Below are 57,375 nucleotides of genomic sequence, written 5' to 3'. Positions count from 1 at the left end.
CCTGCGATAGTCATGGCGACTACAGCTTTTGCTGTGGCGGGCATTCTTCTGCGCGGCTCGTCAATCGTGGTGTGGGCAGGACCGATCCTGGGTTTAGTCACCTTCATCGGCATGTATTTCTGCCTACGCCGATACGGACGCTTTTATCCGCCTGTTCAGGAGAATTCCTCGAGTGACGAGAGGATTCACACCCGCTGATCCAAGTGGGCGCCGGCGACGTCAGCGGTCGCCGAGTTTCCTTTCGATTTCCGCGCCCTGGGGTGTCTCGAATCTTGCCGAGAGACCCTTGGGGTTGAATCTGAACGTGACGCGGGCGCCGCCGTCGACGTTCCACCGTGCTGATGGGGTGTCCTTGAAATTCTGAAGTGTCGGTTTTCCCCACCTCGCTTGGCCTTCGCGAACCATGAGGGTGAAAGCATCATTGAGGAAATCAGTGAATTCCGGCGTGATGTCCCGGATGCTGTCCGAGGTATCGAGGCTCATTGCCCTCATGACGTTCTTGACTTCGATGGTCATGACGTCAGGGAACGTGAAGTTGGAAACTGTGTTCATCAGGTAAGACCTGCCGTTCTCGACTTCGGTGGTCCACCCGAACCGCTCCACAGCACGTTGTTGGGTCTCGGCCTCTGACAGCGGCCATGGGGCCGCGATCCAGAAGTCCATAACGTCGCAGACCTCGGCAGCAGGCATTGATTTCCAGGTCACGTGTTTCCCCCTTTTTCTTGGTTTTCGCTTTTTGCCCTCTCCAGCCAGTCCCTCCAAGCGGAGTAGCTGAAAAAGTTGAAGTTGTACCCGGCAGCGGCATCCTTCAACGACTCACCCACCCTGAAAACGGGTCGACCGTCAGCGGCCTCCATTGACTGAACAATCTCGGCGTCGGTGGCATTGAGCATGTGAATCAGGGGGTAGGCCGCCCTGAAGGTCTCGAAACCGCCGATGAAATCCACCCAGTGGCCGCGTCCCCATCGAATCTCTGTGCCATTGGGGCCGGCTTTTACATCAACCCCGGGCGCATCCTCAAAGGTGGCTATCTGCTTCTCCGGCCAGAGCATCCCCTGCACCAGGTCCAGGACGAAGGGCCGAGCAGAGTCAGCCCGGGCCACTACTGTCGTTGGGTTGGAGCCGGCATGACGCAATTCCAGGGTGCCATCATCGGTCACCGCGATGACCTTCGTCCCCGCCAGGAACCTCCATTCCAGAACACCGTCAGGGTGAGTGAGCAGGCTCAGCTTCACCCGAGGGTTGATCGCCTTCATCGGCGGGGTGCTGAGAATCTCCTCGACCAGAGGGTGGTCCAAGGAGCTGACCCATAGGGTGGGTTGGCGCTCCCGTTCCACTGTCCCCGTTGAGTCGAGTCGGTACGAGGCCAGCCCCAGTCCGGGGAGTTCCAGGGAAGCGGAACCTGGATCCATCCCGGCAACCCGTTCCGCCGACCAAGTCTGTCCTGTTGGCATCAGTTCTGCCTCACGCCAGGCCCGATAGCTGAGGTCGTCCGGACTCTTGACGCCGTAGGAGTTTCGCAACGCGGCCACGCACCGCTCCGCGAGCTCACGGAACTCGGAGGTCAACGCCGGAAGCGGGAGGCCAGAGGACCAGTTCGGCTGCCCAACCCCGGGTGCCTGCCAACCGCTGCCCTTGAGCACGGACTCGACGGCGTTGCCCACGACATCTTTCCCCGGGGCCTCTGCGTCAAGACGGTCGCCCTGCCTCGCGAATTGCACATACCTGTTCGGGTACAAGCTGGAGGTGATAACCAGAATGGCACGGTCCGTTAAGCCTCGGAGCGTTACTGCGAGCCTGTCCCGGAAATCGTTCCAGTCGAACGTCGCCCGTTCGCTCGGTGTCCGCTCAGCCCAAGGCATCGGCACCCGCGTCCGGACAGTGCTGAACAGGAGGTCCGGGTCTTCATGAGGGATATTCTTTTCCTGATCCCGGTCACGGGGATCACGTCTTTCAAACCCCTCGTCACCGGCCGAGGGGTCCAGGCTGCTCACCAAGAATCCGTGTGGGCCACTCCGATGGACTTCGATGATCAAGCCCCGGTACATGCCACGATGCTTGACGTCATGGCACTCCAACTGCTCCCCCGGACCGATCTCCCGGATGTATCCGTGCTTGCCCCAAGCACTGAAACCCGGCGTTGGCTGATCCGTCAACAACACCCAAGCATCTCCCCGGCGCAGGATCTGATACTCAACACCGTCAAGAACGGCATACTGTCCAGGCTTGATGAGCGATGTCGGCTGGTCCTTTTCCAGGGAATGATTCGACGCCGGACGGTTGGGGACGCGGGATTGGCGCCTTTTTGCGCTGGCCACGTTAGTCCCCCAGCTTCCGGTCGATCTCAACGCCCTGGGGAGTTTGGAACATCGCACTGAGACTCTTCGGGTTGCAGTCAGCGGCAGCCCGGAAGTCCCTAAGATCACAGACCTCGGCTGGGGCCATGGCTTTCCACGTCACCGGTTCTGTCATCTGTTCTCCCCCAAAGCACGAGCCTCAGATGGTTTCTCTGGGCATTTGTCCTCAGTGTAAAAGACGAGCCCGACAGTTTATGACACGTAACTATCAATTTTTAGGCCCTCAGCGAGAACGAAACAGCGGCCAAGTAGCATCCCCCCTATGGAGTCTTTCACCTGGGCAAAAGCCACCACTGATAACTCGGAGCAACCCAAAGTAGCTGTTCTGCTGCCCGGTTCCGGATATCCGGTGGAAGGACCCGTCCTCTTCTGGATTGGTGAAATGCTGGGCGCCCTGGGCTGGCATGTACAGGCTGTCCGGTGGACCACCGACGATTCGCCCGGTGCCGACCCACACGAATTTGCGGCCAACGCCGCCAGACAGGCTTTTGCTGCCGCACCCGATTCCCATCAACGGTTGATTGTGGCAAAGTCATTCAGCACTCTGTCCATTCCTTGGGCCGAGGAAGTCCGCATCCCAGGGATCTGGCTGACACCTTTGCTCACAGACGAGCAGGTCCGAAGCACCATCCGTGCATCGTCAAAGGATGACCTGTTTATCGGTGGTTCCCAGGACAAGCTGTGGGACGGCGGACGTAAGTCAGAAACTGCCGGCACGTTCTTTGAGGTGCCCGGGGCCGATCACTCCTTGCAGATTCCCAATGATTGGCGTGCCTCTCAACAAGTTCAGGCTGAAGTGTTCACGCGGGTGGAGGCATTCATCGGGGAAGTTTCATGACAATTCCGTACCATTAATGGTACGTTTGGGACAAAGGAGAGGTGGCGGGATGACTTATCGTCGAACACTGCGCGAGCTGGCCTTCGAGACCCACGGAGTAGTGACAAGCCGATCTGCAGAGGCCGCGGGAGTTCCAACAGTGGAGCTGCGAAAGCTCGCTGCGCGGGGGGCTCTCACCCGGCTCGGCCAAGGCGTCTACAGGATGGATGAAGCACCTGCCGGTGAGCTTGATGAGTACGCACAGGCCGTTGCCCTGGTGGGGGAAGGCGCTGTCCTAGCCGACGAAGCAGTCCTTGCGGCTCACCACTTGGCGCAGGTCAACCTGCGACGAATTCGAGTGGCATCCGGCCGTCGCGTGCGCGCCCAACTCCCCGGGACCGTAGAAGTTATCCGCCGTGCCGTGCCTGAGGATCAGCGAGACAGCATAGAAGGTGTCCCGGCTATGACTGTCGAAAGCGCCATCCTTGGTGCCCGCGGCAGGATTATGACCGACCGACTTATCGAGGCCACTCATCAAGCCCGTGAGAGGGGCCTGCTGAATCCCGACGCGGAAGCTCGCATCATTGCAGCCTTGGGGACCTCATGACCGCAGAGCCAGATTCCTTGAGAGACTCGAAACCCGCCAAGCTGCCCAAAGATCCAGGCGGAGTAAACATGCTGAAGCGCCGAAGTTCGTCCCGGGGCTATGCAAAAGGTCGGGTTGGACGCTGACGAGCACCCAACCCAACCTCTTTCCAGCTGCCTAACTTACAGAACCGTGGTCCGCGACAGTGACAGGTCCTTGGTTTCCCGGAAGAACAGGACCACCACCACCGCCGACACCAATGCCATTCCCATCAGGTAGAAGGCCGGGGCCAGCGGTGAGCCAAAGCCCGCAACCAAGCCGGTGGCTACAAAGGGAGCCGTTCCACCGAATAGCACGTAGGCCAGGGTGTAGCCAATCGCTGAGCCGGATGCCCGGACCGACGACGGGAACATCTCCACCAGCGCCGGCACGTTGGACGTTCCGATCACGGCGACCAACGCGCCCAGGACGCTCGTTCCCAGGATCGCGAATCCGAGACCCAGCGGCATGATGGAGAACGCGGGAATGGTCATCACCACGAAGCCCACGCAGGCCACCAGCAGCATCCGTTTCCGGCCGTAGCGGTCACTGGCACGTGCAGCCAGAGGACATACCGCCGTGTACACCAGCATGGTGATCACGCTGGTGATCATGGACTCGGCCGAGGAATACCCAAGGCTCGAGGTCATGTACGCAATCATGTAGCTGCTCATCAGGTAGTACGCGATTGCGTTGGTGATGCTGTAACCGAAGAGAGTGAAGATCTGGCGCGAACACATGCGGATGGCATCTCCCAAAGGCCGCTTTGCCACTTCGCCCGTCTTCTCAAGACCACGGAACACGGGGGTGTCGTCAACCTTTGACCGTATATACAGTCCGATTAGGCCCAGCGGCGCAGCCAGCAGGAACGGAATACGCCAGCCCCAGGCCTGGAGGTCTTCAGTGCTCAACGTCGCGGTGATCGCGGCGCCCAGCAACGCACCTGCCACAGAAGCCAGGCCGACGGTGGCCGGGATAATGCTTGCGTACGTCGCCCGCTTGCCTTCCGGAGCGTATTCGACAATAAACGCCGATGATCCCGTGTATTCGCCGCCGGTCGTGAAGCCCTGAACGGCGCGGAATACGAACAAGAGAATCGGGGCCCAAATGCCGATCACCGCGAACGTCGGCAGGATGCCAATGCAGAACGTCGCCGCACTCATGATCAGCACGCAGAGGCCGAGCATCTTGTTGCGGCCAATCCGGTCACCGTAGCGTCCAAAGAAAGCCGCCCCGAGCGGCCTGGCAATGAAGCCGCCGGCGAAGATCGCCCACACGGCCAGAAGTGACGCCGTCGTGGAGTAATCCGGGAAGAAGAGCTTCGCAATGGTGACGGACATGACTGCATAAGCCGCGGAGTCGAACCATTCGACGAAATTTCCGACGGCGGCCGCCGCGGCTACGCGCTTGAGGCTGCGCCGCGGGGAAGACTCGGTGTCAGCTACTTTCTGGGTCATCGTATTCATGATTGTTGTCCTTCGAGGCGGGGAGAGGCTACAACGTGTGGGAGTTCGCGGAGCTGGGCCCGCTGGACTTTTCCGGTGGCTGACTTCGGCAGCGCGGAGACGTATTCAATGAATCGCGGGTACGCGAAGCGGGAGAAGTTCTCCTTCACGTGCGCCACGATTGTTTCGCTCAGTTCCGCTCCCCCATCGTGACCGGGCATCAGTTCGATCCAAGCCTTGATGGACTGGCCGCGGAGCTCGTCGGGCACACCGGTGACGGACACGTCCCGCACGGGATCGAGCTCACGAATGACTGCCTCCAGCTCATAGGGTCCAACGCGGTAGCCGGACGTTTTGATGACGTCGTCGGTCCTCCCCAGGAACCAGAAGTAGCCGTCGTCGTCCACGTAGGCCTGGTCTTTGGTGTGATACCAGCCGCCCCCGAATGCGGCGGCGGACGCCTCCGGCATGTTCCAGTATCCCAAGGGAAATTGCGGGTTGGAGCGCGCCCGGAGGCAGACCTCACCGGTCTCGCCTGCGGGGACTTCATGTTCGTTTTCGTCCAGCAGGCGGACCTCCCATCCAGGAAGTGGACGGCCCATGGAACCGGGCTTGACCGGCACGTCCGGATAGTTGCCCAAGAGCGGGTACGACTCCGTGGAACCGTAGTAATCCAGCAACGTCACTCCGTACTGCGCTTCGAACCACGTGATCAGGTCCGGCGTCAGCGGCTCATTGGACGAGCAAACCGTCCGCAGGGACAGCGGGAAGCGAGTGCCGGCGTCGGGCACGTCTTCGCGCATCTTGCGCAGGAACGTGGGGTTGACCAGCGCGCTGTTGACGCGGTGGCGGCTCATGCTCTCCAGCAGGGCCGCGGGATCGAAGCCGCCGTGGGGCCGGAAAACCAGGTGCGTGGCGCCAAGCCGGAGCGGTCCCATCAGCTTTGCGAGCGACCACGCCCAGTCCCCCGCGCCAAAGAAGACGTCGCCATCGCCGAGCTGGTGGCAGTACTCGAACTCGTTGTGGCCCAACAGGGTCCGGTGAGCATGCACGATTCCCTTCGCCCGGCCGGTGGTGCCCGAGGTATAGAAGATGAGGGCGGGATCGTCGGCTTTGGTCTCGACATCCTGGAATTCGGTGGTTGCCTCTTTGATTTCCGGGCTGTCGATGTCGATGAACGTGCCCTCATAGTCCTCAAAGAGGTGTCTAGCCGATTCCTCGGCGATGATCACCGACGCCCCGCTGTCCTCAAGCCGGAAGCGGATCGGCTCTGCGGCCCAGAGCAGGGACATCGTGACCAGGATGGCGCCGGTCCGGAGCACACCGAGGTATGCGGCCGGGGTGTCGGAGCGCTGGGGCAGCAAGACGGCGACCCGGTCACCTTTCTTGATGCCGGCGTTTTGCAGGGTGGCAGCGATCTGACGGGAACGGTCCTGGATTTCGCCCCAGCTCACCTCTCGTTGACCTTCGACGGCGGACTCCAGGATGAGCGCGCGCTTGTCCCTTGGGTGCCGGTCGGCGACGTCGACGGCCATGTTGTAGAGCTCAGGCACCTCCCAGCGGTGGCTGTTCCGTAGTTCGGTGTAACGGTCTTGGGTTGCGGTTTTCACTTTGGTGTCCCGTCCCTTCAGCGGCGGCCGGCGAGGAAGCGGGCCATCTCGCGCTGCGGTTCGCCGGTGCCGTAGGCCTCGCGGTGCACGCGCTTGGCTTCTGCCATCGCGTCGGTGAGGTCGTCGTCTTCCAGGCTGCGCAGGCGGTTCTTGGTCAGGCGGACTGCGCCCGGGGGAAGGAGGCTCAAGCGGGCGGCGAGGTCCTTGGCGTAAGCCAGCACGCCGCCGTCGTCCGCCAAGTAGTTAAGGAGGCCGAGACGCTGAGCCTCGGCTGCGTCCACCAGCTCGCCGGTGAGGACGAACTGGGAGGTCTTGGACTTGCCGAGGATGCTCCACATGGCCCAAATTCCCGTGATGCTGGGGATGCCGGAGAGGACTTCGGGTTGGCCCATGCGGACTTTGGAGTCGCCGACGCGGAGGTCTGCCAGGAGTGAGTACTGGAAGCCGGAGCCGGCGGCGACTCCGTTGACCGCGGCGATGGTGATCTGGTCGAGGTTGCGGACGGCCCGGTAGAGGCGGTCGAAACCGTCGATCCATGCTTCCGCGGACTCGTGATCCTCGGGGTTCATGGATGCGGTCTCGGCCAGGTCCTGGCCGGCACAGAATGCGCGGCCGCTGCCGGTGAGGATGACCGCGCGGATCTCATCGTTGCCTTTGAGGCCTTCGAGGTAGTCGATGAGTTCGCTGCGCATGGCTTCGGTCCAGGCGTTGAGCTTGTCAGGGCGGTTGAGCGTGATGATGGCGGTGGGGCCGGTCTGTTCGAAAAGGACGTCCTGGGACATTGGGGAGATTCCTTTGGTTGGTTGGGGTTTCTTGACTCCCATCTGACCATCGGCAAATGTGACCCGTCTAACATCAATATCTACTCGGCTTGATACCAAACTGGTATGATGCGCCGATGGACCTTCACCATCTCAAGTACTTTGTGGTGCTCTCCGAGGAGTTGCATTTCGGGCGTGCGGCCCAGCGCTTGCACATGGCCCAGCCGCCGCTTTCGCAGCGCATCAAGGACTTGGAGAAAGAGCTCGGGGTGCAGTTGTTTCATCGGCGGCGTACCGGTGTGGAGCTGTCCGAGGCCGGGGCTCTGCTGTTGGAGCATGCACGAGGGGTGCTGGACCATGTGGCCATGGCGCAGGAGTCGATGCGGCGGATCCGACCTGGCGCTTCGGGCATTCTGCAGGTGGCGGTGCCGCCGGACACGAACCCTGTTGCGCTGTCCACCATGGTTTCTTCATTTGCTGCGTCTGCGCCTGACGTTCTGCTGAATTTGCACGAGCTCACCACTGTGGAGCAGGTTGAGCGACTGCGCGACGGCGAACTGGACGTTGCGGTGGTCCGTCACCCTTTGAGCAGCGTGGGTTTTGAGTCGGGGCCGCTGTATTCGCGGGCTCTTGGCGTGGTTCTGAATGCTTCGCATCCGTTGGCTTTATTGGATGCCGTGCCGCTGGGTGACCTGGCAGGGAATCCGTTGATCATCTTCCCGCGGCATATGGCCCCGACGTTGTACGACTCATTCCTGCACACGTGCCGCGACGCCGGGTATTTGCCGGCGGCTATCGTTCACGCGCGGAATCAGCACTTCACGCACGGATTGATCATGGCCGGCCGTGGAGTGCACTTCAACGAGGAGCCGTGGACGCCGCTGCCTCCGGGGATGGTATGGCGTCCGCTGGTTGGTGATCCATTGGCGTGGCGGACGTCGGCGCTGTGGCTGAAGAGCAGGCGGTCAGCGGAGACGGACGCGTTTGTTGCGGCTGTCGGGGCGGGGCTGGAGGCGGGTGGGCATGGGTAGCGGACTACCCTTGCGGCCCCGCATTTAGCGAACGAGTGATAGCTGAGCGCTGGAACGTTGTGGTTTTTGCACTGCAGCGGGGTCCCCTACCGCGCTCAAAGCCTGACCAAAAGTCAGTCCGTGCAGTTCAGAGTTCGAAACACCCATGGAACGCGCAATGTCTTCGACACCCCAACCTTTCGATCTCCTCAATGCAGGGAGTACAAATCCGAAAACTTTGGAAGTCTCGCGGACCATTCCTTCAGGTTCTCCGTAACGATATCCGCGACGAGTCAGATCAACGCAAGTTTGGCGATAGGACCAATCGGTATAGATGCCGGCCTTATGGAACCCATAAGCAAGCGCCATAGCGGAGACGCCTAGATGAGCCTTCAGTCGAAGAAGACTATCGACAGACGGTTCGCGACCGACACTGGAGCGCAGGAGTACGCGAGGCATGAGGAACTCCGAGGCGAACTGGTCTGCCTCTTTCTCAGCATTTCGCTCACTTACTGTGGAAGCATCCAGGCCCGCATGGAGCACAAGGTGTCCCAACTCGTGCGCTAAATCGAAACGGGAACGCTCTGCAGTCTTCATCGTGGAGAGGAAGACATATGGCAGCCCGCCTTCCCAGAGACTGAAAGCATCCACCTCTTCAGCCCCAGCGGGCAGACTCAGTACGCGCACACCATGCGCCTCCGCCAGCCGCACAGAGTTCGGAAGCGGATCAATCCCTAGCCCCCACTCGGCACGAAGCTGTTGAGCTGCTTGGAGAGGACCCAGCAGCGACAAATCAGGAACGCTTAGCCTCGGGAGTTCGAAATGGGAGGTCAGGAATTCGTAAAGTTCCACGCCGACACGACCGGCAGACGTTGCCGCGTGTTTCTGCGCTGCACTGGAGCGACGACGGGCCCGAAAAAAGACCCGGTCCTCTTCAAGTGGCTCGGTTGGGGGCAGCGACAAGAACGCAGGTTTGCACCCAATCGCAAGGGCTAGCGCACCAGCCATCCTGTCCGGTGCGCCGTGCGTCTCGTAGTTCGTCACCGTGCGCGGCGTAGCGTCAAGACGCTCAGCCAATTGAGCTTTACTGATTCCCGCCCGCAACCTCGCCAGAGTGATCCGAGAGGGTTCTAGCGTCATGACAGTTCAACGATCCTAAAGTCGACGTCGTCCTGAGGTCCGGCCGGACGATGTGAGATTTCCAGATCCGATACGTCGGTGGGAGGCAGGAAAATCCTGCTGGTCCACTGCGTGATGTTGCCATCAACGATCTGGGCCGGCAGCGACAACTCAGCCCTGACCACAGGCTCATCCTTGGACCAGTGATACAGGAGCACCCACGTTAGCGGTGGCTGGGTTTGCCTAATTGAGGGCAACCCGAAAATAAGGTCGAGCATCTGCTGGCCGTTGCACTGGACGGCTGCACCCGTAGCCGGACCGCGGCGTCGGGCTGTTCCAGGGGTCAAGTCCTCCGAAAGGGCGGTATTCGCGTTGCCACCAATGACCATGATCGACGTCAGTCCGTCAGGCGACAAAACCCGTGGAGAGTTCTGAGGGTCTGCCTGTCTCCAGTCACGCTCGTTGAGTTGCTCGCGGAGAGCTGCAACCGTCTCGGACCACTGGACAAAACCGCGGGCAGTGACAGGGTGAAAGTTGGTAATGTTCTGCGCCTGACGGACGCCCCTCAGCACGGAGTTCGTCAGCGTATCGCTGTCCAGGCCTAGTAATTCCAGAGCGGACGCAGCGTTGGTGGACGATACGAAGGGCTCCAGAGGAAGCGGTTCAGAGGTCACATGAACTCCTTTCAATTCCCTCATAGTAGTGCAGAAAACCGGAAAATACTTCCCGCCTCGGTTGTTGTCCGCACGGAGTACGCCGACCGGCGCTCACTCAGCGAGCAGCCAGGTCCTACGCCTCCTCGAACCACCCCCGGGCAGGGTTGGAAACCTCAGGCGCCTCCCGGAACACACCCGGCTGAGCCACCCAGCCAACACCGTTGGCGATGACCTTCTGGATCTGCGGCTGGTGGTACACGGGGTATTCCTGGTCACCGGGGCTGAAGTAGAAGATCCGGCCCTTGCCGCGGGAGAACGTCACGCCTGAGCGGAACACCTCTCCCCCGGTGAACGAGCTGATGAAGATCAGGTCATCGGGCTCCGGAATGTCGAACAGCTCGCCGTACATTTCCTGCTGGGGAATCACAATCGGGCTTTCAATTCCGGCCGCGATCGGGTGCGAGGGCTTGACCGTCCACACCAGCTCGCGTTCGCCTTCGTTGCGCCACTTCAGCGAGCACGTGGTCCCCAGCAAGCGGGTGAAGATCTTTGCAAAGTGTCCGGAGTGGAGCACCACCAGGCCCATGCCACCGAGGACATGCCGCTGCACGCGCTCCACCACTTCGTCAGCGACTTCCTGATGGGCGATGTGCCCCCACCACAGCAACACATCAGTCTGCTCAAGAACTTCTTCGGAGAGCCCGTGCTCGGGATCGGCCAAGGCAGCGGTGGAGATTTCGGAGTCCGGGTAGAAACCGCGGAGCCCTGCAGCGATGGCGCCGTGGATTCCTTCGGGGTACATCTCACCGATGGTTGCGGGCTCGTTGCGGGCCTCGTGGACGGCCTCGTTCCAGACAACAATCTTCAATTTCGCATCAGTCATTTAGAGCACCACTTCACGTTGTTCGAGGGCGGATTTGTAGCAAGCATCGAGTATTAGCGCGCGGCTCAGGGCAAGCGAACCGTCATGGCTTCCCCAAACAGTTTCGCCACCGCGCACGGCGGCAATGAAATCGTCGACGACGGCCTGGTGGGCTCGCCCGGGTTCGGCCACCACCTCGAAGTCCGCGTTCTCGCCGTCTTTCTCGGTGAAGACGTGGACGTCCGCTACCGGGTTCTCGGAGGCGCCCACCGAGCGCAAGTCCGCTCCGCCGTCGGTCCCGTAAACGGTGAAGTCCATCAGGTCCCGTTCGTCGCGGTAGGTGGCCCAGCCGGCTTCGAGGATCAAGGTACCGCCACCTTCCAGGCGAATAAATGCGGAGGCGAAGTCTTCCACTTCAAACTTATGGCTGGAGTTCGAGGCTGTGTAGCGGGCGTTGCCACCAAGCCCGCGGGGACCGAGTTCGGAGTGGGTCGACGCCGAGACCGCCAGGACCTTCGGCTCCCCCAGCAGGTGCAGCGAGTAGTCCAGCACGTGGACGCCGATATCAGCCAGCGGACCGCCACCGGCGAGCTCAGGATTGGTGAACCAGCTGCCCAGCATCGGGATCCCTTGGCGTCGGAGCCACGATGCCTTGGCGTAGTACGGGCGTCCCAGCGTGCCGGCGTCGATCACTTCCTTCAGCGCCTGGATGTCGCCGCGGCGGCGGTGGTTGAACGCGACGTCCAGCACGCGGCCGGCCTTGCGGGCGGCGTCCACCATCTGTTGACCTTCGACGGCGTTGCGCGCGATCGGCTTCTCGCTCAGCACATGCAGGCCCCGCTCAAGCGACGCAATCGCGATGGGTGCGTGCAGGAACGTGGGGACGGCGACGCTAACGGCGTCGAGGTCCTCGAGCTCAATCATGTCCTCCCAGCGGGCGAAGGCATGCGGGATGCCGTACTCCTCGGTCAGCTGGGCAAGAAGCTCCTGCTCCATGCCGGCAACGGCAATAATTTCGACGCCGGGAATGTTGCTGTACGCCTTGAGGTGCTGCTGGCCGGCCCAACCGATGCCCACAACTCCTACCTTGAGGGTTGCGGACGGGGCCTGCTGCTGAATGCTCACGTTGTTCCTGTTCTTTGTGTGGTTTCTTAGAGTCTGTGAGGGGTTTGGGGACTTCGTGACGGGCTTAGCCCTTGACCGCGCCGGCCGTCATGCCGGACACGATGCGCTTCTGGCACAAGAGCACCAGAATCACGAGCGGCACGGTGATGATCACCGACGCGGCGCTGATGGTGCCAAGGGGTTGGTCGAACTCGCTGGTGCCGCTGAAGAACGCGATGGCCACCGGGACGGGACGTGATTCCGGCGAGGTGGTCAGCGTGACGGCCAGGAGGAATTCGTTCCAGACCGAGATGAACACCAGGATCGCTGTCGTCGCCAGGCCGGGAACCGCCAGCGGCAGAATCACCTTCCGGAACGCGACAAACGGCGTGGCGCCGTCCATGTACGCGGATTCCTCCAGCTCACGCGGGATCTCCTTGAAGAACGACGTCAGCGTGTAGATCGCCAGCGGCAACGCAAACGTCAGCTTCGGAATGATGAGGCCAAGCAAGGTGTCGTATAGGCCGATCTCGCGCCAGATGGAGAACATCGGGGCCGCAATCGCGATGGCCGGGAACGTGGTCACCGAGAGGATCAGCGTCAGGATCATCGCCTTGCGGCGCATCTTCAGCCTGGCCAGCGCGTAGGCGGCGAAGGACGCGAACACCAGCGCCACTGTTGTAGTTACGACGGCGATAATCACCGAATTGCGCAAGGCCAGGAGGAATTCGGGGTTCTGGAAGACCACCAGATAGTTCTCCAGGGTCGGCTGGCTCGGGAAGAGCTCGCCTTGGGACAGGCTCGCTCCCTTCTTAAGGGAGGTGTTGACCAGCCAGTAGAAGGGGATGAGCGAGAAAGCCATGACGGCCACCACGAACACCCATACCAAGGGGTGCAGTTTCGATTCCCCGCGCAAGCGACGCTTCGGCGCCCTGCGCCCGGCGGCGAGTTCCGGCGTCGTGCGTTCTGCAGTCAGCGTGCTCATTGTTCCTCCTTCGCGACGTCGCGGATGTTGCCGCCGCCGAAGCGGATGTAGATGACGGAGACCACCATGACGGTGAGGAAGGTCAGGATGGACAGCGCCGAGCCTTCGCCCACCAGCCGGTTTTCGCGCAGTTGGCCGTAGGCGAGCATGGACATGGATTCGGTGCCGTTGGCGCCGCGGGTGAGGACGAACGGCAGGTCGAAGACGCGGAGGGCGTCCATGGTGCGGAAAATCGCGGCGAGGACGATTGCCGGGCGCAGCAGCGGCAGAGTGATGTTCACGAAGGTCTGCCATTTGCTGGCGCCGTCGAGTTCCGCGGCCTCGTACGTTTCGGCGGAGATGACCTGCAGGCCGGCCAGGATGATGAGCGCGGCGAACGGGGTGGTCTTCCAGACATCGGCCATGACGATCACGGCCATCGCGTAGCCGTGCTCACCGAGCCACACGACGTCGCCGCCCGGCAGTCCCAGCGTGGAGAGGACGTTGGTGACCAGGCCCATGTTGGGCTGGAACATCGTCTGCCACGTGATGGCGCTGACCACTGTGATGATCGCGTAGGGCAGCAGAACCACGGTGCGCAGGACGGCGCGGCCCTTGAACGCGAGGTTGAGCAGGAGCGCCATGGCCGTGCCGAGGATGAGTTCCAAGCTGACGGAGAGGCCGGCGAAGAGGAACGTCTGGCCGAACGCAGCCCACCATTCTTGGCTGGTCAGGGCGGCGATGTAGTTTTCCAGTCCGACAAAGCGGGACAGGCCTGCGGTGCGGACGCTGTACTGGTTCAGCGAGAGCCAGATCGCGTAGCCGATGGGGACCGCCGCAACCAGGGCCATGATGACCAGCGACGGAGCGGTCATGCGGAACGCCAGCTTGCGTTCGGCGCGGTCGCGGCCGCTTGTTTGGCGGGCCGGTGCGGGGCTTGGGGGGCGGCCCGGTAGGAGTGTCTTGGTGGCCATGATCAGAAGCTCGCCTTGGCGCTGGTGATTTCCTCGGCCATGCTCTTCACGGCGTCCTCGGTGGAGGCGGTGCCGGAGAGGACGGCGTAGACGTTCTTGTAGATTGCCTGGCTGATCTGCGGGTAGACCGGGGAGATCGGGCGCGGCTTGGCACCCTTCACGGAGGCGAGGAGCTCGGTGGCGAACGGCATCTTCTGCAGCACGGCCGGGTCCGAGTAGGCGGCCTCGTTCACCGGGGCCTGCGAGTAGTCCATGGCCACGTGCTTCTGCCAGTCCGGGGTGGTGGCGAAGTCGATGAACGCGACAGCTCCGGCTTGGTTGGTGGAGTGGGCCGAGATCGCCAGGTTCCAGCCGCCCAGCACGCCGGAAGCTTTGCCGCCTTCCCATGCCGGCAGCGGCGCGACCGCGAAGCTGGACGCCAGCGGTGTCGCGTTGAGCAGGCGGTACACGTGCGGCCAGTTGCGCTGGTATCCGAAGTCGCCGGACTCGTAGGCGAGGCGGGCGGGGTCTTCGTTGTAGGTGAGGACGGCGCGGTCGGCTGAGCCCTTCTTGAGTCCGTCGCTCATGAAGTTGAGGACGTCGCGGGTTTCCTTGGAGTCGATTTTGACGTTGCCTTGGTCATCCAGGACTTCGCCGCCTGCGCTGTAGAGCATTTCGAGGAAGTTCACCGTGAGGCCCTCGTACTGCTTGCCCTGGTAGACGAAGCCGTTGCCGGGAGCTTTGGCTGCTTCTGCGTAGAGCTGCTGCCAGGTCTCGGGCTTGGCTACCTTGTCCTTCTGGTAGTAGATCAAGCCGGCGTTGGTGAAGAACGGCGAGCCCCAGTACTTGTCCTCGTACTTGGTGGTTTCCACAGTGGAGGGAATGAGCCGGTCCTTGTTGGACTCCACCAGCTTGGTCTGGTCCAGCAGCCAGCCCTGGGAAGCGAACTCGGAGGTCCAGATGACGTCCGTGATGAAGATATCGCACTCGGTGGACTTGCCCTCGAGCCGCTGCACAATCTGCGTGCGGGCTTCATCCGTGGTGGCGCCGATCTCCGTGTACTTGGCCGTGACCTTGCCGTTCGCCTTGGTGAACGCCTCCGCCGTGCCCTTGTAGATACCGCTCGCGTCCTTGACGCCACAGATGTTCACGGCACCGCTGGCATTAGCGCCCGACGCCGGATCGGCAGCGGCCGCTTGCTCGGCACCTTGCGGCGCGGCTCCCCCGCCGCACGCGCTGAGGAGGAGGGCGGCGGCTGCGATTGCAGCTGATGCGAGGGCTTTGCGGCTTCGTGGGGCTTTGTTCTGGAGCGGGGAAGCAGGTCGGTTCATGTCCACAAGTGGCTCCTTTGGTGGCTGTGGGCGGGTGGAGTTCAGTTCGCGTTTTAGCTGTTCCGCGTCCTGAGGGTGGCTTCTTTGCCGGTGGTTCGTTCTGATCCGTGGAATCGATTCCAAATGCTGCTTGGAAAAACGGCCTTGCGGCCGTGGAATCGATTCCAAAGTAGTGTGACAGGGACCACTGAAGGCTGTCAACCCTCTTTATTTGGTGGAGTCCCGGATGACGAGTTGGTGCGGGAGGAAGGTTCTTCCCTTGCGATGTTGCCCTGGGACTGTCATGCGATCGAGGAGCTCAGCGAAGGCTACTCGGCCCATTTCGTAGGCGGGCTGCCTTACTGTGGTTAGCTCTGGGACGCACATTTCTGCCTGGGCCGAGTCATCGAACCCTGCCACAGCGATGTCATCAGGGACTCGTAGTCCGGCGTCGGTCAGTTCACGGACGCAGCCGGCAGCGACCACGTCTGTGCCACAGAAAACGGCGTCCGGAAGGTCCTTCGTCTCCAGGAGCTTTTTCGTAAGATCGCGGCCGGCGTGGAATCCGAAGTTGCCTTCGCCGAGCAGGATCTGGTCTTGCTCCAAGCCTTCTTCCTCGAGTGCTTGGCGGAATCCCTCTTCCCGCAGCCGGCCTGAGCGGGCACCTCTATGAGCGAGCATGGCTAGTTTCTTGGCACCGGTGTCGATGAGGTGCTTGGTGATGTCGTAAGCGGCCTGGCGGTCATCGATCGACACACCGAATGCCGCCTCGGCGTCGACAATTTCACAGACCTGAATCACGCTGAGTTGCTCGGCGACGGTGTTGACGTCGTCGTCCGGCATCGTTGGTGAGAAGATCACTAATCCGTCCACGGAGCCGTTGCGGAGCATGTCCACGAGTTGCTGCTCTCGATCAAGGTCCCCGTCGGTCGCTGCGATAAGGCTGACATAGCCCGAGTCAGCCGCAGCATCGCCGACACCACGGAAGACTTCGCTGATCACGAGAGAGTCCAGGTTCTTGGCGAGGGCCAGGACGCGCATGGTGCGGTCTCTTCGGAGATCCCTTGCTGAGGCGAGTGGGCGGTAGCTGAGCTCCCGGATTGCGGCGTTGACTTTCTCCTTGGCCGCCGCGCTAACAGCCGGACTCCCGTTCAACACGCGCGACACAGTCCCCACGGACACACCCGCAGTCCTGGCGACGTCCTGAACTGTCGCTCGAGCCATTCGATTTTCCTTCCGGGAGCTTTCTTGAGGCGCTTACACTAACGCCCATTCGGCGCTCCTCAGCTTAGCGGGACCGCAGATGGAACCGGCGGGAAACCCCAGTCCGGGGAAGGCTGAGCAAGGTGCAAAGTGATTGCCAAACGATGCTCAGGCCTAATACCGGCCAGTTTGGCAAGATCCGCTGTTCTTCGCCTATCCACCTACCGAAACCGAGGACCCAGAAGCAACCGACGCCTTTCAAACGATAGGACCAGATGCACCGAGTTCAAATACTCAATAGATCTGACTTCGACTGACGAATTCCCGCGCGCCCGTACCAGCTGAGCCACCACACGGTATGCCGAACTCGCGCACCTAGGAATGGGTACTACCAAGCGACGCGCCAAGTCCTAGCAAGGGCCGGAGAATGGGCACTAGTAGCGCTTGAACTGGGACTAGGCCGCGGAGGTCGGTCGCCGCTCAATGTTGACCGAACGTCCAACTCAGATTCACGATCGGAGCGAACCTGAGGCTGGATTATTATAGTCGCTTGATTCTACTCAAATCCGGGGCTACGTAGGTGGCCCTCGCGACCGTAGGCCGGCCAAACCAACCCTCGACCTGCGTAATCGTCATCTTCGGAACATCGCGATCAAGATATTTCAAGATTTTATGCACCTGTTTCTCGGTCACTGGCCATCGCCCGACCCGGAGCTCGACTAACCCGACGCGCGATCCGCGAGCCTGAACTTTTATGAAAAATCGGAGGCCTGGAAACGCATGGTACAAATGTGCGCGCAGTTCAGGCAAGATAACCGCTAGGGTCGTTGCGGAATCGACGACTTGGGCTGACCCCATAGAAACAGGGTCTATGTGATCTGCGAGGATCGTTATACCAACTCCTGGAAACATCTCCCGTCGATGCTGCATCAGTACATCCTGCCGCCACCGAAGTAAGAACTTTCCGAGGGCAATACTAGGTCCTATAAATTTTGGCAACAGGGTGACAAGCATCATCCCGGTCGTGCTTCCAACTTGCTTGCCAACGGCCCGCTCCGAGGGAAGGCCAGCGTTCCGGAAGAAGTCCCTCAAAGCCTCATTGACGGCTTCCTCATCTGCCAACATGAACGCCGAGGACTGCTCGGCCTTGACGAAATACCCAATTCGATTTGAGGGAATATCTTCAAAGTTGTACCAGAAGTTCTTTTTAGTCGAGTTATCTCCACCGACTCGAGTAGCACACATGGATTTCCGTTCCGAAGGATGACGGTTTGGACCTAGGGGGCAGTGTCGCGGGAGCTATCCTTATTGCGTCAGTTCGATCCTCATTGTTTGTCCCTAGCTTACTGGCTTCACCCGGGCGGTCGACAAACCTTTTTGTAAGCACCTCGAAGAATAGGCCACTTCAACTGCATGCGAAAGACTCAAGGGCAGCAATGAACACTGCAAACTCTTGCTGGTGCGCGCCTCCTTGACAGGCAGGCTTCATCCAGTCTTAGAGTTCGTAGGCACGAGACATGAGAGCGGCTATTGCTGTCAGAAATCCAGCGTGAGCTGTCCAGTTGGCTCGACATCCAGAGCAACTGGCGTGGCGATCCCTAGGCTGTTGGCGACATTCGTGTAGATGTCCACGTCTGAGCCAAGGGACTTCAGCGTTATCGCCAAACTGAAAGGAGCCGGGCTGGCGCATCTATCGGTTCGTCCATGAGTCTTCCACCAGCCAGTAAGCGGAACAACAGCAAGTTCGTCCACCCCAACCAGCCTATGTGCCGCTCCTCTCCACATATCCGTGCGCAATGAGCCCCTGTCGCGATTCTTGGGCCCAGCAACCCACCCAGGCCCGGTCGAAAAGAATGCGGCTCCGGATTTCTCTGTCTCAACCAGAGATCTCGCAATATCTGAATGGAACTCAGAACTACTTTGCGCCCCGGACTTGATGTGGAACTGCATACCATGAGACGGATAGGTAGAGTGGTGCTCTTTGCCCCTTCTACCGGGGTTGGGCTCTACGAAATATGAAAGAGTCACACGAAATTCAACTTGGCTGCGCCCCAACTGCTCGAGTAAACCCGTCGACCATGGCAACTTGTAGAATTTGACTTCGTTCAGATCAAAATTCTTATCAAACGGGCTAAGGCGATCCTGGACGACAATTGTGACGTCTGATGTGAGACTGTTTAGGAGAGATTCCTCTCGAGGCACGCCCCATCCGAAGATGCGGAGCTTTTCAAGGTCAAACTTGCCCTTACTCAGGAGGGTTCCATTCCTCTTGCCGTGCACACCCTCAGCCATGTGCTCGGTCCATTCGGCGCGATGAACAAGTAAACCTCGTACAGTCTCTGGCCAGTAATCGGGATACCTTGCGTGAAGAACCGCCGCGAGTCGGGCTGCCTGCGCCGTTGCGGCACTAGTTGCGAATGCGTGCGTCAACGGTGCCGCGCTATCCGGTGAAGTTGTGATCACGGAGGTCGTCGCTGGGTGGTCAATATCACCATTAGGGGATCGGAGTAGGTTTCCACCTTCGAGAACAATATCCGGGACAGCCCCGTGGTTCTTGTTCGCCGTGACACCGGTCCTGGAATAAGGCGACAGTCCGCCTTTCTTAGCTATCGGCTCCCATCCTTCGTAATGCCCAGAGGCCGGAACCTCATCAAGCTCGGTGAAAGCACCTATGCGAAGGACATTCCAGGCCTGTGAGGGTTCCTCGGCTACCCTCGTCAAATTCGATGAGTAATAGGAACCAGGAGTACCGAGTGCCGCTAAGTCATCGCCGCGAAGGTTGCCGACTGACACGCAGAAAAGCCTCTGAGCGCCGGCCTCCGGGCGGCCGACCACTACCTTCTCAGGTGTGATTTCTACAGAACACCCCATCGCTAGTGCGTCCAATGTCGTCGACCAAGTGGTGGGCAGTGATTGACTGGCCAGCAGATCGTTCCCGCCCGTTGAAGTTTGAGCCAACAGGAACACTCGTCTATTGGCAGGATTGGCAATTTCCACATGTGATACGGCATTCACCATCAGGAGTCCAGGTCTCTGATGGTCCACGTGCACTTGGCTAGTTCCTCGAAGGACCCTTACTGCTTCAAGTCCGTGATTGATCGCATGACGTTCCCCAGTTCCGCGATCCAAGAGGCCCCGGAGATCTCCAAAAAGCGCTACTCCGGCCATCTGCGTACCATGTCGACTCGAATAGTCATCGCCACTACTACCTTCGACGACGCTCCACACTCTGCCATTTAGGGAAGATGTCAAAAGCGGATGGGCTGCCCTGACTCCATTATCAAGAACGGTGACCACGGGCGCCTGGTCCTCAGGTGGATCGAGAAGGCCTGCAAAGTCGTGGACCCAGTCTGCTACAAAATCGTCTCCAATTTCATGGAGTTCCTCTATGAAACTAGGCCGCCGAATCTCGACTGGCATTGCTGCCGTATTGACAAGTTGCTCCAGATTCTCTCGGGAACCTTCGACGGTGCAGGAGACGTAGTCACCAACCTGTAGTACTGGATGCTCAACTCTCAGTCCAAGTTGCTCACTGAACTGCTCTAAAAGCGGGAACGATGACGTACCTAGGTCTTCGGAAATGTAGTACCACAACTCCCAGAGGTCTGTGCCTTCTTCTGGTGGACTACCTACCCCATCGACCCATAAGTCTTCAAAACGGACAGCTTCGAACCCTGTCATGTTGGCAACTAGGCTTTGATACCGAGGATTGCCCTTCTCGGTCAGGTTCTCAAATTCGCTGATACTCTCTCTAAGTCCTGCCAACCGCTCATTGCTGATCCACAGCACCGCGCGATCACCTGAGGAGGAATCCGCGGGTTCGTCGTCTGCACTTCGGTCAGCGCTCGATACACCGGCGCGAATTTGAAGTACCTCTGCCTTCCGTTCCAAGGCATCGATGTCGAGCAGATGGTCCGAGTCTACCGACACGGCGACCGCCGCGAATCCGTGGGGACGCAATTCATGCGGAACACCACGAGTTGCATGAATCGCGGCTTGCTGGGCGGCGCTCAGCGATGACTGCAAGCGCCGAACCTGAGCACCCCTATCAGCTCCATGATCGATGTACTCGCGTGAAATGTTTCGGGGTTCCGCGCGTCGCTTTCGCTCAGCAATGGGTTGGGCAGGAACAACAATATGGTCGAGGGGAACGTGCGGATGGCGGTCTGTCAATGGTGAGATTTTCTTCTGGAATTTAGTGCATCGATAAGCAGCTGGGTACTGACCCTACTATTGTTTGCCAAGATCGTATCCTTAGCCGCAGCCTCAGCTGCCTTCACTAAGTCGGAGGGTGACAACTCCAAAGCAGCGGACGAAACAGCATCCCAATCAACATCTTTAGTATCCATGGAAGCAAGTCGACGCTTAACAACCGAAACAGCTTGTTTGGGCGCCGGTAGAGCGTAATTAACTACTGCATCAAATCGCCGGAACAGAGCAGGATCCAAGAGTCTTACATGATTCGTTGCAGCGATCAGCACGCTTTCAGCGGGCGCTTCATCCAAGAAGAGAAGGAATGAGTTCAAGATCCTTCTCGTTTCACCGATGTCATTATTCGCTGCCCGGTCGCTTCCAAGAGCATCAAACTCATCGAACAAATAGACTGCCCGTCGGCGAGCCACTTCATCGAAGATCAGTCTCAACTTAGATGCGCTTTCCCCTAAGAACCTGCTCATGACACCATCTAGCCGGATTGTCATCAAGGGAAGAGCAAGTTCACTAGCAAGCGCGGCCGCTGTCATGCTCTTGCCAGTTCCTGGTGGTCCAGACAGCAGTATGCGGTGCGCTGGGACGAAACCGTGCCGTAGAAGGCGGTCTCGTTGGCGTTGCTCGTGGACAACTCGCTGCAGGGTTTTCGCTGTATTTTGATCCAGCACCATCCGAGACAGACCCTGCTCTGGATACGATATGGCGAGTAGCTCGCTGAGCTCTCCTCGGGGACTACCTATGGGAGTGGGCTGACTTCTATGAACTTGCTCCGTGCGTGACTTTTCGATTATGTCCCGCAACTCCAAGGCAACCTTCGAATGCCCTTGCCGAGCTGACTGTGCCGCAACCTGCAGAGCGACGCTATAAAAGAGCTCTTCGTCGCCAGCGGCATGGGCACGGAGCAGCGCCTTCATCTGCTCACTTGGCCCTGCCATGCCGTTCCCCCTCAGCCCGAAAAGTGGGTATTCACCTACTCGATATCCTCTCACAGCGCGAGCTACGCACACCTCACCGAGTCAGACCACAGCTCACCGAGGCTTGGCAAGCTTGGAGTCTTGATGTCAAACCACCACCTCCCCACCCACCCCCTTGACTCCCAACCCCACCTTCCCTAAACTTTTCATAAAGCAGAATCTAAATTCCACAAAGCGGAAACCGAAGCCAAGCACCAAGGCAGCAGCCAAGCACCCGGAAGATAGATCAAAGCCCCTCCTCGGAAGGACCTACGATGACGTACACAGTGAACTGCTCCATCCTCCTGACGGAGCTGCCCTTACTCGAGCGCCCCGCCGCCGCGAAGGCAGCCGGTTTTGACGCCGTCGAGTTCTGGTGGCCCTTCGCCACTTCGGTTCCCACCGACAAAGAGACAACCGAGTTTGAAACAGCCATCAAGGACGCCGGCGTTCAGCTCACGGGCCTGAACTTCAACGCCGGCAACATGCCTGGCGGCGACCGCGGCCTGGTGTCCTGGAAGGGACGTTGCTCCGAGTTCAAGGACAACATCGACGTCGTAGCTGGCATCGGTGAGCGCCTCGGCTGCAAGGCGTTCAACGCCCTCTACGGCAACCGCCAGGACGAGTTCACCCCTGAAGAGCAGGACGAACTCGCCGCCAAGAACCTCGCGGCAGCAGCAGAAGGCGTCGCCCGCATCGGCGGCACCGTCCTCCTCGAACCGGTCAGCGGCGCACCCAAATACCCGCTCCTCACCGCCGAAGACGCACTCAAGGTCATCGCCCGGGTCAAGGCAGAATCCGGTGCACAGAACATCAAGCTCCTCGCCGACTTCTACCACCTGGCAGTCAACGGCGACGACGTCGAATCCGTCATCGAGAACCACGCCAAGGACTTCGGCCACATCCAGATCGCCGACAACCCCGGCCGCGGCGCTCCCGGAACCGGCACCCTCCCCCTCGGCGAATGGATCGCCCGCAGCCGCGAACTCGGCTACGACGGCTACATCGGCCTCGAGTACAAGGAACCGCAGGAAACGGCTTTCAGCTGGGCCATCCGCCAGCGCGCCAACGCCAACTGACTCACGACGGCGGCACCCACCACAGCGGCGGCGCTCACCAAATAGCCCGCTCGAGTTAAAACAAAGACTTTCAGAAAGAGAACCACAATGAGCAACGTTGCAGTCATCGGACTCGGAATCATGGGCCTCCCCATGGCCATCAACCTCGTCAAGGCCGGCCACACGGTCACCGGTTTCAACCGCAGCCAGGACAAGATCGACAAGCTCGTCTCCGAGGGCGGCCAGGGCGCCACGAGCATCGCGGACGCAGTCAAGGACGCCGACGTCGTCATCACCATGGTCCCGGACTCCCCCGATGTTGAGGGTGTAGTCAGCGGCAAGGACGGCGTCTTCGCCAACGCGAAGAAGGGCACCCTCTGGATCGACGCATCCAGCATCCGCCCGGACGTCGCCAAGCGCCTCTCTGAGGACGCAGTCGCAGCAGGCATCCGCCCGCTCGACGCTCCCGTATCCGGTGGCGAACAGGGCGCCATCGACGCCGTCCTGTCCATCATGGTCGGCGGCTCAGCTGAGGACTTCGAGGCAGCACAGGATGTCCTCAACGCAGTGGGCAAGACCATCGTCCACGTCGGCCCGTCCGGCTCCGGCCAGACCGTCAAGGCAGCAAACCAGCTGATCGTGGCCGTCAACATCCAGGTACTCGGCGAGGCCATCGCCTTCCTTGAGGCCTACGGCGTAGACACCGACGCAGCACTGAAGGTCCTCGGCGGCGGCTTGGCCGGCTCCAAGGTCCTGGACCAGAAGGGTCAGAAGATGCTGGACCGCAACTTCGACCCCGGCTTCCGCCTGGCCCTCCACCACAAGGACCTGGGCATCGTCACCTCCGCAGCCCGCGAAGCCAACGTCGCTGTCCCGCTCGGCGCAGTTGTCGCCCAGCTCGTCGCCGCAACCGTCAACCAGGGCGACGGCGGCCTCGACCACTCAGGCCTCTTCAAGCAGGTCCTTCAGCTCAGCGGCCGCAAGTAAGCACCCCGGCACAAGCCGGAACAAGCACCAAAGCAGGGAACCCGCCGTCGTACTTAAACGACGGCGGCTCCCTCACCACACCCAAAAACACCACAGACTTCGCCCGCAAGGGCAAAAACAAGGAGTACACCATGGCAAAGATGCGCACCGTTGATGCGGCCGTAGCCATCCTGGAAAAGGAAGGCGCAACCGAAGCTTTCGGTCTGCCCGGCGCAGCGATCAACCCCTTCTACTCAGCAATGCGTGCCCACGGCGGCATCCGCCACACGCTGGCCCGCCACGTTGAAGGCGCCAGCCACATGGCTGACGGTTACAGCCGCGCAGCTGATGGCAACATTGGCATCTGCATCGGCACCTCGGGCCCCGCAGGCACGGACATGATCACTGGCCTGTACGCAGCCCAGGCCGATTCCATCCCCATGCTCTGCATCACCGGCCAGGCACCCGTTGCCAAGCTGCACAAGGAAGACTTCCAGGCTGTGGACATCGAGTCCATCGCCAAGCCGTTGACCAAGTTCGCCATGACCATCCTGGAGCCGGGCCAGGTTCCCGGCGCGTTCCAGAAGGCGTTCCAGCTGATGCGCTCGGGTCGTCCGGGCCCGGTTCTGTTGGACCTGCCCATCGATGTTCAGATGGCCGAGATCGAGTTCGACATCGACGCCTACGAGCCCCTGCCGGTGGAGAAGCCCAAGGCTTCCCGCAAGCAGCTGGAAAAGGCACTGGACCTGCTGACCGCTGCCAAGCACCCGCTGATCGTTGCCGGTGGCGGCATCATCAACGCCGGCGCTTCGGCCCAGCTGGTTGAGCTGGCCGAGATCCTGAACGTTCCGGTCATCCCCACCCTGATGGGCTGGGGCACCATCCCGGACGACCACCAGCTGATGGCCGGCATGGTTGGCCTGCAGACCTCGCACCGCTACGGCAACGAGACGTTCCTGCAGAGCGACTTCGTGATCGGCATCGGCAACCGTTGGGCCAACCGCCACACCGGCGGCCTGGACACCTACACGGCCGGCCGTAAGTTCGTGCACATCGACATCGAGCCGACGCAGATCGGTCGCGTTTTCTCCCCGGACTTGGGCATTGCGTCCGACGCCGGTGCGGCGCTGGACGGGCTGTTGGAGCTGGCTCGCGAACGCCAGGCTGCAAAGACCCTGCCGGACTACTCCGACTGGGTTGCCGAGTGCCAGGAGCGCAAGGGCTCCCTGCACCGCAAGACCAACTTCAACAACGTGCCCATCAAGCCGCAGCGCGTGTACCAGGAGATGAACAAGGCCTTCGGCCGCGACACCACCTACGTGTCCACCATTGGTCTCTCGCAGATCGCCGGCGCACAGATGCTGCACGTCTTCGGTGCCCGCAAGTGGATCAACGCAGGCCAGGCAGGCCCGCTGGGTTGGACCGCTCCCGCCGCTCTGGGCGTTGTTCGTGGAACCCCGGATGCCACCGTTGTTGCCCTGTCCGGTGACTACGACTTCCAGTTCATGATTGAGGAACTGGCCGTTGGCGCACAGTTCAACCTGCCGTACATCCACGTTGTGGTGAACAACAGCTACCTGGGCCTGATCCGTCAGAGCCAGCGCGGCTTCAACATGGAACAGAACGTTTCCTTGGCGTTTGAGAACATCAACTCCCCGGAGACCAACGGCTACGGCGTGGACCACATCAAGGTTGCCGAGGGCTTGGGCTGCAAGGCCATCCGCGTTGAGGACCCCAACGATCTGCCGGCCGCTTTCGACAAGGCCAAGGCATTGATGGGCGAGTTCAAGGTTCCCGTGGTTGTTGAAGTGATCCTGGAAAAGATCACCAACATCTCCATGGGCGTTGAGATCAACGGCGTGAACGAGTTCGAAGAGCTGGCAGAGTCCGCGGCGGACGCTCCCACCGCCATCCTCGCCAAGGCTTAAGGAAAAGGAGGCACCGGAATGCGTGTTGTCATCGCCCCGGACAAATTCAAGGGCTCGCTGTCCGCGCCCGACGTCGCCAAGCACCTGGCCACAGGCCTGCAGGCGGGGTTCGGTAAAGGCATAGAAGCAACACGCATTCCGGTGGCCGACGGCGGCGAAGGAACCATCGACGCCGCCATCGGCTCCGGCTTCACCCGCCGGACCACCACCGTCACCGGCCCGCTCGGCGAGCCAATGAAGGCCGACTTCGCAGTGCGGGACCAGGAAGCTGTCATCGAAATGGCGGCGGCTTCCGGCCTCGCCCTCCTGCCGGACGGCCCCACTTCTGAGACTGCGAAAACCGCAACCAGCATCGGCACGGGCGAACTCATCCGAGCCGCGTTGGACCTCGGCTGCCGCAAGATCATCCTGGGTGTGGGCGGAAGCGCCAACACCGACGCCGGCGCGGGAGTCCTGCAGGGCCTCGGCGCCGTGTTCCTGGATAAGGACGGCAACGAGCTCCCCGGCGGCGGTGCCGCTCTCGCTGACATCGAGACCATCGACTTCTCCAACTTCGACGTCCGCGTCGAGGCAACAGAATTCGTGTTGGCGTCCGACGTCGACAATCCCCTTCTGGGGGCCAGCGGAGCCCCAGCCATCTTCGGTCCGCAGAAGGGCGCGACGCCGGAAGACGTCACTCAACTGGACGCGGCAGCAAGCCACTTCGTGGACGTCCTCGCAGCCACAACCGGCCAGCACGCCAAGTACGCCGCCAAGGCAGAAGGCGCCGGAGCAGCGGGCGGCGTTGGCTACATTGCCATCGCGGCGCTGAAGGCAGAGCGGCGGCCGGGCATCGACGTCGTGCTTGAATTCACTGAACTGGAGCACAGGCTCAAGGGCGCCGATCTGGTGATCACCGGAGAAGGCAGCCTGGACGAGCAAAGCCTGCTCGGCAAGACTCCCATGGGTGTCTCGCGGGCGGCGCAACGGAACGGGGTTCCCGTGATCGCAGTGTGCGGCCGGAGTACCCTGAGCCGGGAACAACTCACGGATGCCGGCTTCCATACGGTCCATGCACTGACCGATCTGGAAAAAGATGTCCAAAAATGTATCGCTGAAGCAGGTCCGTTGCTTGAACAATTAGGTAGGCACATAGGCGTGTACCTGGCGGAACGGACCGAAAACAAGGAGTACCTCAATGTCTGAAGCAATCGGCGCCTATGACCTCGTTATCCGGGGCCAGCGCATCCTGACCACCGCCGGCCTCGCAGCACGCGAAGTTGGCATCCGCGACGGCATCATCGTCGCCATCGAACCCCTGGGCAACGGCCTGACGGGCAACGAGGTCATCGAACTCGCAGACGACGAAACCCTCATCCCCGGCCTGGTGGACACCCACGTCCACGTCAACGAGCCCGGCCGCACCGAGTGGGAAGGCTTCGCCTCCGCCACCCGCGCAGCAGCCGCCGGCGGCGTAACCACCATCATCGACATGCCCCTGAACAGCATCCCGCCTACCACCAGCGTGGACGGCCTGGAGCAGAAGCGCGTAGTCGCCAAGGACCAGGCTTTTGTGGACGTCGGATTCTGGGGCGGTGCCATCCCCGGCAACAAGAGCGACCTCCGCCCGCTGCACGACGAAGGCGTTTTCGGCTTCAAGTGCTTCCTCCTGCACTCCGGCGTGGACGAGTTCCCGCACCTGGACGCGGACGAGATGGAAGAGGACATGGCTGAGCTCAAGTCCTTCGACTCCCTCATGATCGTCCACGCAGAGGACTCCCACGCCATTGACCGCGCCCCGCACCCGGGCGGCGACCACTACGAGACCTTCCTGGCCTCCCGCCCCCGCGGCGCCGAGAACAAGGCCATCGCCGAGGTCATCGAGCGCGCCCGCTGGACCGGCGCCCGCGCCCACATCCTGCACCTCTCATCCTCGGACGCGCTGCCGATGATCGCCTCAGCAAAGCGCGACGGCGTCAACCTCACCGTTGAGACCTGCCCGCACTACCTGACCCTCATGGCCGAAGAAATCCCCGACGGTGCCACGGCTTACAAGTGCTGCCCACCCATCCGCGAGGCCTCCAATCGGGAGCTCCTCTGGAAGGGCCTGCAGGAGGGCACCATCGACTGCATCGTCTCGGACCACTCCCCCTCCACACTGGATCTGAAGGACCTGGAGAACGGCGACTTCGCCGTGGCATGGGGCGGCGTTTCATCCCTGCAGCTGGGGCTTTCCCTGATCTGGACCGAAGCCCGCCACCGTGGCATCCCGCTGGAACAGGTGGTCTCGTGGATGGCCGAGAAGCCCGCCGCCCTGGCCCGCCTGCACAACAAAGGCCAGCTCGCACTTGGCTACGACGCCGACTTCTCCATCTTCGCCCCGGACGAAGCGTTCGTTGTGGACGTCACCAAGCTCAAGCACAAGAACCCGATCACGCCGTACGACGGCCGTCCGCTGGCCGGCGTCGTCCGCAAGACCTACCTGCGCGGCACCCCGATCGACGGCCAGAACCCCGGCGGCAAGCTGCTCCGCCGCGGCAACGTTTAGGTCAACCGTCATGGCAGTCAATGCCTATGGGCCGCCGCCTTCCCGTGGTTCCGCCTCGCGCTCCACGGGATGGCGGCCTGGCCAGAACCCTCGCAGCATGAATGAACGGAACGGCCTCACAGCCCACGGGCTGGCCCTCTGGGTCAACCCGGCCGAGGGCGACGAGATCGATCCCGCAGTTTGGGAGCGGGCGGCACGCCTTGTGCTGGCCCGCGCCATGAAACTTGCCCCGGAGGCGGAAGTCCGCATCTGGCCCGCCACCGGGGCAGAGCACTCCGGCGTCGGCGACACTTCCTGGGGCGGCACTCCGCAGGAAGCCGCCGACGCCGGTACCAACCGTTCGGATTCAGCCACGGTAACGCTCGCCGATGCCCTCGCGGAGGCGCGTGCGGTGACCCGTGCGGAAGCCATGTCCGACGGCGGCGACAGCACCGAAGCGGGCGACAGCACCGCCGTCGAGCCCGTAACGTTGGCCAGCCGCCGCAGTCAACTTGCGGTGGACCTCGCCGCTGAAGTAGTGCTGCTGGACGGCGAGCCGGTTCCCTTTACTGGCATGGAATACAAGCTGCTGCGCTACCTCGTGGTCAACTGCTCACGGGCCATCAGTCGTGAAGAATTGCAACGTTTTTTGGAGTCATTTGACCTCCCCGGCGCGGCATTTCGCTCGATCGACGTTTATGTTGGAAGGGTGCGGCGGAAGCTAGGCTCCGCCCGACACACCGTCGCCACCGTCCGTGGTGGCGGCTACCAGTTCGTGCCAGGCCCCTACGCCACGGTGCGCGGACCTGCGGAATACAGCATCTAGATTCGCTGTTGTAAAAGATCAACGCCCCGCAATTTGCATGATCGCTGTTGTTTGAAATGAAGGCCGGCTGTTTGCCGGTGAAACGTAAAGGATCGCCATGACCCAGAAACTCCTCGTCGGAACGCAAGCACCTGATTTCGCGCTTCTCGACGCCGACGGCACCAAGGTCTCGCTGTCCGACTACCGCGGACGCAACGTCATTGTGTACTTCTACCCGAAGGCAGCCACCCCCGGCTGCACCACCGAGGCCTGCGATTTCCGCGACAACCTCGCCAGCCTGCAGGGCAAGGGCTACGACGTCATCGGGATTTCCCCCGACGGCCCTGAGGACCTCGCAAAGTTCACTGGTGAATTCGCGCTGACCTTCCCGCTGCTCTCCGACGAAGACCACTCCGTTGCCCTCGCCTACGGCGCCTGGGGCGAGAAGTTGGTTGACGGCGAGATCGTAGAAGGCCTGGTCCGCTCCACCGTTGTCCTGGATGGCGAAGGCACCGTGAAGCTCACCCAGTACCAGGTCAGCGCCCAGGGCCACGTCCAGGCGCTGAAGGAAGAGCTGGGCGTCTAACCCTCGTTACCTTTTTCGTAGCCCGTTTCCTGGTGCAGGATATGGGTGTGCTGGCCTGCTGGTCCCGGCATGATTGCGACCCTCTGTTGATTCGATGATCTTGAGAGTGTTGTCACCGGGGTTGGTAGGTGCCGGGAGATCGCTGATAGGGGCAGGACAGTTCGGGAACGTCGTGCGTAACGTGGGTGCCGGGTCCTGACACCGCTGGCGGGCCAGTGCGGTAGTTGACTACGACTGAAGGTGCCAGATGATCAGGAACCACGACGCTGTCGAAGTGTTTATTGGTTTGGATGTTGGTAAGGGCGTCCATCATGCCGTTGCCGTGGACCGGGCCGGCAGGAAATTGCTGGACCGGGCGCTGCCCAACGACGAAGCCAAAATCCGGGAGATCATGGCCGAGCTGGAGGACAACGGCCGGATCCTGTTTGTTGTTGACCAGCCCGCGACCATCGGTGCGCTTCCCGTCGCGGTGGCCCAGGCCGCCGGGGTGCTGGTCGGCTACCTGCCGGGCCTGGCGATGCGCCGGATCGCGGATCTTCACCCCGGAGAGGCGAAAACCGATGCCCGGGATGCGTTCATCATCGCCGAGGCCGCCAGGACCATGCCGCATGCCCTGCGCTCGGTTCAGTTGGTCGATGAGCAGCTCGCTGAGCTGAGCATGCTGTGTGGGTTCGACGATGATCTGGCCAAGCAGGCCACGGCGACTTCGAACCGGATCCGCGGGCTGCTCACGCAGATCCACCCAGCTTTGGAAAGGGTGCTCGGACCCTACATGGACCACCCGGCGGTGCTGGATCTGCTGCGGACCTGGCCTACCCCTGAAGCTCTCCGTCATGCGGGCCGGCGTCGGATCGGGAACCGGCTGACCAAACTCGCTCCGCGCATGGGTGAACGTCTTGCCGATGAAATCATCGAGGCCTTGGGCCGGCAAACCGTCACTGTCGTGGGAACGAACGCCGCAACCATCGTGCTGCCCCAGCTCGCGGCCATGCTCGCCGGGCTCAACGAAAGCCGCGCAACGGTCCTGACCCAGGTCGAGACTCTTGTGGAGGCCCACCCTCTTCACCCGGTCCTGATGTCTCTGCCGGCCGTGGGCATCAGGACCGCTGCACGAATCCTCACCGAAGTCGCCGGGAAAGACTTCCCCACCGCAGGGCACCTGGCCTCTTACGCGGGGCTGGCCCCTGTTACCTGGCGATCCGGGTCTTCCATCCGTGGCGATCATTCCTCCAGGAAAGGCAACAAAGTCCTCAAACGAACCCTGTTCCTCTCCGCTTTCGCAGCCCTCAAAGACCCGCCCTCCCGGGCCTACTATGACCGCAAACGAGCCGAAGGAAAACGCCACAACCAGGCACTCATCGCCCTGGCGCGACGACGCTGCGACACCCTCTACGCCATGCTCCGCGACGGCACCCTCTACCAACCCCCGCAACCGCTTGACGAAAAACATAGGGGCACTCCCACATCCGAAGGCCCTGAGCCGAACGCTCTCGCACATCCTGAACTGGTCCCCGATTGTTGGACTGGCTATTGGGATTTTAGGCTGCGAGGGTCTGGGCCCGGTATTGGACCGGGCTCTGGCCTTCGAGTTTGGTGGAGATCCTTTCGTTGTTGTACCAGCGGATGTACTCGTGCAGTGCTGTTGCCAGGGCGTCGGTGCTGAGAAACCGGACGTGGTGGAAGAGTTCTTCCTTGAGATGTCCGAAGAAGTTCTCCATGACCGCGTTGTCGTAGCAGTTGCCCTTGCGGGACATTGACTGGGTGGCGCCGGCTTCGCTGAGCAGTTGCCGCCAGAACACGTGCTGGTATTGGAAACCTTGGTCCGAGTGCACCAACGGTTTTTGACCCGGTTCCAGGCAGGTGATGGCCTGACGCAGCGAGGTGTTGGCCAGTTCCAGGTTCGGGGAGTTACCGATGGAATAGGAGATGATTTGCCGGTCGAAAAGGTCCATGACGGGTGAAAGGTAGAGCTTCCGGTCCCCGACGCGGAACTCGGTGACGTCGGTGACCCACTTCTGGTTCGGAGCATCGGCGTCGAATTCCCGGTTCAGCAGGTTCGGTGCAATCACGCCCTGTTCGCCTTGGTAGGAGTTATAGCGTTTCCGCTGCCGAACCTTGCAGCGCAGGGCCAGGGCGCGCATCAGTTTCAGCACGGTCTTCTTCGCCACCGTCCAGCCGTGCTTCACCAGCTCGGTGTGGATGCGGCGATGTCCGTAACGGCCGTGGTTGGTCGTGAAGATCGTTGTGATGGCGCTCTTGAGAGCTTCCTTCGGGTCCGGGGACAGGAGCCGGGCCTGATGGTAGAAGAACGTCGAGCGGGCCAGCCCCGCGACCCGCAGCAGAACCGGGAGCGGGTAATCAGCCTTGAGAGCAACGAGGGCTTGAACCTTCACCGTCGTTCCTGAGCCCTCAAGGCCCGCAATTTTCCCAAGTAGGCCACCTCAGCCCGCAACAGTTCGTTCTCCCGACGCAGTTGCTCAAGCTCCGAAACCTCCGCAGACCGCGGAGCTGCCCCGGACTTCACGGACGGCACGGCACCAGGCTTCCGCGAGGGCACGGCCCCGGGTTCCCGAGAAGGTGCGACCTTCGGCTTCGCTGGCGTGCCGTTGCGTTTTGGCCGCAACCCATCCTCACCCGCCAATCGATAAGCCCTGACCCATTTCTGCAGCAGTTGACGTGAAGACAGGCCCGCTTCAACAGCCAAGTCCGGCCCGGTTTCGCCCGCCAGGAACCGCTGCACCAGCGCCAGCTTGACCTCGAAAGAGTATGACTTCGGCGCCTTGGTCACCAACACTCCTCGCCCATGAATCCTCCATAACCCATACAGTCCCCTGACCGGCACAGGCGGCGCATCCAAGTACCGGGCCGCCGCCCGATACCCCAGACCCCTTTCAAAACACGCTACAGCCGAGACCCGCTGCACCACAGACAAAGAACTACGCGAACACATAAAAACTGCTCCCCTCAAATCGGAACTGAAATTCTCAGTCCAACTTCAGGGGAGCAGTTCATCCCAAGGGCCTGAGCCGAACGCTCTCCCACATCCCAAGGGCCTGAGCCGAACGCTCTCCCACATCCCAAGGGCCTGAGCGAATCCCTCTCTCACATAACTGCACAAAACCTGTAACGCCCGCCCACTTTTGTGAGCGGGCGTTTCATGTGTCGTGACTAAACGTGACAAATACCCAGCAGCATTAGTTAATGGAGCCATGGTCTCTCCCACGCCCGTCCGCCACGCTGTAGTCGTCGAAGATGACGCCGACATCCGTGGACTCCTCGTCCTGGTCCTTGAGCAGCTCGACTTTGTGGTGACCGAAGCACCTGACGGCCTGTCCGGCGTCGAGGCTGTCCGCAACACCAACGCTGAATTGGTCACCCTCGATGTGAACCTCCCGGACATCGACGGCATGGAAGTGTGCAAACGCCTGCGCGAATTCTCGGATGCCTACATCCTGATGCTGACCGCCAGGGCGGACGAGATCGACCGCCTCAACGGCCTGGACATCGGTGCGGACGACTACATCAACAAGCCTTTCAGCCCCAAGGAACTCCAGGCCCGCATCCGGGCATTGTTCCGCCGGGCCCGGACGCCTGCCGCTCCTGCCGAGGACACCGCCCAGATGGACGAACTTGCGCGCGCAGCCGTGGTGCAACAGAGCCTCCTGCCTCGGGAAACCGTCCGGCTTGAGGGATACGACGTCGCCGGCGCCTTCCGCCCCACCCGCAGCGTCGGCGGGGACTTCTACGACTGGTACCAGACCAGGAACGGCATGCACCTGACGTTCGCCGACGCCATGGGCAAAGGCATGGGTGCGGCCCTGATCGCAGCCACCGTCCGCGCCGTGATGCGTTCGGTAGCGGACACCCCGGCCATCGCCGCGGCCTTCTCCTCCGCCAGCGCCACCATCACCACAGACCTGGACCAGTCCGGCTCCTTCGCCACCATGTTCCATGCGCGGCTGGACGCCCCTTCCGGAAAGCTCAGCTACATCGACGCCGGTCACGGCCTTGCGCTGTACATCCCCGCTGAGGGGGCGGTCCAGCGGCTGGTTTCCGCCGGCCCGCCGGTGGGCATCCTTGAAGGACAGCACTGGCCTGCCGCTGAGCTGTTGATGGAGCCCGGCGACACCCTGGTCATCGTCAGTGACGGCGTGCTGGACGCCCACGCTTCCCTCGAGGATTTCATCCGGAACGTGGAAAAGTCGGCGCGGAGCGAGGCAACCTCGGATGGCGTATGCGCCGCCCTTCTGGAGTTGGCACCCGCTGCAACAGCCGAAGACGACGTGACCGCCGTCGTCGTTCGCAGAAAACTTGACGTCCGGCTCTAACGAACCACAAAAAGGGGGAATTGTGACACGTTTCTGGACTCGGCTGTTCGTTGTCCTGACAGTCATCTTGGGCGTCAACTACGTGGCGTGGCGCTGGATGGCGTCGCTGAACTGGGAGGCGTGGTGGATCGCCGTTCCGTTGGTGATCGCCGAAACGTACAGCCTCATTGACGTGATCCTGTTCGGCCTGACCGTGTGGAACCTCAAGATCCGCAAGCCACCGCCCCCTGCGCCGGACGACGCCACCGTGGACGTCTTCATCACCACCTACAACGAGCCACTGGATCTGGTGATGACCACGGCTCTGGCCGCCAAGGACATCCGCTGGCCGCACAGCACCTGGATACTCGACGACGGCGATCGCCCCGAGATGCGCCAACTCGCCGAGTCGCACGGGATTGGCTACGTGACGCGTGGCGCGGATTGGACGCCTGACATGCCGCGGCACGCCAAGGCGGGCAACCTGAACAACGCCCTCATGGTCACCTCGGGCGAATACTTGCTGATCCTCGACGCCGATCAGATCCCCGAGCCGGACATCCTGGACAAAACGCTGGGCTACTTCAACGATGACCGCGTAGCGCTGGTCCAGACCCCGCAATACTTCATCAACGTCCCCGCCGACGATCCCCTGGGCAGCCAGGCACCTCTGTTCTACGGCCCCATCCAACAGGGCAAGGACGGCTGGAACGCGGCGTTCTTCTGCGGTTCCAACGCCATCCTCCGCCGGGAAGCCCTCATGCAGCTGGGCTTGGTGGGCTACGTCAAAGCCACCGAGGACAGTGTCCGCCGAGCCCTGACAGCTTCCCGATCCGCCATCAAGAAAGCCCGACGTTCAGCAGAGGCCGAAAACCCCTTGGTGGAGCAAATGCTCAACGAGGTAGAGGCCGCCACCAACGCCGCCCAGCAGGAACTCGAAACACGGGCACCCCTCAGCGAAATCACGTACCGTGTCCGCCGCAAAGTGGACGAAGCCGTGCGCACCCTGGTGGCCGCCGACTTCTCCGCGCTGCAGGCCGACCTCGAGGAAATCGCCGCGATGGAACTGGCCCACGTCGGAGAGTCGGGCGTGACCACGGTGGCGAGTGACGCCGTCGACCGCATGTCCGGACGCGATTGGTCCCCCCTGGGTGCGCTGGAATCGGTCCATGCCATCCTGTCAGCCATCTCCGTGGAACGCACTGACGAGGCACAGCCGATCATGCCGCTGGCAACCATCTCCGTCACCGAAGATATGGCCACGTCCATGCGCCTGCACGGCCTTGGCTGGAAGAGCGTGTACCACCACGAAATCCTGGCCAACGGCCTGGCCCCTGAAGACCTCAAGACCATGCTCACCCAACGACTCCGCTGGGCCCAAGGCACCATGCAGGTCCTCCTTCGCGAGAACCCGCTGGTGCAACGCCGGATGTCGTGGGGCCAGCGGCTCATGTACTTCTCCACCATGTGGAGCTACCTGAGCGGCTTCGCGGCCGTGGTGTACTTCGCCGCGCCCATCATTTACCTGACGCTGGGCATCCTGCCGGTGAGCAGCCTCAGCCTGGACTTCTTCATCCGTTTCATCCCGTTCATGGTGGTGAACCAGCTGCTGTTTGTGGTGGCCGGGCACGGCATCCCCACCTGGCGCGGGCAGCAGTACAGCCTTGCGCTGTTCCCCACCTGGATCAAGGCATGCACGACGGCGGCGCGGAACGTTTGGTTCGGACGCCCCCTCGGGTTTGCCGTCACCCCCAAGGCACGCCAGAGCGGCGGCCCGAGTTGGAGCCTGATCCGGCCGCAGATCATTGTGGCGGTCTTGTTGGCCATCGCGTTGGTGGTGGGTATTGCCCGGCTGTTGACCGGCCTCTCCGAACCCCTGGGAACCTTGGTCAATGTTGCCTGGGTGGCGTACGACCTTGTGGTCCTGAGCGTGCTGGTCAAGGCAGTTTTGTATAAGGGCTTTGTCCCTGACGGCGATGTGCCTGAAGGTATCGGCCCCGAGGATGTTGGGCCCGAGCGCCCCGAGGAAAGGAACGCAGATGCAGTTTAGCTATGAGGTCAAGGACTCCTACGCGGAGGTGAAGGGTGTGGGCCGCCTGAACATGGTGGCAGCGCCCAAGCTTCGCGAGGTAGTGAACGAGGTTGTAGCCGGTGGATCCAGCCGGGTTGTGGTCAACCTGGCCGAGACGGACTTCATGGATTCCTCAGGCCTCGGAGCCCTCATCGGTTGCCTCAAGGCAGCCCGCCAGGCAGGTGGCGACCTCCGGATCGCCGGCGTCCAGCCCCAGGTGAAGATGGTCCTTGAACTGACCAACATGGACCGGGTGCTCACGGCCTACTCCACAGCCGAGGAGGCGTTCGGAGATGACTGAGGTCATCGCCCGCCGGGGTTTCCACGGACCTTCCAACGAGGAAGCGATCGAGGCCATCCACAACGAGCTCGACGCCTTGTGGGACGACGCCGCCTTTGTGCCGGACATGGACCGGATGACCTTCGCTACGGCCGTCATTGAGGCGGCAGCGAACATCGTCCAGCATGCGCTCCCTGTGGCAGAAAAGCCCGTGGAGATCGACGTCGATATCAGCGTCCGCCCCACCCGGCTGGTGGCGAAGGTCAGCGCCTACAACGCCAAGGAGCCGTTCGCCAACGACATGCAGGCTTCGATGCCGGATGAGGACGCGGAGTCCGGGCGCGGGCTGGCGCTGATCGAGGCTCTGGTGACCACTGTGACGTTCGAACGCCAGGACGGCACCAACACCTGGATCCTCACCCGCAACACCTGACCCTCTCCCAGATCCCACCCCCTTAAGCCCACCCCTCTCCCACATCCCACCCCCCTGGGCCCAACCCTCTCCCACATCCCACCCCCCTGGGCCCAACCCTCTCCCACCGGCATGGGTCGTTCTGCCCATCGCCAAGCGAAACGCGACCTGACAGCATTCGGTGAGATCCGCCGTCGAACGTTAACCGGAAATTGGGGACTAAATGAACCGCAGCACGTACCTTAAGCCTTGGGCACTGGCTGCTGCCCTGGCGCTGATGGCGACTGCGGGCTGCGGCAATACCCCGGACGGACCCAACCGGGAACCAAGCAGTGCACCCCCGGTTACGGCCAGCCCGGCGCCCGTGGCGGAGAGTGTCGCCAAGTACGACGCCCTGCGTGCCGACCTTGTTGCCGCACTGGAAAAGCAGATGCCGGACATTACATGGTCCGTTGACGAGGATGCGTCGGTGACCCAAACCAAAGACGGCACCTGCGTTTTCCATCCCCAAACCATGAAAAGCAGCGCGGACATCGTGAAACCCTCACGGAACTTTGAAGAGGTATTCGCCGCCGCGGATCCCATCCTGCAACAGCACGGGTTCCCGGCGTTCGACGGAACTGACCCCACCCCGGGAGGCTGGGTGGTCACCCGCAGCACCGACGCTGCGGGCGCCACGGTGACCATCCGCTCGAAGTTTCCGGCCTACCTCGACATCACCGCACCCGTACAGACTGAAAGCTGCGATGCCAGCGAAATTCCCCAGGGGGAAAAGTAATGCCCGGATTCTACGGCGCTGACATTGAACAGTTGCGAGCACTGGCAAAGACCATGTCCCGGCACTCGGAACGGATGACCGCCCTGTCCGCGGAGCTGGGTCACCTGATCGGCAATGCGCGCTGGGATGGCCGGGACGCTGCGATGTTCCGGGCTTCCTGGGACTCCGAGCACCGCCCCATGCTGAAGAAGATCTCCAACGAACTGCAGACCCAGGCCAAAGAGTTGATCCGCAATGCGGACCAGCAGGACAAGTCCAGCTCCGGAGCATCCGGCAGCGCTTCCGGGCGGGGAGACTCGAACCCGCCCGGCGACCCGGGACCGCTGGACCCGGACATGCCCGACGTCGATGTGCCCGGCGATGTCCGCAACGATCCCGACGCCGGCGACCCCGCCGACATCAACCAGGGACAGATCGGCGACTGCTGGTTGCTGGCAGGAATCGGCTCGGTGGCCCAAGTGCTTGAGCGCGAAGGCAAACTGGACGCATTCCTCGAGGAGCATATGCGTCCTGTTGGCGATCCGCCCACGCACTGGGTGGTCACGCTCTACGAAGACGGCGAGCCTGTGGAAGTCACTGTGGAGGCCAAGTCCACGGAAGGCGGTGTCCGCGGGGCCGACGGCGAACCCAACTGGCTTTCCATCTACGAACGCGCAGCAGCTGAGCACCGCGGCGGATCCTATGACGACATCGACGGCGGCTTCAGCAATGAGGGCATGGAACTGATGACCGGGCAGTCCGCCGACAAGGACGGCGAGCTGGACTTTGACGATATCGAGGACAAACTCTCCGACGGCCAAGCTATTTCCGTGGGCACCGAAGACGTCAAGGACGACGACTTCGATTGGGTCTGGGAGTCTGAAGAAGTCAACCGAACCGACGTCGTGCCCAACCACGCATACGTTGTGGTTGATGTGAAAACCAACGACGACGGCGACAAAGTGATCGTCCTTGCCAACCCATGGGGGCCCTCCGGCGGTTACATGGAAGGCGACGACGACCATAAGTCAGGAACGCTGGAACTCACCGAAGATGAGTACAAGGAAAACTTTGACTCCGTGTACTCCGTGGACGTGAAGTAAGGATGGCCATGGAACAGCTGGTTACGGTCAAGCAAGGCATGCAACCCACCTTCGGCGGCGTCAAAGTGGGCGTGGTCAAGATCGGCATGGCTGATGGTGCACCCGCCATCCAGTTCTGGATCCGGACCACCGAACAGCAGCGCAAGCAGGCGTTCCGCGAGGGGCAGTCGATCACGCTGCCGGGCGCAGGCTTGTTGACTGTCACCTCGATCCAGCCCGCCGAGGGCAGCACCGACGCCTCCGCGACCTTGACGTACGACGCCGGTCACGTCACCGATTGACGGTTGACGGCCCGGGATGTGAGAGACCGACGGCCCCAAACCCCGGGGACGTGCCAGAGGGTTGGCCCCAAGCACCCAGGACGTGAGAGAGCGACGGCCCCAAGCACGCGGGATGTGCCAGAGCGTCAGGCTTTGGCGATCGACTCCTTCAGCGCCCCCAGCACCAGGGTGACCGAGGCACTGTTGGCGTTCGGGCCCATCATGCCGATGCGCCACACGGTGTCCGCGAACTCCCCCACGCCCGAGCCGATTTCCATACTGAAGTGCTCCAGAAGGTAAGCGCGGACGGCAGCCGAGTTGACGCCGTCGGGCACTTTGACCGTGGTGAGGCTTGGCAACCGGGAGCCTTCGGCGGCGAACAGTTCCAGCCCCATTTCCTGCAGCCCGTTCTGCAGAGCCTCCCCGGCAGCGCGGTGCCGTGCCTGCACCACGTACAGGCCCTCGGCGAGAATCCGGTCCAAAGCAGCTTCGAGCCCGGCGATCATGGTCACGGGCGCGGTGTGGTGATAGGTCCGGGCGCCACTGGCCGCTCCGACGTACCCGCCGAGCAAACCGATATCGAGGTACCAGGATCGTGGATCCTTGACGCGGCGCTCGAAAGCCCGGTCGGACACAGTGAATGGCGACAGTCCCGGCGGCACACCAAGGCACTTCTGCGTGCCGGCATATCCGACGTCGATCCCCCAGTCGTCCGCCGACAACTCCAGTCCGCCAATGGACGTAACGGCATCGGTGATCAGTAGGGCATCGCCCTTTCCGGCACCGAGTGCTGCGATGTCGGAGATCACCCCAACCGACGTCTCAGCATGAACTGCCGCAATGACTTTCGGATTCGGGTGCGCAGAAAGCACACGGTCGGCATCCACGGGCTGGCCCCATTCGTGGTCCACACGGACCACTGTTGCCCCGCAGCGCCTCGCGACCTCGCACATGCGGGCCCCAAATAGTCCGTTAACAGCGATAACTGCCACGTCGCCGTCGGACACGGTGTTCACGAAGGCGGCTTCCATGCCGCCGGAACCGGTGGCACTCAACGGAAGTGTCCGCGCGTTGGACGTGCCCCAGACTGTCCGGAGTCCCTCACAGGTGTGGTCGAGCCGCTCGATGAACACCGGGTCGAGGTGCCCCAGCACGGGATAGGCCAGGGCGGCCATGGCTTCGGGGTAGCAATTGCTCGGGCCGGGACCGAACAGGAACCGGGACGTCAGAATGTGCGGCATGTGCGAACTCCTTCAGCTGGTTGAGGTCATTCTGCCCCAGCCTGCTGTGTGGAGCGAACCAACCGCGTTCCAGCACGCCGCAGCAGAAACTGATCCGTGCCCCAAACGGCGAGCGCACCCAGCGCAAATACCGCACCCAGAACACTGGCGCCGGCCCAGCCCCAAGCGTCGTAGACCGGCGCAACAGCCGCTACCCCCATGGCGCTGCCCACAGAGTAGAACACCATGTAGCTGCCGATGATGCTGCTGGCCGACTCTTCAGCGCCTGCCACGATCATGGTTTGGCTGCTGACGTGGACGGCCTGCACGGCGGCGTCGAGGATGATGATGCCAACGATGAACCAGATCAGCGACCACGTGCCGAAGGACAACACCACCCATGAACCGAGGAGTGCCAGCAGGCTTGCGAGCGTGACCCGTTGGCCCCATCCGCGATCCGCGGCACCACCTGCCCGGGACGCCGCCACCACGCCCACGAGCCCGGCCAGGCCGAAGAGCCCGATCAGCCCCGGTGGAAGGTTCCACGCGGGTCCGCTGAGCAGCAGGGCCATGCCGCTCCACAGCACCCCGAAGGACGCGAACAGCAGCATGGTGATGAGTGCACGCGTCCGGAAAACGGGGTTTCGCCGCGTTAGGACCACCACCGATGAAACAGCCCGCCAATAGCGTCCCTCACCGTTCCCGGCTGGTTCCCGGGGCAGGGCACGAAATACCGCGACCGCCAGGATCGCACCTGTCACCCCCGCGAGAACGTAGACCGACCGCCATCCCCACAGGTCTGTCAGACCTCCCGCCAGCGTGCGGGCAAGAATAATGCCGCTCACGACGCCGGCAGTGACGGTTCCGATGCTTCCGCCCCTTTGCTCGGGGGTACTGGAGGCGGCGGTATACGCCACGATGGTCTGCACCACCGAGGAGGCGAGTCCAAGAATGCCGAAAGCAAGCAGCAAGGCTGTTGGAGTTGTTGCAAGGGCCACGGCACCCGCTCCCACGGCGCTTGCGGCCACTTGGACGCTGATCAGAATCCGGCGGTCCACCATGTCTCCCAGTGGCACCAGGAGAACCAGCCCCAGCAGATATCCGGCTTGGGATGCCGCCACAATCCATCCAACCGCAGCTATGGGGATCCCTAAGTCGGTTCCCATGCGCTCAAGAAGGGGTTGTCCGTAGTAGATGTTGGCCACCATGAACCCGGCTGCCACGGCGAGAAGAAGGAGTAGCCCACGGTCGGGTTTCGTCAGGGAGTAAGGGCTCACAACGCCTCCAAGGTTTGGTTTCAAGATGCAACCATCGGAGCCTATGGCAGAATGGTTGCATGTTGCCACCAAGTGGTCTCGAGTGGACAGATCCTGAATGTCCCGTAGCAAGGGCAGTCGATCTTGTAGGGGACAAGTGGACCCTGCTCATCATTCGGGACTCATTGGACGGCAAGCGGAGATTCTCGGAGTTCGAGAAATCACTGGGAGTGGCCAAGAACATCCTTTCGGACCGCCTTCGCCTCCTTGTGGACAGAGGCCTCCTAGCCAGGATCCCCAACCAGAGCGGCACCCGGAGCCAGTACGAACTGACGGACGCGGGCCGAGACCTCTTCACCCTGATCCTCAGCCTGCGCCAGTGGGGTGAGCGCAATGCCTTCACCGCTGGCGAGTCACATTCGGTTCTCATCGATCCCGCAACCGGGCAACCCGTTCCCGAAGTGCGGCCACTCAGCGCGGACGGCCAGGAGCTCGGCCCCGATCAGGCGCTCCTGGTCAAAGTCGGCCAACCGCTACCTGAAGCCGCACGCTAACGGGCTCCGCACCCAGGAATCTCCAAGCCCAAACTGCTAAGGTTACTCACCAATACCGAGGCCGCCACGGATAGGGGACACAAGTGACGACTGAAGGAAAAGAGGCGCCGGAGCAGGGCGTCCGCGGCGAAGTCAGCCAGGACAGGTTTGTTGCCGGGCAGGACCTAACCAATTGGAAGTCCCCCGCGGGCCGAACGCTGGCTCGGGGCGCCGAGAAGGTCACCTCCCTGCTGGGACCCTACGCGGCCCTCATGATCACGCTGGTAGTGGGCCTTGCCGCGGCATTGTCCCTGGCACTGGTCTTTGGCGAAGTGTACGAGTCCGTCACGGAGGCCGATGGCGTGGCAGGCTTGGATGACCCCTTCCTGGCCGGGGCAAAGAGCGTGCGCTCCCCCGCCCTGGATGCCGGGGTTACCGCATACACCAACATTGGCGGCACCGTGGGCATGCCCATCATTGCCGTGGGCATCATGATTTTCCTGGCCACCAAACGGCGATCATGGACGCCGGTCATCCTGATGCTCGCCGCCGGACTGGGCTCACTGATCATCACCATCCTGGGCAAGCCGCTCTTCGGCCGGGCCCGCCCGGACCTGGCAGATGCCATCCCTCCCTACGAACATTCGGCGTCATTCCCCAGCGGCCATTCTCTGAACTCGATCGTGATTGCCGGAATCGTGGCGTACTTGATCATCCTCAGGCTCAAGACCACCAAGGCCAGGGTGATCACCGTGGTGGTTGCCGCAGCATTCGCCTTCACCATGGGCCTCAGCCGCGTCTATCTTGGCCATCACTGGTTGACCGATGTGCTGGCCGCCTGGGCCATTGGGGTCGCCTGGCTTGCCTTGGTCATTACTGCCCATCGTCTCTACCTGACAGTGCGGACCCGACGCCACAGCGCGGTAGTCTCTTGACACCAGGCCGATGACTCGGCTTAACTGAATTACGTATGCTGAAATAACAGTTCCATGATGCGGAAGCTCGAAAGCATAAGGCTTCCTCCGGCAACAGCTGGGGTTCCGCATAGCCCACACCATGGATGCCAGCATTTGCACGAGGATGTCACAAGCATGGAGCTTGCAGAATTCAACAGTGTTGACCGGGCCGAGGCCATCAGGATCCTGACCCCCTGCCTGGATATCAGCCGCTGGGTGGAAGCCATCGCAGACGCGCGGCCCTTCACCACCGTCGACGACCTTCTGGGCCAAGCCCGGAACGCCGCCGAGCCCTTCACCGCCGCCGAGGTTGAGTCCGCCATGGCGCACCACCCCCGCATTGGCGAACGCCCCAAGGCCCAGACCACCGAGGCCGCAATGTCGCGTTCGGAGCAGGCCGGAGTGGATCCGGGTGACACCGCGATCACCGCTGCCCTGGCCGAGGGCAATCGGGCCTATGAGGAAAAGTTCGGCAGGGTTTTCCTGATCCGCGCCGCCGGCCGCAGCGCACGGGAAATGCTCACCGCCCTCCAGGAACGCCTCACCCACACCCCCCAAGAAGAAGACACGATCGTGGCCGGCCAGCTGCGGGAGATCGCACTGCTGCGCCTCTCCGGACTGATCAGCGAAGGAGTCAACGCATGAGCGTTTCACAAGTAACCACACACATCCTGGACACAGGTTCCGGACGCCCGGCGGCGGGTGTCGCCGTCGTACTTTACGTTCGCGAAGGCGACGACTGGACCCTGGTGGCGAAGGGCGAAACCGACGCCGACGGCCGCATCAAGACCCTTGGTCCCGAGCGGATTCCCGGTGGCGCTTACCGCCTGAACTTCGCCACCGGCGCCTACTACGAGGGCCTCGGCATTGAGACGTTCTTCCCCGAAGTGGACTTGAACTTCACAGTTTCCGACGCCGGCGAGCACTACCATGTGCCACTCCTGCTGAGCCCGTTCGCGTTCTCGACGTACCGCGGCAGCTGACCCCGGAACTTTGTGTACAGATAATGCCCTTAAGGTGACTCCTTAGGGGCATTATCTGTACACAAACCCGGAACGGTACGCTTTAACGCATGGCTTCAGAGGACACCACCCCCAACTCCGCCCGTCGCGAGATCACAGTTCGCCGGGCACCCAAGTTTGTACCCTTCATGATTTTGGGGGCCGTGGTGGGTGCAATCGTGGCCGCCATCATCGCGTACGGCCGCCAAGCCGACCCCGCTTTCGACGCCGGCACGGTCTTTGGTTTCTTCCTCATTGTCTGCGCGGGCGGCGGCGTCATCCTGTTCTCCATCCTCGCCCTGGTCCTGGACCGCATCAGCGTCAAGCGCTCCCAGCGCGCCGTGGTGGAAGCCGTCCCGGATTCGGTCCCTGATGAAGGACCAGAGCACGACGACGTCCGCTAAGTCAGGCGACCGACGCGCCTCTTCGCAGGGGTGCTGAATGTGAGACACACCGCATTTTCGCGGCAACACCCCTGTTCTGCGCCCGTTCCCGGGGTCATATAGCCCGCGGGGGAACGTACCACGGCCACAACATGAGACAATCGACCAGTGGCACGTGGCGACGGAAAACTTTCTCATGATCTTCTCCCCGGCGAAAAAGGCCCCCAGGACGCTTGTGGCGTCTTCGGGGTTTGGGCTCCCGGTGAAGAAGTAGCAAAACTCACCTATTACGGGCTGTATGCGCTGCAGCACCGCGGACAAGAATCGGCTGGTATTGCTACCAGTGACGGCAAGCGCATCAATGTCTATAAGGACATGGGGCTTGTGTCCCAGGTCTTCGATGAGACGACCCTGAACACCCTTACCGGGCACCTGGCCGTTGGCCACTGCCGGTACTCCACCACCGGTGCAAGCCACTGGGCCAACGCGCAGCCAACGCTGGGTGCGACTGCAACCGGCACGGTTGCCCTGGCCCACAATGGCAACCTGACCAACACCGCTGAGCTCCGGGAAATGATCCTTGAGCGCAACGACGGCCAGCTGACCGGTGAAATGAAGCAGGGCAACACCTCGGACACCGCCTTGGTGACCGCGCTCCTTGAGGGCGAAGAGGGCAAGACCCTGGAGCAGACCGCTTTGGAGCTGCTGCCCAAGATCAAGGGTGGCTTCTGCTTCGTCTTCATGGATGAGGGAACCCTCTACGCAGCACGCGATACCTACGGCATCCGCCCGCTGTGCCTGGGCCGCCTGGAGCGCGGCTGGGTTGTCGCCTCCGAGCAGGCCGGCCTGGCCACCGTTGGCGCGAGCTTCATCCGCGAGATCGAGCCCGGCGAATTCATTGCCATCGATGAAGACGGCGTCCGCTCCCAGCGCTTCGCTGAGGCCACGCCCGCAGGCTGTGTCTTCGAATACGTTTACCTCGCCCGCCCGGATGCTGCCATCGCCGGCCGCTCCGTGTACGAGGCCCGTGTTGAGATGGGCCGCCAGCTGGCCCGCGAAAACACCCATGAGGCAGACCTCGTGATCCCGGTTCCCGAGTCCGGCACACCCGCAGCCGTGGGTTACGCCGAGCAGTCCGGCATCCCGTTCGCGCACGGCTTCGTCAAGAACGCCTACGTGGGCCGCACGTTCATTCAGCCCTCGCAGACCTTGCGCCAGCTGGGTATCCGGCTCAAGCTCAACGCCCTGGAATCGGTGATCCGTGGCAAGCGCATTGTGGTGGTGGATGACTCGATCGTCCGCGGCAACACCCAGCGTGCCATCGTCCGGATGCTCCGGGAAGCCGGTGCCGCCGCAGTGCACGTCAAGATTTCCTCGCCCCCGGTTCAGTGGCCCTGCTTCTACGGCATCGACTTCGCGTCCCGCGCGGAACTGATCGCCAACGGCGCAACCATCGAGGAGATCTCCCAGGCGATCGGCGCTGACTCACTGGCCTACATCTCCGAAGACGGCATGATCGGCGCTACCCAGCAGCCGCGCGAACGCCTCTGCACGGCCTGCTTCACCGGCAAGTACCCCATCGAGCTGCCGCACGCGGACAAGCTGGGGAAGAACCTGCTGGAGCGCACCGACCTCGGCGGCCTGCCTCCTGCCTCTGAGGCCGATTCCGTGGATGATTCCGAGGACCCGGCCGAGAAGCCCGGCGCCACGGGGTGCGATCCCGGACCTGATGCCGAATTCGAAAACCTGCTTACCGACGCTGATCGTTTGACCGACGCCGACAAGAAAGAGTCTGTATGAGCTCCGCAACACCCGCCGCTGAGAATAACTCCGGTATCACCTACGCCTCCGCGGGTGTCGACGTCGAAGCGGGAGACCGCGCAGTCGAACTCATGAAGGGCGCCATCAAGGCGACGCACAACTCCTCGGTGATTGGCGGCGTCGGCGGTTTCGCTGGCCTGTACGACGTCTCAAAGCTGCTGACCTACAAGAAGCCGCTGCTGGCAACGTCCACGGACGGTGTGGGTACCAAGGTGGCCATTGCCCAGGCCATGGACATCCACGACACCATCGGTTTCGACCTGGTGGGCATGGTGGTGGACGACATCGTTGTGGTGGGTGCTGAGCCGCTCTACATGACCGACTACATCGCTTGCGGCAAGGTTGTCCCCGAGCGCATCGCTGACATTGTCCGCGGTATCGCTGCAGCCTGCTCCGTTGCCGGCACCGCCCTGGTGGGTGGCGAAACCGCTGAGCACCCGGGTCTTTTGGGTGAGCACGAGTACGACGTCGCGGGTGCCGCAACAGGCATCGTAGAAGCCGACGCCCTCCTCGGCCCGGACCGCGTCCGCGCCGGCGATGTTGTGATCGGCATGGCATCCTCCGGCCTGCACTCCAACGGCTACTCCCTGGTCCGCCGCGTCATCAACCACGCCGGCTGGGCACTGGACCGTCAGGTCTCCGAACTCGGACGCACCCTGGGTGAAGAACTCCTGGAGCCCACCCGCGTCTACGCAGCTGACTGCCTCGACCTCGCCCGCACCTTCCCGGTGCACTCGGCCAACGCCGTTCACGGCTTCAGCCACGTCACCGGTGGCGGCCTGGCTGCCAACCTGGCACGTGTCCTCCCGCAGGGCCTCGTGGCAACAGTGGACCGCAACACCTGGGAACTGCCCGCCATCTTCAAGCTGGTTTCCGAGCTCGGCAACGTCCCGCTGGCCGACCTCGAGCGCACGCTGAACCTCGGCGTGGGCATGGTTGCCATTGTTTCCGCCGAAGCAGCCGATGCTGCCGTCGCCCGCTTGAACGACCGTGGTCTGCCCTCCTGGGTTATGGGTACGGTCTCGGCTGACAGCGACTCGATCGACAAGACCGGCCCGGATTACGTCCAGGGCGCCAAGGGCGTCGACGGCGGCGCTGTCCGTTTGGTGAACGCCTACGCCTAAGCGCGTTCTTGCTTCATAAAAGGAGCGGCCGGGCAGTGATGAACTGCCCGGCCGCTCTTTTTTGCTACGTGGTTCTACGTCTGGATCAAGCTCAGGATTCCGCCCTGCGGATCCCGAATAGTGGCCAGCGAGCCGGTCTCAGGCTTGCCTTCCGGCTCGACCAAGAGCTCTCCCCCTGCAGCCACCGCGGCCTCTGCGGCCTTGCGCACGTCCGCGACGCCGAAGTAGATCTGCCAGGCAGCGTCCTCGCCTTCATCGGCAGGAACAATGCCGGCCACCTCGTCACCGTTGACCATCAACGTGCTGTAGCTGCCGCCGTCGTCCTGCGGGTATTCGGTGACTTCGTGACCAAAAAGCTCCTGAAAGAACGCGACGGCGGCCTGCGGCTCAGGCGTCAGCAGTTCAGCCCACGCCAACGCGCCAGGCTCATTGAACAGGTGGCTTCCCACGTGCGTCCCGGCCTGCCAAATACCCGTGGTTCCACCGCCAGGCGGCTCAATGAACGCCAGGACGCCCGTGTCTGCGACCGGCTCAGGACCAAACTGGAGCTTGCCTCCCGCGTGAACGGCGTCGTCGGCAATTTCCTCAGTATCAGTGGCGGCGATATAGATGTTCCATTGGCCCTGCGTTCCGGCCGCCTCCTGCATCGGGTTCTGCGGGGCGATCACCGCCACCAACTGATCCTTGACGAACGCCTGCGCATAGTTGCGGCCGTCCGGAGTGGGCAGGTCCTTGAAGCTCCATCCGAAAACGTGCTGATAAAAATCCTTGGCCGCGGCCACATCCCGGGTCTGCAGGTCAGCCCAGCACGGCTCACCGCTGGCGTAGTGCTTGCGTGTAGTCATGCTGCCAAGCCTGTCATGATGCTGAATGCCGCGCCTGCAGGGTCCATGAGGACTGCCATGCGACCGACTCCCGGCACATCGAACGCGGGGGCGATGACGTGGCTGCCCAGATCAACGGCCTGCTCCACGGTGGCATCGATGTCCTCCACGTTGAAGTACGTCATCCAGAACGGCGACAGACCTTCGATGGGTAACTTCAGCGCACCCGCAATCCGCTTTCCATCGACCAGAAGGCTCGTGTACTCCTGCAGGTCACCGGCCGGCTCGGTTTCGCTGGTGCAGCCGGTCACCGCCTCATAGAATGCCACGGCCTTGGGGACATCGTTGGTCTGCAGTTCATTCCAGATCATGGCTCCAGGCTCGTTGACCAATCCCGATCCCGGATGGCTTCCGGCTTCCCAAAAACCGATCTGCGCTCCGGTGGGATCTGTGGCGAAGAACATACGCCCTGAACCGTTTGGAACAGTGTCAGGAGGGAAAAGGAGCGCTCCGCCGGCAGCTTCCACTCGCCCGGCGGCCTCGTCAGCGGAATCTACTGCCAGGTAGTTGGCCCAGTAGGAGGGCATCCCCTCCGGGGCATCGGGCATCTGCTGCATCATTCCGGCCACGTAGCGCCCCTTGAGTTTGGCCATGTAATAGGTCATGCCGTTGCCGGCGTCCATGGCATCCAGCTCCCACCCAAAGAGGTCACTGTAGAACTTCCGGGAAACCTCAATGTCAGTGGAGGAAAGGTCCACCCAACAGGGCGTCCCTTGCTTATAGCTGTCAGCCTCCGGCATGGTGTTCCTTTCGATGCGCTCGAAACTCCAGCCTACGCAAAAAAGGGCCCCCAGGGTACGCCAATGAATGGCGTGCCCCGGGGGCCCTTTTCAAAAAGATAAACGGCATCCGAAAATGCGCGATGACCTTGAAGTACGACGGCGGTCCGCAACTCAGTGCCTACGGCACCTGTTGGTTGCGACAGCTATCCGATCCGGCGGGTGTCAACCTCGTCGTCATCATCTTCCGCGTACTTATCCTCATAAGCCGAATAGTCCGGCTCCGGAGGATCGTCGGGGAAGTGGCTCTTGACACGACTGGACGGACCCGTGAGCTCCCGCTCAAGTGCCGAATAGTCAGTGTTCGGGGAGTAGTACTTAATATCCCGAGCCTGCTTGGTAGCTTTTGCCTTTTGACGGCCGCGCCCCATGGCGTGACCCCCTTTTGTACTTGGACCGGAGGTGGTCACCTTGGCTATCGGTGAGGCCCCGGAATGTTTGGTCAATTTGTCGTATGTCTAGATTACATGCTTTCAGGGGTACCCGCGCGCCACCACAACCCCGCGTCCGGGCGAACTCCTGCCAAAACCACGGCCGAACACCCCCTCGGGGCCCAAAAATTGGGTAGAGTCTGCCTCAATGCGGCGTCACGGCAGGAAGGCACACCCGGAAAATGAGCCAGGACAACACTCCACCACGCGATGGTTCCCCACGCGACCAGGACAAGGACGGGGTGCCTCCCGCGCCCAAAACCGGACCCGCCGGCGCTGATACTCCGGCATCCGGGACGGGCGGGCAAACGGATGGGGCATCAGGCGGCCAGCAGCCCGAGCTACCGCCCGTGAACGGACCCGACAAGCAACCTGAGCCCGGGGTTGGGCAACAACCCGTCTGGGGACAGCAGCCTGGAATGGTTGCGGGACAAGCTCCTGGCCTGCCGGCCCCGGAACGGGTCTCCGCAGCCCCGCACCAGCAGGATGGCTCCCCAAACCAGCAAACCCCGCCAGCCCCCTGGGCATCTCCGTCGGGACTACAGCCGGATCCTGCACCCGAACTCGACCCCGACTTCGTTCCGGACCCGGGCACCCAGCCGGATCCGGCCATGCCACCCTCTGGCGGGCAGGCCCCTACATACGCCAGCGCGTATCCAGGTCAGCAGCCTTATGCGGGGCAGGAGCCGTATCCGGGCCAGCAGCCATATCCAGGCCAGCAGCCATATCCGGGTCAGGATGCACCACCAGAAGCGAACGGTGATCCGGTCAAACGGCAACGCTTGGTCATCGGGGGCATCGTGGTGGGCGTCCTGGTTCTCATAGGCGTGGTGATTTGGGTGCTGCTGAATCTCCTGGGAACCCGCCCCGAAGCTGCCGTTACCACTCCGAGTGCCACAGCTACCCCCGGGCCGCTCCCCCGTGATGCAAATTCAAAGGACTTTCAAGTAGGTGACTGCTTCGCCGACTTTGATCCAAATGCCAGCGAGGCACGTGCAGTAGCCTGCGATACCGAACACTCAGCGCAGCTCATTGGAATTCACGTGTACCCGGGCGACGATTCCTTCCCGGGGACCAACGCCCTCCGGGAAAAGGGTCGGGAGGTATGCAAGGCGGCGGTTGGAAAGCTCAACAAGGCAGCCGAGAACTACGTTCTGCTGCAGCAAAACGTTTACCCCAGCACCACCAGTTGGGATCGGGGCGATCGCCGGCTGGACTGCTTCATCGTGGTGGACTCGGGCAACACCATCAAGGAAGACCTCCTGCAGAAGTAGCCCGCCGGCTGCACTTGCATCCGACGGGCTACTTTCGGCCAGTCCCGTTCAGGCCGGGACGACAATCCTGCGGCGGGCGCTACTTCCTGCGGGGCGCTACTTCCTGCGGACTGTCAGCCCCGCACCCGCCGGCATGCCGCCGTCGGGTCCTGCCAGTGCCTCCAGCCCCTCAATGGTGAGTTCGTCGAGGTCAGCCGCAGTGTCCACCAGCACGGTGTCTCCGTCGGTGATTTCACCGGCAAGGATCTCCTTGGCCAGGCGGTCGCCGATTTCACGCTGGACCAGCCGCCGAAGTGGGCGTGCGCCGTACGCGGGATCGAAGCCGGACATAGCCAACCATGCCCTGGCTCCGTCCGACACCTCGAGGCTCAACCGGCGATCACGGAGCCGGTTGCTCAACTCGGCTACGTGCAGTTCCACGATCCTGGCCAGTTCTTCCACAGTCAGGGGATCGAAGAGCACGATCTCATCCAGGCGGTTCAGGAATTCCGGCTTGAACGATGCCTGCACCACTGCCATGACTGCATCACGCTTGGCCTTGGCATCCATGCCCGGGTCTACCAGGAACTGGCTGCCGGAGTTGGACGTGAGCACCAGAATGGTGTTGCGGAAGTCCACAGTTCGGCCTTGGCCATCGGTGAGGCGGCCGTCGTCGAGCACCTGCAGAAGGATGTCGAAGACCTCGGGGTGAGCCTTCTCCACCTCGTCCAACAGCACCACGGAGTACGGCCTGCGCCGGACAGCCTCGGTGAGCTGGCCGCCTTCCTCGTAGCCGACGTATCCCGGAGGAGCACCCACCAGGCGGGCTACCGAATGCTTCTCGCTGTACTCGGACATGTCGATCCGGATCATGGCGCGTTCGTCGTCAAAGAGGAAGTCCGCCAAGGCCTTGGCCAGCTCCGTCTTGCCGACGCCGGTGGGGCCGAGGAACAGGAACGAGCCTGTGGGACGGTTGGGATCGCTGATGCCGGCACGGGCACGGCGCACGGCATCAGAGACTGCCTGCACAGCCTTGCTCTGTCCGATCAGGCGCTTTCCGAGTTCTTCTTCCATGTGCAGCAGCTTCTGCGATTCGCCTTGGAGCATGCGTCCGGCAGGGATGCCGGTCCAAGCGGAGATGACCTCGGCGATATCATCAGCGGTGACGTCCTCAGCAACCATCAGCTCAGGCTTTGAGTCACTTCGCGCTGATTCCTCCTCAGCCGCGGCGCTCAGCTCACGTTCAAGGGCGGGCAGCTCTCCGTAGAGGATCCGCGAGGCCGACTCCAGATCGCCTTCGCGCTGGGACTTATCCGCGGCTGAACGGAGTTCATCGATCTTGGCCTTGAGGTCACCAACGCGGTTGAGTCCGGCCTTCTCTGCTTCCCAGCGCGCGTTCAAGGCACTGAGCTCTTCATTCTTGTCCGCTTTGTCCGCACGCAGGGCAGCCAGCCGCTCCACCGATGCAGGATCCGTCTCGCCCTGGAGAGCCAACTCCTCCATGGTCAAACGGTCCACAGCCCGTCGAAGCTGGTCGATTTCCTCCGGCGCGGAGTCGATCTCCATGCGCAGCCGGGATGCTGCCTCGTCCACGAGGTCGATGGCCTTATCAGGAAGCTGCCGACCAGAGATGTAGCGGTTCGACAGGGTTGCCGCTGCCACCAACGCCGAGTCCGCGATGGCCACTTTGTGGTGTGCCTCGTAGCGTTCCTTCAGTCCACGAAGGATGCCGATGGTGTCCTCCACGCTGGGCTCGCCGACATAGACCTGCTGGAAGCGCCGCTCAAGGGCGGGGTCCTTCTCAATGTTTTCCCGGTACTCGTCCAAGGTGGTGGCGCCGATGAGGCGCAGCTCGCCGCGGGCCAGCATTGGTTTGAGCATGTTGCCTGCATCCATGGCGCTCTCGCCCGTGGCACCTGCACCCACTACTGTGTGGATTTCGTCGATGAAAGTGACGATCTGCCCGTTGGAGTTCTTGATCTCCTCAAGGACAGCCTTAAGGCGTTCCTCAAACTCGCCGCGATACTTCGCCCCGGCCACCATGGAGGCGAGGTCCAAAGCAATGAGCGTCTTGCCGCGCAAGCTCTCCGGGACATCGCCGGCCACCATACGCTGAGCAAGACCCTCGACCACGGCTGTCTTACCAACGCCCGGCTCACCGATGAGTACAGGGTTGTTCTTTGTGCGACGGCTTAGCACCTGAACAACGCGGCGGATCTCGCTGTCACGGCCGATGACCGGGTCCAGCTTGCCCGAACGCGCTACCGCAGTAAGGTCCGTGCCGAACTTCTCCAGCGCCTGGAAGGTGTTCTCCGGGTCCGGGGAGTTGACATTCCTGTCTCCGCGGACACCCGGCAGGGCGGCGAGCAGCGCCTCATGGGAGGCCCCGGCGTCGCGCATTAACTTCCCCACCGCGTCACTTCCGGCCGAAAGACCCAGCAGCAGATGTTCGGTAGAGACGAAAGAGTCTCCCAGCTTGTCGGCCTCGTTCTGGGCGGTCTGTATGGCCTGCATGGAAGGACGTGATAATTGGGCCTGCTGGACGGAACTTCCCGACGACGACGGGAGTGCCTTGATAGCGGAACTGGCCTGCACACTCACGGCATCCGGATCGGCTCCGGTGGCACGCAGAAGTGCCACGGCAACGCCTTCACGCTGGTCCATCAGCGCCTTCAACAGGTGCGCAGGCTCCAGCTGCGGGTTGCCGGCAGTGGAGGCATTCATGGCGGCCGCAGAAAGGGCCTCCTGGCTTTTGGTGGTGAATTTGACGTCCAAAGAGTGCTCCCTTTCTGGAGTGGATCCAATGCTTACAAAGTTGAGTCTACTACGCTCAACTTTGATTTTTGGTCCACTGGGTTCCATGTTTGCCCACGGCGAAACCAGTGTCCAGATAAAACCATGGCTATGTGAATAACAGGGGTCTACGATCAGGCTGTGACCGGGCGGAACGGCCTTCCCACAGGCCCGGCAAAACTTCGAAAAAAGGAACCGACATGACAAAGTACATGGTGCTTTACACTGCTCCTCAGTCCGCAGAATCGGCGATGCAGGACAGCTCACCGGAGTCGGCGGCGGAAGGCATGAAGGTCTGGATGGACTGGGCGGAAAAGGCGGGCGACGGCATTGTCGACCTTGGCACGCCCCTGGGTGGGGGTAAAGAGATCGGCACTTCCGGAGTCTCGGATTCGGCCGCCGACGTAGCCGGTTACACCATCCTTCAAGCCGACAGCATGGACGCCGCGTTGGCACTCCTTGAAGGGCATCCACATCTGATGATGCCGGGAGCGTCCATCCAGGTTTATGAGGCACTGGACATCCCCGAGATGTAGGTATCGCACCAGTTCCCGCCTGCCGCGACCGTACTCATGGGCGCGGAAGGCGGGAACGGTTGCAGACGCTCCGCAGGGCAAAAAACACCCGTAGGCTGTGGCCCATGGATACCATTTCAAGCCCGGAAGAACTCGAAGACCTCATAGGACTCCCCCTTGACCGCGTGCGGAAGAAGGTCCGTACTTCACTCAGCGATTTCGATCGCCAGTGGCTGGCAGCCAGTCCCTTTTGCGTGCTTTCGACTACCGATGCGCTGGGCCGGGTAGACGCCTCGCCCAAGGGAGACCCTGCTGGATTCATCCACGTCCTGGATGAGCACACTGTTGCCATCCCGGAGCGCCCCGGAAACCGGCTGGCCTTCGGCTTCCACAACATCCTCGAGAACCCGAACGTCGGCATCTTGTCGGTCGTCCCGGGCCGGACGGACACCCTGCGGATCAACGGCACGGCACAGATTATCCGGGACGCAGACTTCTTCGATCACATGGTGGTCAAGGGGCACCGGCCCCGCGCAGCCGTGGTGGTTTCCGTAGAGGAAGTGTTTACCCATTGCGGCAAGGCTTTCATGCGGAGTGGCTTGTGGCAGCCCGAAACCTGGGATCCGGAAGGCCTGCCCAGCATCGCGACCCTGGCACGGACCTACACCCAACCCGAGACACCGCTGGCAGACCTGGAGTCCTACTACGGACCGTCCTACGCCGAGAGGATGTACAAGGATTGACCGGCACCCGACAGGCAGCGGATCTCAGGAGGGGTACACCGAGACCAGCGCGGACTTGACCACGAACCTCACGTCCATGCCCGGCACCAGGCCCAGATCGGCGGAGGCCGCAGGGGTGATGTCAGCCGAGAGGGCCTGTTCCGACCCACCGGAGCGTGCACGCACACGGATCTGGTCGCCGTGCGGCTCGAGGTCCGTGATGACCACAGGGAAGGAGTTGCGGGGACTTCCGTGCACCTCGCCCGGAAAGACGGAAACGCTCGACGGCGGGAAAGCGGCCACGCCTGCCTGACCGGGCAAGGGTGACCACTCGGGATCGTGTCTGCCGGCGAAGACCCGGCCATCCGGCGTCGTGATTCCCTCGCTGGTGAGGGTGCCGGTGACCAGGTTCAGCCCGGCCAACCCAGCGGCAAAGTGGCTTCTGGGCCGTTCGAGGACACGTCGGGTGGGGCCTTCTTCTGCGATGCTGCCGCTTTCGACCACAATGACGCGGTCGGCCAACATGTAGGCATCCAGGACGTCGTGCGTCACGATGATGGCTTTGCGATCCTGCAGCACCCGTTTGAGAACACGGCGCAACAGCGGGGCTGCGTGGATGTCCAACGCTGCCATGGGCTCGTCCAGGAGTAGTAATTCCGGCGCAGCAGCAAGGGCCCGCGCCACGGCAACCCGCTGCGCCTGACCGCCGGATAATTGAGCCGGTTTGCGGCCGGCCAAGGGCAACGCCTCCACTTCCGTCAGCCAGTGCTGCGCCGTTTCCCGGGCCGCCCTCTTCGAAGCCCCCGCGCTGCGCGGACCGAAGGCAACGTTGTCCAAGGCATTCAGATGGGGAAACAGGAGCGCGTCCTGCGCCAGCAAGGCAGTCCCCCTGAGGTGCGGCGGGCTCCACAGGCGAGTGCCGCCGTCGAGGTTGAACAAGGTCCTGTTGCTGTTCCCGTTCGTCGCCCCGCCCATGGTCGCCTTGCCGGAGTCGGGCCGCAGCAGGCCGGCGATGACCCCCAGAAGTGTCGACTTCCCGGCCCCGTTGGGCCCCAGGATGGCAACGGTCTCGCCGTCGCTGAGATTGAGGGACATGTGGAAGTTTCTGGCGGCGAGGCTGGCCTGGAATTCGAAGCTCATGGCTGGACCTCCACGGGCTTGTTGCGCTGCGTGCGACCGTAACTGAGCCCCACCACGGCAACTGCTACCGCCACCAGGACCAAGGACAACGCAACGGCGGCATCGGCGTCGGTCTCACGCTGCAGATAGATTTCCAGCGGCAACGTCCGGGTTACCCCCTCCAGGCTTCCCGCGAAGGTCAGCGTGGCACCAAACTCGCCCAGACTGCGCGCGAAGGACAAAACAGCACCGGACGCCAGCCCTGGCAAAACCAGTGGAAGGGTGACACGACGAAGGACTGTTGTGGGCCGGGCTCCAAGCGTGGCCGCCACCGCTTCGTACTTGTTTCCGGCGGATCGCAGCGCCCCTTCAAGACTGACCACAAGGAACGGCAGGGCCACAAAGGTCTGGGCCAGGACCACGGCCGTAGTGGAAAACGCAATCTGGATCCCCGCGGCCTCCAATGACTTACCCAAGAGGCCCTGCCGCCCGAAGGTGTACAGGAGGGCAATGCCCCCGACCACCGGAGGAAGAACCAGCGGCAACAGGACAAAAGCCCTGAGCAACCGCTGTCCGGGGAACTCGCCGCGGGCCAGTACCAAGGCCAGGGGCACTCCCAGCACGATGCAGAGCACAGTACTTGCAGCCGAGGTCCGCAAACTCAGGCCCAGCGCTGCCAGCGAGGATTCGGAGGTGATGAGGGGAATGAACTGCGGCCAGTTGACCTTGGCCAGCATCGCCACCAGTGGAAGGACCACCAGCAATCCCCCGACGCCGGCGATGACAAAGACCCACGACGGGATGCCGTGGTAGCCGGAGCCGATGCGTTTCATCACGATCTCCGGTTACGGCGTGCCGAAGCCGGCGTCGGCAAGGATCTTCCTGCCGTCGTCACCCGTGACCATGGCAATGAAGGCAGCAGCCAGCTCCTTCTTCTTGCTGGTGCCAACGGTGGCAATCGGGTAGGTGTTGACGGCCTTGTCCGATTCCGGGAAGGGGATGCCCTTTACCTTGCTGCCCGCTCCCTTGATATCCGTGACGTAGACCAGCCCCGCGTCGGCTTCCTGGGAGGTGACTTTGCCCAGGACATCGGTCACGGACGATTCCTCACTGACGGGGCTCAGGGTAGTTCCGGAGGCCTTTTCAACAGCCTCAGTGGCCGCTCCGCAAGGAACCTGGCTGGCGCAGGTCACCACCTTGACACCGGGTTTGGCCAGGTCAGCAAAAGAAGAGATCGACGCTGGATTGCCGGGTGGGACGGCGATCTCCAGGACGTTGGTGGCAAAGTTGACGGCAGTGCCTTCCACGAGCCGGGCGTCGGCAAGCTTGGTCATGTTCTTGGTGTCGGCGGAGGCGAACACGTCCGCGGGGGCGCCCTGCGAAATCTGCGTGACCAAGTCCGAGGAACCGGCGAAGCTCAGATTGACCTTGGTTCCGGGGTTCTTGGCCTCAAAGTCCTGGGCCAATTGAGTGAAGGTCGTTTTCAGGGACGCCGCTGCGAAAACAGTGATCTCGCCGGACAGCGGGTACGAGGCACCGGCTGAGGGGGCCGCAGGTGTTGAAGCGTCCGCTGCACAGCCTGCGAGGC

The 57,375-nt window shown here is 62.2% G+C and carries 54 protein-coding genes and 2 pseudogenes (2 of these 56 cut by a window edge); 29 read left to right on the top strand and 27 right to left on the bottom strand.

Going from position 1 to position 57,375, the window contains the following annotated elements:
• Positions 1-198: the end of a hypothetical protein gene (locus tag M1D51_RS03555; RefSeq protein WP_458108553.1), read on the top strand. The gene continues 267 nt to the left of window position 1, outside the view; the window shows 198 of its 465 coding nt (coding positions 268-465); its start codon lies off the left edge, out of view; its stop codon occupies positions 196-198.
• Positions 199-219: 21 nt separating this feature from the next.
• Here M1D51_RS03555 and M1D51_RS03550 read toward each other — a convergent pair whose 3' ends face one another.
• A complete protein-coding gene (locus M1D51_RS03550) occupies positions 220-705 on the bottom strand; it encodes a DUF6301 family protein (RefSeq protein ID WP_458108552.1) in 486 nt (161 codons plus the stop codon).
• On the bottom strand, positions 702-2,318 hold the full coding sequence (locus M1D51_RS03545; RefSeq protein WP_458108551.1) for a TY-Chap domain-containing protein: 1,617 nt from the start codon (positions 2,316-2,318) through the stop codon (positions 702-704). Before M1D51_RS03545 ends, M1D51_RS03550 begins: the two co-directional genes overlap by 4 nt.
• A gap of 301 nt (positions 2,319-2,619) precedes the next feature.
• Between M1D51_RS03545 and M1D51_RS03540 the strand changes: the two genes are divergently transcribed.
• Complete coding sequence (locus tag M1D51_RS03540; RefSeq protein ID WP_458108550.1) at positions 2,620-3,195, top strand: hypothetical protein; 576 nt, start codon at positions 2,620-2,622, stop codon at positions 3,193-3,195.
• Between the two features lie 49 nt (positions 3,196-3,244).
• Positions 3,245-3,781, top strand: coding sequence for a type IV toxin-antitoxin system AbiEi family antitoxin domain-containing protein (locus M1D51_RS03535; RefSeq protein WP_175493435.1), 537 nt, complete (start codon positions 3,245-3,247; stop codon positions 3,779-3,781).
• A gap of 161 nt (positions 3,782-3,942) precedes the next feature.
• Here the strand turns inward: M1D51_RS03535 and M1D51_RS03530 are convergent, their stop codons facing one another.
• From M1D51_RS03530 to M1D51_RS03520, 3 genes are read right to left on the bottom strand one after another with little or no spacing between them, the layout of a single operon-like run.
• Positions 3,943-5,265 (bottom strand): MFS transporter, encoded by a 1,323-nt coding sequence (locus M1D51_RS03530; RefSeq protein WP_458108549.1) that lies wholly within the window; start codon positions 5,263-5,265, stop codon positions 3,943-3,945.
• The gene (locus tag M1D51_RS03525) at positions 5,262-6,854 is read right to left on the bottom strand and encodes an acyl-CoA synthetase (protein ID WP_458108548.1); all 1,593 of its coding nucleotides are present in this window, start codon (positions 6,852-6,854) and stop codon (positions 5,262-5,264) included. The genes M1D51_RS03530 and M1D51_RS03525 overlap by 4 nt, the downstream gene beginning before the upstream one ends.
• A gap of 17 nt (positions 6,855-6,871) precedes the next feature.
• Positions 6,872-7,636, bottom strand: a complete 765-nt coding sequence (locus M1D51_RS03520) for an enoyl-CoA hydratase/isomerase family protein (RefSeq protein ID WP_458108547.1) — start codon at positions 7,634-7,636, stop codon at positions 6,872-6,874.
• 116 nt (positions 7,637-7,752) lie between these two features.
• On the opposite strand from M1D51_RS03520, the gene M1D51_RS03515 reads away from it, so the two are divergent.
• Positions 7,753-8,646, top strand: a complete 894-nt coding sequence (locus M1D51_RS03515; protein ID WP_026542038.1) for a LysR family transcriptional regulator — start codon at positions 7,753-7,755, stop codon at positions 8,644-8,646.
• Between the two features lie 24 nt (positions 8,647-8,670).
• Here the strand turns inward: M1D51_RS03515 and M1D51_RS03510 are convergent, their stop codons facing one another.
• The 11 genes and pseudogenes from M1D51_RS03510 to M1D51_RS03460 form a co-directional block, all read right to left on the bottom strand.
• A complete protein-coding gene (locus tag M1D51_RS03510; RefSeq protein ID WP_458108546.1) occupies positions 8,671-9,765 on the bottom strand; it encodes an ImmA/IrrE family metallo-endopeptidase in 1,095 nt (364 codons plus the stop codon).
• On the bottom strand, positions 9,762-10,418 hold the full coding sequence (locus tag M1D51_RS03505) for a hypothetical protein (protein ID WP_458108545.1): 657 nt from the start codon (positions 10,416-10,418) through the stop codon (positions 9,762-9,764). The genes M1D51_RS03510 and M1D51_RS03505 overlap by 4 nt, the downstream gene beginning before the upstream one ends.
• 115 nt (positions 10,419-10,533) lie before the next feature.
• On the bottom strand, positions 10,534-11,283 hold the full coding sequence (locus M1D51_RS03500) for a ThuA domain-containing protein (protein WP_458108544.1): 750 nt from the start codon (positions 11,281-11,283) through the stop codon (positions 10,534-10,536).
• Positions 11,284-12,387 (bottom strand): Gfo/Idh/MocA family protein, encoded by a 1,104-nt coding sequence (locus M1D51_RS03495; protein WP_458108543.1) that lies wholly within the window; start codon positions 12,385-12,387, stop codon positions 11,284-11,286.
• 64 nt (positions 12,388-12,451) lie between these two features.
• Positions 12,452-13,351 (bottom strand): carbohydrate ABC transporter permease, encoded by a 900-nt coding sequence (locus tag M1D51_RS03490; protein ID WP_458108542.1) that lies wholly within the window; start codon positions 13,349-13,351, stop codon positions 12,452-12,454.
• Entirely contained in the window at positions 13,348-14,304 is a 957-nt protein-coding gene (locus M1D51_RS03485) for a carbohydrate ABC transporter permease (protein WP_458108541.1), read from the bottom strand. Before M1D51_RS03485 ends, M1D51_RS03490 begins: the two co-directional genes overlap by 4 nt.
• A 2-nt stretch (positions 14,305-14,306) precedes the next feature.
• The gene (locus M1D51_RS03480) at positions 14,307-15,620 is read right to left on the bottom strand and encodes an ABC transporter substrate-binding protein (protein WP_458108540.1); all 1,314 of its coding nucleotides are present in this window, start codon (positions 15,618-15,620) and stop codon (positions 14,307-14,309) included.
• A 201-nt stretch (positions 15,621-15,821) separates the two neighbouring features.
• Positions 15,822-16,817, bottom strand: a complete 996-nt coding sequence (locus M1D51_RS03475) for a LacI family DNA-binding transcriptional regulator (protein WP_458108539.1) — start codon at positions 16,815-16,817, stop codon at positions 15,822-15,824.
• Positions 16,818-18,332: 1,515 nt separating this feature from the next.
• A complete protein-coding gene (locus M1D51_RS03470; protein ID WP_458108538.1) occupies positions 18,333-20,822 on the bottom strand; it encodes a S8 family peptidase in 2,490 nt (829 codons plus the stop codon).
• A gap of 143 nt (positions 20,823-20,965) precedes the next feature.
• Positions 20,966-21,538 (bottom strand): AAA family ATPase, encoded by a 573-nt coding sequence (locus M1D51_RS03465; RefSeq protein WP_458109538.1) that lies wholly within the window; start codon positions 21,536-21,538, stop codon positions 20,966-20,968.
• 30 nt (positions 21,539-21,568) lie between these two features.
• Positions 21,569-21,676, bottom strand: a pseudogene (locus M1D51_RS03460) (AAA family ATPase); the annotation flags it as partial.
• A 557-nt stretch (positions 21,677-22,233) separates the two neighbouring features.
• Here M1D51_RS03460 and M1D51_RS03455 point away from each other — a divergent pair.
• From M1D51_RS03455 to M1D51_RS03420, 8 genes and pseudogenes are all read left to right on the top strand, one after another.
• Positions 22,234-23,037: a hydroxypyruvate isomerase family protein gene (locus tag M1D51_RS03455; protein ID WP_026543504.1), complete on the top strand. Its 804-nt coding sequence runs from the start codon at positions 22,234-22,236 to the stop codon at positions 23,035-23,037.
• A gap of 87 nt (positions 23,038-23,124) precedes the next feature.
• A complete protein-coding gene (locus M1D51_RS03450; RefSeq protein WP_458108537.1) occupies positions 23,125-24,003 on the top strand; it encodes a 2-hydroxy-3-oxopropionate reductase in 879 nt (292 codons plus the stop codon).
• Positions 24,004-24,134: 131 nt separating this feature from the next.
• Positions 24,135-25,910 (top strand): glyoxylate carboligase, encoded by a 1,776-nt coding sequence (gcl, locus tag M1D51_RS03445; RefSeq protein WP_458108536.1) that lies wholly within the window; start codon positions 24,135-24,137, stop codon positions 25,908-25,910.
• A gap of 18 nt (positions 25,911-25,928) precedes the next feature.
• Complete coding sequence (locus M1D51_RS03440; protein WP_458108535.1) at positions 25,929-27,095, top strand: glycerate kinase; 1,167 nt, start codon at positions 25,929-25,931, stop codon at positions 27,093-27,095.
• Positions 27,088-28,437: an allantoinase AllB gene (gene allB, locus M1D51_RS03435; RefSeq protein WP_026543500.1), complete on the top strand. Its 1,350-nt coding sequence runs from the start codon at positions 27,088-27,090 to the stop codon at positions 28,435-28,437. The genes M1D51_RS03440 and allB overlap by 8 nt, the downstream gene beginning before the upstream one ends.
• 10 nt (positions 28,438-28,447) lie before the next feature.
• Positions 28,448-29,242: a winged helix-turn-helix domain-containing protein gene (locus M1D51_RS03430; protein ID WP_458108534.1), complete on the top strand. Its 795-nt coding sequence runs from the start codon at positions 28,448-28,450 to the stop codon at positions 29,240-29,242.
• Between the two features lie 97 nt (positions 29,243-29,339).
• Positions 29,340-29,807, top strand: a complete 468-nt coding sequence (bcp, locus tag M1D51_RS03425) for a thioredoxin-dependent thiol peroxidase (protein WP_011776131.1) — start codon at positions 29,340-29,342, stop codon at positions 29,805-29,807.
• Positions 29,808-30,054: 247 nt separating this feature from the next.
• Positions 30,055-31,239, top strand: a pseudogene (locus M1D51_RS03420) (IS110 family RNA-guided transposase); the annotation flags it as partial.
• A gap of 106 nt (positions 31,240-31,345) precedes the next feature.
• Here M1D51_RS03420 and M1D51_RS03415 read toward each other — a convergent pair.
• Complete coding sequence (locus M1D51_RS03415; RefSeq protein WP_458107040.1) at positions 31,346-32,200, bottom strand: IS3 family transposase; 855 nt, start codon at positions 32,198-32,200, stop codon at positions 31,346-31,348.
• Positions 32,197-32,595: a helix-turn-helix domain-containing protein gene (locus tag M1D51_RS03410; RefSeq protein WP_458107041.1), complete on the bottom strand. Its 399-nt coding sequence runs from the start codon at positions 32,593-32,595 to the stop codon at positions 32,197-32,199. The genes M1D51_RS03415 and M1D51_RS03410 overlap by 4 nt, the downstream gene beginning before the upstream one ends.
• Positions 32,596-33,016: 421 nt before the next feature.
• Here M1D51_RS03410 and M1D51_RS03405 point away from each other — a divergent pair, with 421 nt between their 5' ends.
• The 7 genes from M1D51_RS03405 to M1D51_RS03375 all read left to right on the top strand — a co-directional run bounded on the left by M1D51_RS03405 (position 33,017) and on the right by M1D51_RS03375 (position 39,018).
• On the top strand, positions 33,017-34,135 hold the full coding sequence (locus M1D51_RS03405; protein WP_458108533.1) for a PP2C family protein-serine/threonine phosphatase: 1,119 nt from the start codon (positions 33,017-33,019) through the stop codon (positions 34,133-34,135).
• 22 nt (positions 34,136-34,157) lie between these two features.
• Positions 34,158-36,164, top strand: coding sequence for a glycosyltransferase family 2 protein (locus tag M1D51_RS03400; RefSeq protein ID WP_458108532.1), 2,007 nt, complete (start codon positions 34,158-34,160; stop codon positions 36,162-36,164).
• Complete coding sequence (locus M1D51_RS03395) at positions 36,154-36,486, top strand: STAS domain-containing protein (protein WP_458108531.1); 333 nt, start codon at positions 36,154-36,156, stop codon at positions 36,484-36,486. Before M1D51_RS03400 ends, M1D51_RS03395 begins: the two co-directional genes overlap by 11 nt.
• Positions 36,479-36,898 carry an ATP-binding protein gene (locus tag M1D51_RS03390; RefSeq protein WP_458108530.1) on the top strand — a complete coding sequence of 140 codons (420 nt, stop codon included), beginning with the start codon at positions 36,479-36,481 and terminating at the stop codon, positions 36,896-36,898. Before M1D51_RS03395 ends, M1D51_RS03390 begins: the two co-directional genes overlap by 8 nt.
• Before the next feature lie 202 nt (positions 36,899-37,100).
• A complete protein-coding gene (locus M1D51_RS03385; protein WP_458108529.1) occupies positions 37,101-37,655 on the top strand; it encodes a hypothetical protein in 555 nt (184 codons plus the stop codon).
• Positions 37,655-38,737 carry a C2 family cysteine protease gene (locus tag M1D51_RS03380; RefSeq protein WP_458108528.1) on the top strand — a complete coding sequence of 361 codons (1,083 nt, stop codon included), beginning with the start codon at positions 37,655-37,657 and terminating at the stop codon, positions 38,735-38,737. The genes M1D51_RS03385 and M1D51_RS03380 overlap by 1 nt, the downstream gene beginning before the upstream one ends.
• A gap of 8 nt (positions 38,738-38,745) precedes the next feature.
• Positions 38,746-39,018: a hypothetical protein gene (locus tag M1D51_RS03375; RefSeq protein WP_458108527.1), complete on the top strand. Its 273-nt coding sequence runs from the start codon at positions 38,746-38,748 to the stop codon at positions 39,016-39,018.
• Positions 39,019-39,143: 125 nt separating this feature from the next.
• On the opposite strand, the gene M1D51_RS03370 is transcribed toward M1D51_RS03375, so the two are convergent.
• Together M1D51_RS03370 and M1D51_RS03365 are read right to left on the bottom strand one after the other, a co-directional pair.
• Entirely contained in the window at positions 39,144-40,238 is a 1,095-nt protein-coding gene (locus tag M1D51_RS03370) for a pyridoxal-phosphate-dependent aminotransferase family protein (protein WP_458108526.1), read from the bottom strand.
• Positions 40,239-40,264: 26 nt separating this feature from the next.
• Positions 40,265-41,494: an MFS transporter gene (locus M1D51_RS03365; protein ID WP_458108525.1), complete on the bottom strand. Its 1,230-nt coding sequence runs from the start codon at positions 41,492-41,494 to the stop codon at positions 40,265-40,267.
• Positions 41,495-41,553: 59 nt separating this feature from the next.
• Here M1D51_RS03365 and M1D51_RS03360 point away from each other — a divergent pair, with 59 nt between their 5' ends.
• The 7 genes from M1D51_RS03360 to purM all read left to right on the top strand — a co-directional run bounded on the left by M1D51_RS03360 (position 41,554) and on the right by purM (position 47,291).
• The gene (locus M1D51_RS03360; RefSeq protein WP_458108524.1) at positions 41,554-42,027 is read left to right on the top strand and encodes a winged helix-turn-helix transcriptional regulator; all 474 of its coding nucleotides are present in this window, start codon (positions 41,554-41,556) and stop codon (positions 42,025-42,027) included.
• 83 nt (positions 42,028-42,110) lie between these two features.
• Positions 42,111-42,941, top strand: coding sequence for a phosphatase PAP2 family protein (locus tag M1D51_RS03355; RefSeq protein WP_458108523.1), 831 nt, complete (start codon positions 42,111-42,113; stop codon positions 42,939-42,941).
• A gap of 156 nt (positions 42,942-43,097) precedes the next feature.
• Positions 43,098-43,607 (top strand): 2-oxo-4-hydroxy-4-carboxy-5-ureidoimidazoline decarboxylase, encoded by a 510-nt coding sequence (gene uraD / locus M1D51_RS03350; RefSeq protein ID WP_458108522.1) that lies wholly within the window; start codon positions 43,098-43,100, stop codon positions 43,605-43,607.
• Positions 43,604-43,945, top strand: a complete 342-nt coding sequence (uraH, locus tag M1D51_RS03345; protein ID WP_172322866.1) for a hydroxyisourate hydrolase — start codon at positions 43,604-43,606, stop codon at positions 43,943-43,945. The genes uraD and uraH overlap by 4 nt, the downstream gene beginning before the upstream one ends.
• An 89-nt stretch (positions 43,946-44,034) precedes the next feature.
• The gene (locus M1D51_RS03340; RefSeq protein WP_458108521.1) at positions 44,035-44,367 is read left to right on the top strand and encodes a hypothetical protein; all 333 of its coding nucleotides are present in this window, start codon (positions 44,035-44,037) and stop codon (positions 44,365-44,367) included.
• Between the two features lie 147 nt (positions 44,368-44,514).
• Complete coding sequence (gene purF / locus M1D51_RS03335) at positions 44,515-46,146, top strand: amidophosphoribosyltransferase (protein WP_458108520.1); 1,632 nt, start codon at positions 44,515-44,517, stop codon at positions 46,144-46,146.
• On the top strand, positions 46,143-47,291 hold the full coding sequence (gene purM, locus M1D51_RS03330) for a phosphoribosylformylglycinamidine cyclo-ligase (RefSeq protein ID WP_062068092.1): 1,149 nt from the start codon (positions 46,143-46,145) through the stop codon (positions 47,289-47,291). The genes purF and purM overlap by 4 nt, the downstream gene beginning before the upstream one ends.
• Before the next feature lie 74 nt (positions 47,292-47,365).
• Here the strand turns inward: purM and M1D51_RS03325 are convergent, their stop codons facing one another.
• The 3 genes from M1D51_RS03325 to M1D51_RS03315 form a co-directional block, all read right to left on the bottom strand.
• Complete coding sequence (locus M1D51_RS03325; RefSeq protein ID WP_458108519.1) at positions 47,366-48,136, bottom strand: VOC family protein; 771 nt, start codon at positions 48,134-48,136, stop codon at positions 47,366-47,368.
• Positions 48,133-48,915 (bottom strand): VOC family protein, encoded by a 783-nt coding sequence (locus M1D51_RS03320; RefSeq protein WP_458108518.1) that lies wholly within the window; start codon positions 48,913-48,915, stop codon positions 48,133-48,135. The genes M1D51_RS03325 and M1D51_RS03320 overlap by 4 nt, the downstream gene beginning before the upstream one ends.
• Positions 48,916-49,100: 185 nt before the next feature.
• Positions 49,101-49,325: a DUF3073 domain-containing protein gene (locus tag M1D51_RS03315; RefSeq protein ID WP_011776148.1), complete on the bottom strand. Its 225-nt coding sequence runs from the start codon at positions 49,323-49,325 to the stop codon at positions 49,101-49,103.
• Positions 49,326-49,567: 242 nt separating this feature from the next.
• Here M1D51_RS03315 and M1D51_RS03310 point away from each other — a divergent pair, with 242 nt between their 5' ends.
• On the top strand, positions 49,568-50,659 hold the full coding sequence (locus M1D51_RS03310; RefSeq protein ID WP_458108517.1) for a septum formation family protein: 1,092 nt from the start codon (positions 49,568-49,570) through the stop codon (positions 50,657-50,659).
• 96 nt (positions 50,660-50,755) lie between these two features.
• Here the strand turns inward: M1D51_RS03310 and clpB are convergent, their stop codons facing one another.
• A complete protein-coding gene (clpB, locus tag M1D51_RS03305) occupies positions 50,756-53,413 on the bottom strand; it encodes an ATP-dependent chaperone ClpB (RefSeq protein WP_458108516.1) in 2,658 nt (885 codons plus the stop codon).
• 218 nt (positions 53,414-53,631) lie between these two features.
• On the opposite strand from clpB, the gene M1D51_RS03300 reads away from it, so the two are divergent.
• The gene (locus M1D51_RS03300) at positions 53,632-53,967 is read left to right on the top strand and encodes a hypothetical protein (protein WP_458108515.1); all 336 of its coding nucleotides are present in this window, start codon (positions 53,632-53,634) and stop codon (positions 53,965-53,967) included.
• Positions 53,968-54,071: 104 nt separating this feature from the next.
• A complete protein-coding gene (locus M1D51_RS03295) occupies positions 54,072-54,689 on the top strand; it encodes an MSMEG_1061 family FMN-dependent PPOX-type flavoprotein (RefSeq protein WP_458108514.1) in 618 nt (205 codons plus the stop codon).
• A 24-nt stretch (positions 54,690-54,713) separates the two neighbouring features.
• Here the strand turns inward: M1D51_RS03295 and M1D51_RS03290 are convergent, their stop codons facing one another.
• The 3 genes in view from M1D51_RS03290 to modA are tightly spaced (at most 12 nt apart) and all read right to left on the bottom strand, a layout consistent with a single transcriptional unit that may run on beyond the window.
• The gene (locus M1D51_RS03290; RefSeq protein WP_458108513.1) at positions 54,714-55,808 is read right to left on the bottom strand and encodes a sulfate/molybdate ABC transporter ATP-binding protein; all 1,095 of its coding nucleotides are present in this window, start codon (positions 55,806-55,808) and stop codon (positions 54,714-54,716) included.
• On the bottom strand, positions 55,805-56,620 hold the full coding sequence (locus tag M1D51_RS03285) for an ABC transporter permease (protein ID WP_458108512.1): 816 nt from the start codon (positions 56,618-56,620) through the stop codon (positions 55,805-55,807). The genes M1D51_RS03290 and M1D51_RS03285 overlap by 4 nt, the downstream gene beginning before the upstream one ends.
• 12 nt (positions 56,621-56,632) lie before the next feature.
• Positions 56,633-57,375: the 3' portion of a molybdate ABC transporter substrate-binding protein gene (gene modA / locus M1D51_RS03280; RefSeq protein ID WP_458108511.1), read on the bottom strand. Its footprint extends 64 nt past the window's final position; only the last 743 of its 807 coding nucleotides appear in the window; the start codon falls outside the window, past its right edge; the stop codon is at positions 56,633-56,635.

This window comes from Arthrobacter sp. R3-55 (assembly GCF_054161505.1).
This window is presented reverse-complemented; position numbering and strand designations above follow the sequence as displayed.

Coding starts and splice junctions, on each gene's coding strand:
- M1D51_RS03340 (WP_458108521.1), top strand. CDS start 44,035: ATGGCTTCAGAGGACACCACCCCCAACTCCGCCCGTCGCGAGATCACA.
- allB (WP_026543500.1), top strand. CDS start 27,088: ATGTCTGAAGCAATCGGCGCCTATGACCTCGTTATCCGGGGCCAGCGC.
- uraD (WP_458108522.1), top strand. CDS start 43,098: ATGGAGCTTGCAGAATTCAACAGTGTTGACCGGGCCGAGGCCATCAGG.
- M1D51_RS03295 (WP_458108514.1), top strand. CDS start 54,072: ATGGATACCATTTCAAGCCCGGAAGAACTCGAAGACCTCATAGGACTC.
- M1D51_RS03360 (WP_458108524.1), top strand. CDS start 41,554: ATGTTGCCACCAAGTGGTCTCGAGTGGACAGATCCTGAATGTCCCGTA.
- M1D51_RS03510 (WP_458108546.1), bottom strand. CDS start 9,765: ATGACGCTAGAACCCTCTCGGATCACTCTGGCGAGGTTGCGGGCGGGA.
- M1D51_RS03300 (WP_458108515.1), top strand. CDS start 53,632: ATGACAAAGTACATGGTGCTTTACACTGCTCCTCAGTCCGCAGAATCG.
- M1D51_RS03485 (WP_458108541.1), bottom strand. CDS start 14,304: ATGGCCACCAAGACACTCCTACCGGGCCGCCCCCCAAGCCCCGCACCG.
- uraH (WP_172322866.1), top strand. CDS start 43,604: ATGAGCGTTTCACAAGTAACCACACACATCCTGGACACAGGTTCCGGA.
- M1D51_RS03325 (WP_458108519.1), bottom strand. CDS start 48,136: ATGACTACACGCAAGCACTACGCCAGCGGTGAGCCGTGCTGGGCTGAC.
- M1D51_RS03450 (WP_458108537.1), top strand. CDS start 23,125: ATGAGCAACGTTGCAGTCATCGGACTCGGAATCATGGGCCTCCCCATG.
- M1D51_RS03430 (WP_458108534.1), top strand. CDS start 28,448: ATGGCAGTCAATGCCTATGGGCCGCCGCCTTCCCGTGGTTCCGCCTCG.
- M1D51_RS03370 (WP_458108526.1), bottom strand. CDS start 40,238: ATGCCGCACATTCTGACGTCCCGGTTCCTGTTCGGTCCCGGCCCGAGC.
- gcl (WP_458108536.1), top strand. CDS start 24,135: ATGGCAAAGATGCGCACCGTTGATGCGGCCGTAGCCATCCTGGAAAAG.
- M1D51_RS03515 (WP_026542038.1), top strand. CDS start 7,753: ATGGACCTTCACCATCTCAAGTACTTTGTGGTGCTCTCCGAGGAGTTG.
- bcp (WP_011776131.1), top strand. CDS start 29,340: ATGACCCAGAAACTCCTCGTCGGAACGCAAGCACCTGATTTCGCGCTT.
- M1D51_RS03310 (WP_458108517.1), top strand. CDS start 49,568: ATGAGCCAGGACAACACTCCACCACGCGATGGTTCCCCACGCGACCAG.
- M1D51_RS03385 (WP_458108529.1), top strand. CDS start 37,101: ATGAACCGCAGCACGTACCTTAAGCCTTGGGCACTGGCTGCTGCCCTG.
- M1D51_RS03530 (WP_458108549.1), bottom strand. CDS start 5,265: ATGAATACGATGACCCAGAAAGTAGCTGACACCGAGTCTTCCCCGCGG.
- purM (WP_062068092.1), top strand. CDS start 46,143: ATGAGCTCCGCAACACCCGCCGCTGAGAATAACTCCGGTATCACCTAC.
- M1D51_RS03465 (WP_458109538.1), bottom strand. CDS start 21,538: ATGACAGCGGCCGCGCTTGCTAGTGAACTTGCTCTTCCCTTGATGACA.
- M1D51_RS03540 (WP_458108550.1), top strand. CDS start 2,620: ATGGAGTCTTTCACCTGGGCAAAAGCCACCACTGATAACTCGGAGCAA.
- M1D51_RS03520 (WP_458108547.1), bottom strand. CDS start 7,636: ATGTCCCAGGACGTCCTTTTCGAACAGACCGGCCCCACCGCCATCATC.
- M1D51_RS03390 (WP_458108530.1), top strand. CDS start 36,479: ATGACTGAGGTCATCGCCCGCCGGGGTTTCCACGGACCTTCCAACGAG.
- M1D51_RS03315 (WP_011776148.1), bottom strand. CDS start 49,325: ATGGGGCGCGGCCGTCAAAAGGCAAAAGCTACCAAGCAGGCTCGGGAT.
- M1D51_RS03500 (WP_458108544.1), bottom strand. CDS start 11,283: ATGACTGATGCGAAATTGAAGATTGTTGTCTGGAACGAGGCCGTCCAC.
- M1D51_RS03320 (WP_458108518.1), bottom strand. CDS start 48,915: ATGCCGGAGGCTGACAGCTATAAGCAAGGGACGCCCTGTTGGGTGGAC.
- M1D51_RS03290 (WP_458108513.1), bottom strand. CDS start 55,808: ATGAGCTTCGAATTCCAGGCCAGCCTCGCCGCCAGAAACTTCCACATG.
- M1D51_RS03375 (WP_458108527.1), top strand. CDS start 38,746: ATGGAACAGCTGGTTACGGTCAAGCAAGGCATGCAACCCACCTTCGGC.
- M1D51_RS03405 (WP_458108533.1), top strand. CDS start 33,017: ATGGTCTCTCCCACGCCCGTCCGCCACGCTGTAGTCGTCGAAGATGAC.
- M1D51_RS03455 (WP_026543504.1), top strand. CDS start 22,234: ATGACGTACACAGTGAACTGCTCCATCCTCCTGACGGAGCTGCCCTTA.
- M1D51_RS03490 (WP_458108542.1), bottom strand. CDS start 13,351: ATGAGCACGCTGACTGCAGAACGCACGACGCCGGAACTCGCCGCCGGG.
- M1D51_RS03395 (WP_458108531.1), top strand. CDS start 36,154: ATGCAGTTTAGCTATGAGGTCAAGGACTCCTACGCGGAGGTGAAGGGT.
- M1D51_RS03475 (WP_458108539.1), bottom strand. CDS start 16,817: ATGGCTCGAGCGACAGTTCAGGACGTCGCCAGGACTGCGGGTGTGTCC.
- M1D51_RS03285 (WP_458108512.1), bottom strand. CDS start 56,620: ATGAAACGCATCGGCTCCGGCTACCACGGCATCCCGTCGTGGGTCTTT.
- M1D51_RS03535 (WP_175493435.1), top strand. CDS start 3,245: ATGACTTATCGTCGAACACTGCGCGAGCTGGCCTTCGAGACCCACGGA.
- M1D51_RS03380 (WP_458108528.1), top strand. CDS start 37,655: ATGCCCGGATTCTACGGCGCTGACATTGAACAGTTGCGAGCACTGGCA.
- M1D51_RS03440 (WP_458108535.1), top strand. CDS start 25,929: ATGCGTGTTGTCATCGCCCCGGACAAATTCAAGGGCTCGCTGTCCGCG.